The following is a 57,671-nucleotide window of genomic DNA, read 5'->3' on the forward strand; positions in this document are numbered from 1 at the left end:
CTTGAGCGCTCCAACCTGAACACACGTCGCATTCTTCGCCGCCAACTGCAAAACAGCACCATAAATCATCGGGGCCGCCAGAAAGAAATCCCGCAGGGTCACATGTGACATCTCGCTGACCCGCGCGCCCCGGTTCTCTCGCAGATCGACATAGCCCTGACCTGCCAACTGACGTAAAACTTCGCGCAATGGCGTGCGCGAAAGCTCAAACTCCTCTGAGAGTTTCGACTCGTCCAAGTCCGCGCCCGGGCGCAACTCAAGCGTCATGACGGCCGTTTTCAGGTAGTCGAATAGCTCTGTCTTTTTGCGCTTGGACGCATCCTTCATTCCAATCTCCATCGTTGCTTCTGAGCCAGTCAGGTCAAGATGACGCTGTTATTCAAGCTGAGCAACCATATTGCGCAGAATGTGTTACAAGAAAATACAAATTGTGTACACATTGAAAATATGCTGTATGCATGAAATGTTTCTGGAGGGGAGAGTTTGGTGACGAAACAATCGGAAGAGGCCGTGATCGATTGCCGCAACTTGTGGAAGATCTTTGGGCGCCGCGCCAATGAGGCGATGAAAGCCGTTCAGCAACAAGGGCTTGGAAAGCTGGAAGTTCGAGATCGCTTTGATTGCGTTGTCGGCGTTCAAGATGCGACCTTTACAGTTGGGCGTGGTGAAATCTTCTGCATCATGGGGTTGTCGGGTTCGGGTAAATCGACCCTGATTCGCCATGTGAATCGGTTGATCGAACCCACATCGGGCCAATTGTTCATCGAAGGACAGGACGTCAACAGACTGTCCGCACGGGATCTGCGAGAAGTGAGGGCCGAGAAGATCGGCATGGTGTTCCAAAACATGGCGCTGATGCCTCATCGCACCGTGCTGGACAATGTTTCCTTCAGTCAGGAGGTGCGGGGCCACGACCTGAAAGAGCGTCGCGAAAACGCGATGCGCGCGATTGACGCGGTGGACTTGAATGGTTGGGATCAAAAATACCCTGATGAACTCTCTGGCGGGATGCAGCAGCGCGTAGGTCTGGCCCGGGCAATTGCAGCCGACCCCTCGATCCTGCTGATGGATGAGCCGTTCTCGGCTCTCGACCCTCTGATCCGCCGTCAGTTGCAGGACAAGTTCATGTCCCTGTCCGCTGAGATGAAGAAGACCACGCTGTTCATCACCCACGATCTGGACGAAGCGATCCGCATCGGGGACCGCATCGCCATCATGAAAGATGGTTCGCTTGTACAGGTCGGTACGCCCGAGGATATCGTCACCAATCCCGTTGACGATTATGTGGCCGACTTTGTGGCCGGCATCTCGAAGCTCGAACTGATTTCCGCAGGAAAGATCATGGAGCCGGTGGAAGCGTTCGAACAACGCCGCGGACCATTTGATCCCGAGGCTTGGCCCGTAGCCCATCCGGATCATTCCCTTGACGATCTCGTCAACCTGTCCATTTCGACCCAGCACCCGGTTGTGGTCAAGGCGGACGGCAAAGCGGTTGGGATCGTCACCAAGAATGCCCTGTTGCGTGGCATTCAGGGTGATGTCGACGACCCGGCAACAATGAAACACTGAGAGGGCACCATGGCAGAAAAAGAATTCAGTATCCTCGATCCTTTCTCGTCAGTGGATCTTGGTATCGCCGAAAGCGCGGATGGCGTCAAAGGTTGGGCCATCGCCAACAGGGGTATCATTCAGCCCTTCAAAAACGCCTTCAACGAAATGATCGTCGGTATCGACACGGCTTTGAACGCAGTTCCGCCGCTGATCATGCTGATTATCATCACGCTGATCGCATGGCAGACGGCAGGGCGGCGCACGGCCATTCTTGTTGCGATCGCGATGACCGTGCTGGGCTTTTTGTCGCCCAATGCGTGGGGCCTAGCAATGACCACGCTGGCAATCGTCGTGTCAGCGGTAATCCTGTGTTTCTTCATAGGTCTTCCGCTGGGCATCCTTGCTGGAAAGAACGACCGTTTCGAAGCGGCCATTCGCCCCATTCTGGACACCATGCAAACCATCCCGGCCTTTGTGTATCTGGTACCGGTGGTCATGTTGATCGGCATCGGCAACGTCTCGGGTGTGGTGGTGACCATCATCTTTGCCTTGCCGCCCCTAATCCGCCTGACCTCGTTGGGTATCCGGGGTGTGAACCCGTCGGTGGTCGAAGCCGCCCAGGCTTTTGGCGCCAATCCGAAGCAAGTTCTGTTCAAGGTTGAGCTGCCCTTGGCCACCCCGACCATTTTGGCAGGGGTAAACCAGACCATCATGCTGTCGCTGTCGATGGTTGTGATCGCTTCGATGATTTCGGTCAAAGGACTTGGCAACGAAGTGCTGCGGGCCATGGGCAGACTGGATGCCGGCAAGGCCTTGGTTGGTGGTCTTGGGATCGTGATCCTGGCCATTGTTCTGGACCGGATCACGCAAGGCATGGGCCAGTCGGGTCGCGAGCGCGGACATCGCCACTGGTATGAGGGCGGCCCCGTCGGCGCCGTCATGCGCCTGATCAGGAAACCTCAACCCGACGAAACACCTGAACCACAGAAAACGCACTAAACAACACTGAGGATCCCAAAATGTTCATCAAGTCCACATTGGCTGCTTTTGCTGCCACAACCGTCCTGAGCACGGCTGCCTTTGGCGACGGTCATCTGCCCGGCGAAGGCGTCACCGTGCGTCCGATCATCCAGCCGATCACCGAAGAGCTGTTCCAGCACCGCATCCTGTTCAAGGCTCTGACTGATCTGGGCTACGATGTCGCGGAACCGGAAGAGGTTCAAGCGCAGACGCTGCACCTGGCCCTGGGAACTGGCGACGCGGATTTCACTGCGGTCCACTGGAATGGTCTACACGACACGTTCTTCCAGGAATCCGGTGGCGATGAGGTCTTGGAAAAGGTTGGCACCCTGATCGATGGCGCGTTGCAGGGCTATTTGGTCAATAAATCCGTCTACGACGCTGGTGTGCAAAACCTTGGAGATCTGGCCGATCCCGAGAAAGCTGCGCTGTTCGATGCCGACGGCGACGGCAAGGCTGATCTGGCAGGTTGCGTTCCCGGCTGGGGTTGTGAACGCGTGATCGAGCATCAACTCGACGAGTTCGGGCTGCGCGACACGGTGAACCATAACCAGGGCGAGTATAACGCGATCATCGCCGACACGATTGCACGCAACGAAGGCGGCGAAAACGTACTGTATTATACCTGGACCCCGTACTGGGTGTCGGGCGTTCTGATACCGGGCGAAAACGTCGAGTTTCTGGCTGTGCCTTATTCTTCGCTGCCCGATGGCGCGACAGCCGAAACCACCTTTGACGGCAAGGACCTGGGTTTTGCCGTCGACAGCATCCGCGTTGTGGCGACCGATGATTTCCTGGCAGCCAACCCTGCAGCGGCGAAGCTGTTCGAGCTTGCCAAAATTGACATCAACGATATTTCGGCGCAGAACAAGATGATCGCGGACGGCGAAGACAGCTCGGATGACATCGACCGCCATGTCGATGAGTGGATCGCGGCAAACAAAGCTGCGTATGACAGCTGGCTGGAGGCTGCCCGCGGCGCTGCGCACTAGCCCTAGGGAATAACCCTGCTATTTCAACTGCGCGGTTCGTTCCGCGCAGTTTGCTTTTAAACCGATGGCCACCATGTCCAATCCACAGCACTTTGTTTTTCTGCTCATCGAAGAGTTTTCGCACCTGGCGTTTTCCTGTGCGATTGAACCTCTTCGCATAGCAAACCTTGTGCAGGGTGAAGAGCTGTATAAATGGTCGATTCTGTCGGAAGACGGGGAAACCGTCACCTGTTCGAATGGCACCAAAACGGTAGTGGATGGCGGTTTGACCAATATTCCCAAATGTGATCGGTTGTTCGTTCTGTCAGGCATAAACATGCAGGCACATGCGTCGCGTTCACTGCTGGCCGCACTTAGGCGCGAGCGTGCCGGGGGCACTCAGATCGGCGCGTTGTGTTCTGGTGCCTGGCTACTGGCAGAGGCAGGTTTTCTGGACGGTACTGATGCGGCAATTCACTGGGAGTATCACGACAGCTTCATGGAGGCCTTTCCCGAGGTCAATCTGGTGCGCAGCGTGTTTACCGTCGATAGCAAATTCGTAACTGCATCCGGCGGCACGGCCACAGCGGATCTGATGCTGTTTCTGATTGAACAGGATCACGGCCATGATCTGTCAGTCGCAGTGTCCGACCAGATGGTCTATAACGCCGTTCGTAATGCCACGGCAGAACAGCGTGTTTCGATCCAGTCTCGAAATGGAATGCGAAACGCCCATTTGGCCAAAGCGATCCAGATTATGGAAAAGTCCATCGAGGCACCGGTTTCGCCGTCCAAGATAGCGACCGAAATTGGGATATCGACACGTCAGCTGGAACGTTTGTTTGGAAAGTACCTGAATGCGTCCCCCAAAAAGTACTTTATGGAGATGCGACTGGACCGAGCACGTAAGCTGCTATTGCAGACAGAAGCCTCGGTTACGGAAGTTGCGTTTGCCTGCGGTTTCGAAAACCCTGGCCATTTCGCGCGGGTGTACCGCGCCCATTTTGGGATTACCCCCCATTTGCAGAAGAACAAGATCGGATGAATTGCGATCTTATCGAAAAAACAGCCAGCTAGCAGAGTTGCCGGGTACAAATCGACTACTCCGGCTTCGTATTGCCACAGGCCGCATCGCGTGCGTGTCGAAGCCGAAAGCGCAGCGGACACGCATATTCCACCCTATACATCCGGTTGTTCTCTCGGTAAGAGCAGCGCTTCGATTATGATCCGTGTGTTGGGCGCTCTGAGGGTGACAGCATCACCCAGGAAAGCCGAACCATGAAACAGACTCTCGCAGATGCGCTGAAGCGCAAAGGATATGACACACTGACCCCTGTCCAAGAGGCCGTGACCGCGCCAGAGTTGCAGGGCCGGGACATGTTGGTTTCGGCGCAGACCGGATCGGGGAAAACCATCGGGTTCGGCCTGGCCGTTGCGCCGACCATTCTGGGCGACGCGCAGGTCTTCGATACCGCGGGAGCGCCTTTGGCACTGGTCATCGCGCCGACGCGTGAGCTTGCCATGCAGGTCAAACGCGAATTGGGATGGCTTTACGCCGATGCGGGGGCTTTCATTGCCTCATGTGTAGGTGGCATGGATATGCGCGATGAACGCCGGGCGTTGTCCCGAGGGGCGCATATCGTTGTCGCGACACCTGGGCGATTGCGCGATCATATCATGCGTGGCTCGATCGATCTGACGGCCGTGCGCGCGGTGGTTCTGGACGAAGCCGACGAAATGCTCGACCTCGGGTTTCGCGAGGACTTGGAGTTCATTCTCGAGCAAACTCCGACGGATCGTCAGACGCTGTTGTTCTCTGCCACGGTTCCCCGAGCGATTGTCAGTCTTGCCACCGGGTATCAACGCGATGCCGAGCGTGTCAGCACCGTCAGCGAACGAACCCAACACGCTGATATTGAATACCGGGCGATGAGCGTAGCGCCGCGCGATGATGAAAACGCAATCATCAACGTGTTGCGGTTCTACGAGGCGCCGAACGCCATCGTTTTTTGCAACACTCGTGCCATGGTCGCTCGCCTGACGGCCCGCCTGTCGAACCGTGGGTTTTCGGTTGTGGCGCTGTCCGGTGAGCTGACTCAAAGCGAACGGTCCAACGCCTTGCAAGCCATGCGCGACGGGCGTGCCCGCGTCTGTGTGGCCACTGATGTTGCCGCGCGCGGGATTGACCTCCCGAACCTGGGTCTGGTGGTCCATGCCGAGTTGCCCAATAGCCATGAAACTCTTCTGCACCGCTCGGGCCGAACCGGACGCGCCGGACGCAAAGGGGTCAGTGCCCTGATCGTTCCTCCGTCTTCGTTCAAAAAGGCCCAGCGTCTGCTGAAATTCGCCAAACTGACGGCCGAATGGGGGTCCGCACCTTCGGCGGACGAGGTCAACGCACAGGACTTGCAGCGGATGTTCAGCTCGGAGGACTGGGTGTCAGATGTAACAGCGACCGAGCGCGCTTCCGTCGATGAAATGGTGGCAAGGTTCTCGCCGGAACAACTCGCCGCTGCATACGTCCGCGAATATCAGCGACAGCATTCCGCACCGGAAGAGTTGAGCGACGTCAAGGAAGCCGGGCCTAAGCCGAACGTGCCCTTTGGTCCCAGTGTATGGTTTTCACTGTCAGAAGGGCGCAACAAAAACGCTTATCCGCGTTACCTTCTTCCCATGATCTGCAAGGCGGGGAACATCACCAAATCCGATGTCGGTGCGATCCGTATCGCTGATGACGTGACCTACATCGAAATTCGCGAAAGCAGTGTTACGGGCTTTTTGGACGCGATCGGGCCCGAAATGAAGATCGAGGGTACAAAAGACATAGTGCGGCTGGACACAGGGCCTGATTTTTCTGGTCCTGCAAAAACAGGCCCCAAGCGGGGTGCCAAGGGCAAAAAAAGCCCGGAAAAGAGTGAGCGAAAATTGCCCCTCCTCGTCGAGCCGCAGCCTGCCAAGGCGCAAAAGAAGTCAGTTTCCAAACCCTCCGACAAGGCGAAGGCTGACGCCAAGCCTAAACGCGACCGCGATGGCGGTCTTGGCAAGAAACCAGACCGCCGCCCGAAAGGCCCACCGCCGCCTAAGGGTAAGCCAAACAGCAAGAAAAACCGTGCACGCGTTGCTGCAAAGGGTGGCAATGCTGTGCCAAGGCGTTCGAAATAAGCGAAACATTTACCAAAGTTCAATGGACCATGCTCTGCGACACTGTTTTCGGAACGCTGTTTCAAAAGAGAAGAGTTTTCCAAACAAAGCGGCTGATCTGGTCAAAACAACTATGCCGAGCATAGTCAGTGTTTGCTTCACTGGCAGATACGACGCTTCCTACGTACAATGATCTCAAGCTTCTCTGAGGCTGCCCTCTCATCGCTGCAGGTAGCGACTGCCGGGTTACAGGTATCTCATTCGCCGTCGTCCCCATCTATTCCCTGGCAGGCGAACGCAGAACATACTGCCGAGAGGACCCGATCATGCTTTTTTGAGAAAACGGTCTCAAGCGTCAGCTCGGCAACGACCTCCTTCTGCGCCTACGCCTCTGACTTCAACTCCTTGACGTCAGGGGCCGTTGTCTGCCGGGCTGTGTCACCCATCAGACGGTTCTTTCCAGCTTTGTGGAACGCCTTCGGCCACGAACAATACATGCTCTCGACAACACCCTCGCGGCGGCACAGCGCGGCAATGCTCTCTTCGCCCCGCAGAGCTGCCGGGACAATCTTGATCTTCTCTTCGGCAGAGAAATGGCTTGCGGGTTTTGCGTTTGATGCCTCTGGCCAGCTTGTCAGCGACGCCTTTCGATGTTCCAGATTTCTGTTCGTCTTCGCTCCTTATAGGCTTAGGTGAACCAAAAAATCCTCCGTTGCTCAAACCCCTAAATCTGCCCGACAAGCGCTGAAGTCAGACAGAAAATCGACGAAAAAAGCTCTGCTCGGTTCGTTCGTGCTATAATGCTTGAAGGCCACGCCGCTAAAAAATTCCGGCAGTCTTTTCTTACACTATTCAGAAGTTTGTGGTGAGTAATCCAGCTGGCCGAGATCAGAACGACGACAGGCGCAGCTTGCTATATCATCCTCTTGCATCGAAGCAGCGGCGTGAGACAGGGTCCAACTGAAGTGAATATCACTTTGCTCGCGCAGGTTTGTCACATGCAAATCGGTTACGCCGGGGTCTCAGGCCCGGGACAATCCTTCGATCGTCAAGTTGGAGCGCTAATCGCTGCTGGTGTCGACAGAATTAACCGAGAGAAGGTTTCAGGAAAAGCCGTCAAAGGGAGACCGCAGTTTGAGCGGGCTTTAGACGCACTCGGAAACGGTGACACCTTTGTGATTGCTGAGTGGGATTGAGCAACCAGATCCATGATTGAAGGTATCAACAAATACTCAACGAAAAGCTGATTGTCGTGCGTTCTCAAAAGTCTTGGATTAACCATGGCTCGACTTATCCACTCCAATTGAAAAGGGTACCCTAATTATTTTCCACGCTCGCAGAAGGCGAACTCAAATGCACAACCCGACGCGATAACAAGGGTCGCGCAGTAGCAGCGCAGAAAGGAGTGAGATTGGGTCGTAAGTCAAAGCTAACAGATCATCAGCAACGGCTTGTGTGAGAACACTTGGCAAACGGTGAAAGCTGTCGGGCTATCGCTTTGGATTTTGGCGTCGCACAAACGACGATTTCCAGGTTGCGCTGAAACTGAAAGGGCCGTTAAGAGCCCCGGCTTTGCTATTCAACAGTTATGTCGGGTATTTTTCACGCTCCATCTGGAATTCAATTAACGGATATTCCGAAGAAACGGTCATTCGCTGCACGGGTAAAGGCAATCGTTTTTGGACTCGTATGAAGACTATTACCGGTAAGTCTGTTGGGTCCTTGGCCAAAACTATACTTCCACCTGTCAGGTCGAATGTACTTCTTACAGTGCAAACTCGAATATGAGTGAAACTAACCTTGACGCGCTCATTCACTGGCTGGAATCGAACCGTTAAATATGAACCATAAGGATCAACCTACGCTCGGGCTCTGTTCGCTTCATTGGTTGCTAAAGGATCATTTTGATCACTGAGCGTGGGACCTCAAATCGATTAGTGCATTCTAGAATAAACTGATCACGAACCGCGGGATCTGCGTTGCGACTCCGCAGTCCCTTTGCAGCTTCATCATACCGCTCGCGTTCTGCCGCCGCATCTAAAATGGAGCGGACGAGTTCAATTTCACGGAGCATGATGCGGTCTCCACCGTATTGCGGTGTTCGCCAGACAAAAAACGGTTGCGATTGTGATCTAAGTACTGTTCGCCGCCATAGGCTTGGAGGGACCAAGTTAGGTTCTTGGGCGGATTTTGCGAGCAGCTGCGACCAGCTACGCGAAAGCATGGGTGGAAAACGCAAAGGCTTTGTGCCGGCGTTAACTCCACGTAGTGCCACGATATCGGGATGCTGATCGCCGAAGATCCTTTCGGTATTTTCTAACACTTCTTGAAACAGTGCTTCATCGAACTCCACCGGTCGCGCGATACTCGCTGCACTACGTTTTTCCTTCAAGAGCAACAGCAGATGAGCACCGTAAAGACCCAACATCGGATTTTCGAATTTTCCGCTTACGAATTTCAGCAGCTCGCTCGTTGCAGTTGATCTTTCGTCGGCCAGTGCAAATCTTGCTGCGTCGGTCAGTCTTGCGCTTTCATCATGCATAGACAGGCTCCCACGCGTGATATGGATGGAAACATCGACCAGCCGCTTTTTTGCTCCTTTTTCTATTTCTGTCGTGTCATCCACCGGCGGTTCGTAAAGTGCAAAAACATGTGTTCGCCAACCAGGCAGTATCGTAACAGTTTGCTCCGTCTTTCCGTCGCCATCAGACAAGCCCAGCGTGTAAGTTCCAGGTTCGGCATGTAAAGTGACGCCCGAGAACCTGTCTTGCGAAAGGTCGCCTGAGAACCAAGTTGCCTCCGGAGCGATATGTGGCCCTGCATCCGTTGGCCTTGTCTGGTTTCCGACTTCATCGGACTGGCCAAGGGAAAGCAAGCGCACACCACCGCCAGTTCCAAGAGTTGCCCCTTTTGCCGGGTTTTCAAGGTTCTTGGGTCCAATGTCCCGCCACGGTGTCCACCATCGTGCCATAAAGACGAAAGACCCATCATAAGCCGGTTGAGGCCCGCGACCCAGTTGCATCGCGCCGGCTGGCGCTGCAGGACCTTCGGTCTGCGCAGGTGGGATCGCCTGTTCTACGGCAGCCATATGCGATTCATGGGTGCGGTTTGTGCTGGCGAGCGGAGCAGCGGATCCGAATTCAATCTTCGGAACGTGGATTTCAGTGTTGTCACGCAACACGACTACACGTTGCCACTCGCGCCGACCTGACACGGCTCGGATCTTATAGATGCCGGGTGTGAGGTCCTGTTCCAAGTGCCGGGCACCGCGTCCACGCAACGCGAAATCTGCTGCAACCACAAAGATCTCTGTAGTTTCGTCTTCAGCACGTACCGTCAGTTTTGGCATCACCAACCACCTATTGCCTGAGGTCTATCTGGGTTTCTGCACCTGTGTATTCGAACGCACCTTCCCAGCCGCCATTTTCAGAAAGTACATAAAATCCAGGCGCGAGCTTCAGCGCAACGCGTCCCGTCACAGCGTTCACCTGACCAAGTTTTTTGAAAGCCGCGTTTTCCAGCGTAAACGAGGCATTCGACACCTGGGCGGGAACGATAACACTTACGTTTCCCTGAAAAACTGGCGGGTTTTCAACAAGAGTGACAGTGTCAAACGGACCGAAGTCGGGTTCGGTGGAAACCAGCGGGTGCTGGCGTTGAGCGTCTGTCATGAGTTTCTGCATGGTCGCGATCAGATAGTCTCGCAAACTTTCGCTTGTGATGACGCGATTACCCTGGTCGTCAACTACTGCGGCTGCACCAGCGAGCGCCAGTTTCAAGGCATATGAAAAAGCGCCATGCGCCTGCCCGTTTGCCATTGTGCTTTCGACAGCACGCCCCGCGAACCGCGCCGCGTAGGCCCCGATTGCCTTCGTGTTCTGACCATTCGGGCGAATTTCGCGTCTCCAATGCACAGGTGCCGGAGAGGCAAGCCTGCCCTGATCCATACACGCATCGCAAAACAGAATGCATTCTTTGAAATGCGCTGCATCCATAAACCAATTGAAGTAATCGGTGACAAAGAGGTTTGTCAGATTGTCCGGGGTCGCGTCTGCAAGATAAAGCCCGCCTTCGGTCCGTCTCCTGCCATAGCCATGACCGCTGACGTAGATATATAGCCGCCGTTTTTTGGGTGGCTTTTTCGCGAGGTCTATCAAAGCGTCAAGCTCGTCGGTTAAGTGCGCTTCGACCGGACCAATTGGGCCGCCATCGGGAAACTCGTCTGATGTCACGGAAAAAATGTTTGCGTCGGGCACGTCACCCCCACTCGGAGCCTTCAGCCATTCTACGAACTCTTCCGCGTCATTGACCGGGCCATGAAGGTCCTGGGAACCAGACGAGGCATTTCCGCCAAAGCTTGGGTATCGCCTTATTGCGACGACCAATGCCATGTCATTTTGCGCCATCGTTCCTCAGGTCCTTAGATCGGGGGGTACGCGCGACGAATGAGTTCGCGATCTGCCGGGCTGAAATCTGTGTTGAAACCCGTTTCGAAGTCGCCAGTCGTCCATTTGTTCGGAATCGGATACATCATGATCGATTTTGGATCGATTTCCGTCAACATCAGCGTATCCGGGTCATAATGGTTCAACACGTTGCGTTTTATGGTGTCTTCGTTCCAGAAGTTTGGTGCGCCCGACAGATCGGCTTTCACCGCCTCAGCGTTCCATTCGATCCCGCCGTCGGGATTCTGGTGCTCGTGGATCAATCCCAGAGCATGGCCAAACTCGTGAAGGACAACCTCGCGAATATCCTCTTCGCTGGATTGGTCGGTCAACCAACCAAAGTTCATTGTTGGTTTGGTTTGATCTGGCTCGTTCAGGCACTCTGTTCCCAGCAATGACCATGAGCCGGCACCTTGTTGAAAAGCCACCCGGATTTCCGCATCGCCGTCTTCAACAAAATCGAACGTCAGTGCAGCCATGTCTTGTGCAACCCACTGTCGGGCAAAGTGCTCGACACGTTCTTTCAGATGGCTTGAACCTTCCAGGAACCGAATTCTGATAACGGAATTGAACGGCCATTTTGCACTGTTCAACAGGGCCGCCTTTGATCCGGAAAGTGTTTCGGTATCGCCGGGCTCCGGGTTTTTCTTGAACGAGACGCAGAACCGGTCAGGGTTCTTTTTGACCGCCTGAATACCCCGTTGCGCGATATTGAGGCTTGCGTGCGCTGTCCCACTGTCATCCAGTTTTGCTGCCCACAGAGTGCAGGTCTCTTCCCAACTGGGTGCAAGAAAGCGCCTTACGATGATGGCGGCGACGGGTGCAGCCACAAAAGCCGTAAGGCCGAGCGGGCCACTGACAAGCAGTCCCGCAATCGCTGCTGCCAGTGCGCCTTGACCAATGTTGAACGCGTCGCGCAACGCTTCGCGATCCGCTTTGTCGGCGTCGTCAGAGCCGCATAGAAGCCCGTGCAATTCGCGATGTGCACGGTTTAGAATTCGGGTCCCGAGGCGCTTTAAGGTCGGATATCCCCCAGACAGGCTTGAATCCGGCACATCTGCCGTGTCACGTCCAATCCCCATCATCGCACCAGCAGGTCCGATGCGTTCAAGGGATGCCCTACGACCGATCTCTGACAACAAGATCGTTTCGTCGAAGCGATCCGCGAGGTTCAAAACTGTATCGGCAAGTTCGGTTTCCTCCGGTTCCGGCCTTCTTAAGGTGCCCATGGCGCCTAACGCGTGGGCCGGTTGTGAACCAGCGGTTACGCTTTGGATTATGGCTTCGAATTTTTGTGCCGCTTTACCAAAAGACTTTGAGTCTGGATGAAGCTCATCCTCCCATCCGTTATCCGGAATGGTGTTGCGGCAATTGACGATATGAAGTTTGCCAGACAATCCGGGTTCGCTTGCGAGCCGTGCCAAGGCATCGGCCCACCGGTCAATCAGAAGGTGTACGATCTCGCGCTGCAACCCTTTGTCCTCGATACCTCGGGACCGAAGCGGGCGACCAAGCCACCGACCGTTATCAGGGATCGCATGGTCGTATGTGTGGGTTAAAATCGGCGTTCCCGGAACCGCCGCCGCAACTCCGGCGGCAATGTTGCGCAGCTTTCTGATAACTTCGGCGAGGATGGCGTCGAAGGCTGTTGTGATATGGCCCGCTGCGTCCAGGCCGGGTGTAAATGGCCGGACGATGGTGGCAAGGTTGCCGCCACCCAATAAATCGTTGCCGCCGCCGCTCAGAAGTACCACATCCGGGCGCTCTGCAAGGACGGCGGTCACGACTTCGTTTTGCGCGACCACATCGTCCAATGTGTCTCCAGCTGCACCGAGACTTAGGATGGCGTGTTTTCTGGAAAGATGATCAATGACATCCTGCAACAGGAACGGATATTGAAACCAGCTATCCCCTTCTGATACGATCTTCAGCCCAGACCAACCGCTGGCGATTTTCGCCTGATAGGCCTGCTTTCTCCGAGCCCGCGAGATGTCGTTCAAACCTCCCAAGGCAAGGGCACCTTGTAGCGCGCTGTTTAGGCCGCTACCCGCGGTTGGCGGCAAAATGAGGGCTGGGTTCACACGCACCTTGGGCGCGAAAGGGCGGCTTGCGCCGGGGTCGAGCAGCATATAGGCCGCCAGTTCCTCGTCCGGAATGGACGTATCGAACAGCATTCTGCGGAGTTCGTCGCTCGGAAGCGGTGTTGGGTGTGTATCATCGACCATCAGTTGCTCCTACATCCAGTGTGTGGCGCGGATCATCGCCGGTATATCGTCGACAACTATGCCATCCGGCTGCGCGCCATCCTGTGGATGCCACCGCCCATTGTCGGATCCTGATTGATGCCAGTAAGATGTCTGATCGCAGTTGGTCAGACCCATCAGCGTTTCGGTTACGATCCGGCTGCCCAATTGGCCCGGATGCGCCCCCTGTGCCTGTACCTGGGCTTGCCGCAGGATGTAGAACCATAATGGCGTCTCATGCGCGAACCCTCCACCTGCCACTGCTTGACCAGTCTCTCCTGAGGCCAATTCTGCTGTGGTAAGAGGCGTGATGCCGCCATAGCTTCCGGTGTTGAATACATCAACGCAGGCCTGCGCGGAGGGAACCTTCAGGCGATGCCCACGGTGCAGATTGCGGTGGGCGTCCTTTTGTTTTGTTGTTGCCTGCCCGTCATCAAGTCCATCGCCATAAAGACTGTCCAGCCCAAGTGATCCCTTGCGCAGATTTAGCGACGAAGCTGTAACGCCCTTCCTGGAAAGCGGATCAAGGGTTTGGCTTGCCGGACGCTTCATGATCGATTGCGTGCCTTCCCTATCCGTGCTGGCCGTTATGTCATGATCAATGAATTGACCTAGATAGCTGAGAACCGGCGGAGTGGCATTGCCTGCCTGCGGCGGGTCATTTGCGGCCTCCAGCGTTGCATCATCCAGTGCATCAAGTTTGGCTAGTGTGCTGCCATCCGTCGAGCTGACGGGTGCATCTGGGAACGGATACCCAAATGGACCGCCAGGCATCGCACCACCTTGGGGCATAGCCATTGCAGCAGTGGGGACCGTACTTGAAGCTTTGGCAGTTGTCTGAGCATAAGATACAGCATCGATCCGCGCCGAAGGTGCCAGACCGGACAATTCGCCCGGCGCTGTGTCTTTCGAAAGAACTTTTTTTTGGCCATGGCCAAGTGTAAAAAGCACTTCGGGATACCTCGCGTAATTGCAAAGCCATCCGATCGCTTCAGAGAATTTATCTGAATTTAGTCATCGATATTTGCGATGAAATTTAGCTAATCGAATAGCTTCCCGTTGTAGAAAAGACCAAACTAAAATTTTTCGATCTGTGCGGACCATAGCAGAATCGGGAGCAAATAAAAAGTTTAGGCCCCATCGTTGGCAGTTTACCGTGCCGGAGCGTCAAAACATGTGCCACCAATAAAGCAGTTAAAATTAGGCTGAGGCGATTTCAGTTTAAGACAAAATTGCCTTGGAAATGGCAGTTAAACTGTAAGTGGTGTGATGCCACCGGCGAAGGATGCGAGGATGGGCGCGGTAAGTGCAAAGCCGGAGCGTAACACCTCTCCAACGCCTTCTTTCAACCCATGAGATGCCTTCCAGTCTTCGATATCAAACCCGTCCTCTGTCGTTTCGCTCTGATGGGCTTTGCGGGCAAGATCTTTGATGCGACCGTCCAATATCAAAGCAACTGGAAGATAGAAACTCAGCATTAACAAGCAAAAATAAGTTCCGGTAAACAATGCCGATGCGGTAACCAGTGAGTTATAGGCGGCCTTTCCCGTTTCATTGATCAAGGGCAGAGGCCAATACATCCAACTGGATGCAAAAAACATGCCAAATGTCAGGACAAGGCTGGACAGATACAGCTGCTGCCGCATTTGATGCATATTATTCCTCAGTTCCTCTGCGGTTTCTTCGATTTCATTACTCGGAGCAGAGGCCAGGCACAGGATCATACCAACAATCAATGCGCCCACCGCAAGCCCCGCAAAAGCATTGATAATGTCCAACACTTTTCTGAACATTGAAAACACCGGAATATCGCCACATCTGCCCAATAGCCAGAAATCGTCAGCTTGAAGGCACCCGGGCAGCGTACCGCGTGATAGCGCGGTTTCAAAAACGGCCTTGCCGACCTGATGATAGATCCGTGGAGTGGTCGACGCTGCGTATTGCTGAATCGTCGGTGCAACCGCCAGCACGAATATCACAAGTGTTGTGATGGATGCGGCTATCCTCGTTTCCTTCGACATTGGTCGCCAAAGATTGCGAACCAGCAGAGCGACGGCGAGAACTGCAAGTGCAGCAAAGAACCAGGATGCGGCAAGGAACCGAAAACGACCCACCGCTTCCAACCACGAGTTGTCATCACGCAGAATTTCGACAGGCACCTCCAAATCCGTTGCAATCAGGTGGTGTTGAATAACCTCATGTATCCCGAAAACGAAAATCGGTAATAAAACGATCGCAAAGTAACGCAGTTCTACTCGACGGTTTGACACGTCCGGCCTCTTGCGTTGCTAAAATACTTAAAGGAACTCATAGCACAGAAAGCAGTTTTCAGCATCGTTCGTTATTCCGTTCGCTAGAGATTCCTCCCGACTGAACTTTGGAGTGCAAGCAAAATACCAGGCATTTTACGTAACTGAAGAGCCGTAAGTCTTGAGCATTCCACACCCTCACTCCGCCCGGGTTAATCCGAGGCAAGCATCAGAATTCGGTCCCATTATGATCGGCTCTAGGGATCTGGTTCGATCAGTAAGCGAGAGAAAGAGGCGAGCCCTTCTTGCTGCTTTCGAGATGCATTTGATCAAGCCGACGCATATTTGGGATCGTTGGCGAAGGTCATCTGTTGTGCGCAGTGACAGATGCGGCAGGAAAACAAATACGACGCGAAAATAACGGGACTGCTCAATGATGAGCGCGTTCTGCTGGAGGTCGGAGCTCGCGCCGGCGGTGGTGACATCATTGTGGCCTACGTAGTCACATCAATACGTCACTATGAGTTTCATAATGCACACCCGTCGCGTATGCCGGGGTATCACTAGGCCCTTTACGAGCAGGCTCAGATAGAGACCGGGTTGGCCGAACTGTACCGTGGAAATGCCGAGCTACGTTTGTCTGCCGCACTTGCGCTAGGCCTCAGGCACGAAAAAATCGCCGAGTCAGGTTTATCCTGGGACTAAAGAAAAACCATGTTGCTGAGGTCCAGGGCGCTTTATTGCGATGCCATAGGCACGCTTTATGATGCGCGGCCAAGGCCAAACTTTTTGGGATCTGAACAGGCCGAGTGGGAAAACCTAGGCGAACTTGCCCGCGGAGGCGCGGTGCGTCTTTTTCAACAAACAATCTCTGATTTTGGCGAGAATAGTACCTCGCCTATTCTCAGGGAAATTCGGGGCGAGAACGCAGCAGACAGCGGTGTTTGCGTTGATCTGCTTCCCGCGCAATCAGTGGGCGTTGTAAACCAATGAAGCTGCATTCGAGAAACACTCTGAACAAACATGTGTAAGCGCTCATCGCCGCAGTCGCTTGGCGCTTGTACAGGACGTAACCATTGACGTGCGGTCAGTGTCGGCGGGCGGGTTCACCGCTTGTGATGCTTTGTTCGTATTCGATGGGCCCGCTGCGAACATCGTTCCGTTGGAATATGTCGCGACTTCGATCGGTTCAACTTCGGTCGAGGACGACCGGCAGGCAAGGTTGCAGGAAACGGCACAGCGGTTTTCCTGGCTGTTCAATCTGGATAGCTTGCATCTGCCAACCTACCGCAGTCTGGGGGTGGTCGCGCATATGTTCCTCGGCCGGATATGTAATCCGAACGAAGTTCTTGGGATGCTTTCAGCCGGGAGTGCATCAGCCCCTATGCGCAAAGGGCAGGTTCTGGTTTTTTGCAGGGCAGGATCTTTCTCGAAGATGATCAGACTTTTGTGCAATCGAAGCTCAGGGGTTTTCGCCGTCAGTCGCACCAGCGGAAATTCGTCATACCGCTAGACGGTAATTTTGCTGAAGAGACTTTTACCGTAGTGCCCGGTCGGTCTGATAGGTCAGTTTCGATGCCAATGCTGGGCATTACCTTCGCACCGCGCATTCTTTCACGCGCTCCGGTGCCGATGTCTGACGGATTTTCCTGCAGGTCGGTTTGCTGACGATACTGCTACTTAAAGGCGAGCCAGATCCCGCACTGTTTCTTAAACCGGCAATTTCTGGTATATATAGAAAGTATTGTTGAGACATTTATTGGAATGCATTAGATGCGCGTTTATGAAGCGGTGGTTGCCGCACTCGAATCTATTGGAGTCGACGCCGCCTACGGCGGGGCTGGCGAAAATGCCGCTGGTCTTATGCTTGCGCTTGACGCCTCGGACCAAATCAGACCGGTTATTGCGAAGAATGAACAGGGCGCATCCTTCATGGCCTGTGGTCATGCCATGTTCAGCGGTAAGCTTGGAGTGTGTTTTGCCACAGCTGGCCCAGGTGCGTTCAACCTGATTTCGGGAATGTGCGTGGCGCTGACCGACAGCTACCCGTTGCTGGCCATCAGCGGATATTCAACAGTGGCGTGGCAAGGGCGTGGTGGACTAAACGAGACATCCGGTCTGGCGCGCACGCCGGATTCCCGATTGATGTTCCGAGCTGCCACCAAGAAAGATCCGGCCACCGGCGAGCCGGCGGATTTTTTGGTCACCGACCCTGACGAATTGATCGATACGCTTCAAAAGGCAATTGATATCGCGTTCGAGGGTCGGCCAGGTCCCGTTCATGTCGCCGTTGCCGAAGACATCACCGATCCGAAGATAGAAGTGTCCAATTTCAGACCGCTGCGCAAACCTTCGACGGGTGTCTCTCCGAAGCCCAAAGCTTTGGACAAGGTTTCCAGCGTTTTGGAAGAAGCGATAAACGCTCACAAAACCGTGGTCATGCTGGCCGGTTTTGGCGCAGTTCTTTCTGGCGCAAACGACATTACTAAAGCGTTCATAGAGCGGTTTCAGATCCCGCTGCTTACGACAATGGACGGAAAAGGTATCGTCGCCGAAGAAAACCCTTTGGCAATCGGGCTTTATTGCGATTCAGGCCATAGGGCGGCATGGGATCTCTTCTCGGAGGCCGACGTGGTATTGGCGGTTGGCAACTCCTTTGCCCAGCACGCGACCTTTGATTTCTACGAGGGTTTATTCGACGAAAAAACCCTTATCCACATAAACATTGATGCTGGTGAGTTTGATAAGTTCTACAAAGCAGATCATGTGATTCTAGGCGACGCGCGACAGGCGCTGCAGGGTTTATATGATCGCATGGATACCGTCATTGGCCCGGTTCCAAAGCGTGACTATCGACCCAAGGATTATGACGAACGTTTTATCATCTCGCCCCAGAAGCAGCTGCATCCTGGTGAGATGGTTCAAAAGATCTCTCAGTTGCTGCCACCAGGTGGAATTGTCTTGGCCGACGCGGGGGCACATGCCGCTTGGGCTGGCTACTATCTGGAACTCAAGGAGGGGCAGAATTTCCGCAAACCCGGCACTTACGGTCCAATGGGTATCGGTGTTTGCGGTGTAATCGGAGCAAAATACGCAGAGATGCATCGGCCTGTGGTGGCTGCGGTTGGTGACGGTTCCTACCTGATGACCGGCTTCGAACTGATGACTGCGGTGCAATACAATATTCCAATCGTTTGGGTAATTTTCAACGATCGCGAATTCAAACTGATCAAGCTCTATCAGCTTTCGGCCTTCTACAAGACTGGGTTGGCTGAATTCGATAACCCTGACTATGCCGCATACGCCCGTGCCTGTGGCGCGGAAGGACATACCGTCAACAAGCTGGATGAATTCGAGCAGGCTTTTGGCGCGGCACTGGCCAGCGGGAAACCCACGCTCATTGATGCCCGAATTACACGTTTGGCATTGCCAAACTACTCACCCCATCCCGAAGGAGTGCTGGCTGCAATTTGGAACGGCATCCGCACGCGATTTGGATTGTAGAGAGGAGGCCCCCGATGGATGCCAGCTCGGAACCCCTGCAGAAATGGCGCGAGGAGTATGTGGGCGGCTCGCCTGAAGAGGAGTTGAAGGAAACCAAAGCGCTGGCCGAAATGATGATGGCCGCGCAGTTGAAATCGATGGCGGCTGGTGGCGCACGCAGCGTGGATCGGGCATTTCACAAAAAGGCGATTGCCGCCTTCAAAGGTGCCGAGCTGCGATTTCGTGATGATCTGCCCAGTGATCTGCAGGTTGGCTTTGCACAGCCCAAAGCGCGGTATCCTGCGACTGTCCGGTTTTCAAATGCATCTTCGCAAACTCAATCTGATGAAGACAAGGATTTGCGCGGATTGGCAGTACGTGTCAGCGAAGCTGAAGGTATCGATCATGACCTGCTCGCGACCAACTTCCCTGTGCCACATGCCCGAAATGCACGTCAATTTGTGGTGTTCGCCCATGCTGTGTCTGGCGGAAGGCTGTCGAAGTTGATTGGACTTGTACGCCTGTGCTTTGTTTTGGGTTTCTCCGAGACACGCCGGATGCTGGGCAATGTACGCGAAGCGCTGCGAACTTGCGAAAGCGTTGCACTGGAAAGCTATTGGAGCCGGGGCGCGATTGCTTGGGGCAATGAAGCGGTGCGCTATACGTTCAAACCAACAGAGGATGCTCCTGCTGTCGACGGTGCATTTACAGGTGTCTCTCGTCTCTCGTCGGAATACTCCGTGCGGCAAGCGCACGGAGAGATAAAGTTCGATCTGCTCGTGCAAAGGTTCGTGTCCGAAGAACAAACGCCGATCGAGGATGCGGCCCATGAATGGGATGAATTGGTGAGCCCGCCGATAAAGGTCGCCGAACTGATCATGCCACAGCGCGATCTGACAACGCCCGAGGCATTGGCAGAGGCGCTGGAAATTGAGCGCATGGGTTTCAACCCGTGGAACACGACAGACGAGTTTCGTCCGCTGGGCAATTTGAATCGTGCACGCAAAGCTGCCTATGACGCATCCGCATCACATCGGCAGGGTAAACGGTTCAAGGCCGCGCCGCCGCCCATCCGGAACCGCGTTTTAGGCACGGCAGCTCGATCGATCCTGAGGGCGGTGAACCGGCGCGTTCCTTGGCACCGCATTCCGTTTTTGCTTGTCCAATTGCTCAATCTGGACGCACTCAGGCATGATCTGAGGCAAAAAAGCCTGATCGATACAGACCCGGAAGAGCTTGTCCCAAGTGCACGCGCGGTGCCACCGGAACCGAAACCAAGCGACTATACATACCGCACCCATGACGGCAGCTATAATGACCTGTCTGACCCCAGAATGGGTGCCGCCGGTGCCACCTTCGGCCGGAATATGCCGCCGCAGGCGCAACCTGATGACAGCCCAAATCCGATTGAGATCGCGCGCAAACTGATGGATCGTCAGGCCTTCATTCCTGCCAAAATCCTCAACATCCTTGCGGCATCGTGGATTCAGTTCCAGGTTCACGACTGGGTTTCGCATGAACGTCGCAAACTGGACGAAGACGATGATATCGTACCGATCCCCGACGGCTATCCTGACTGGAAGAACCGACCCAATGGCGAACCTGAACGCAATATGCGCATCGCGGGCAATATACCGAAGGAAGGCGCTAATGACCCCTTCCTCTTTGCCAACGAGAACTCCCATTGGTGGGACGGGTCACAAGTTTACGGTGTGAATTCCGATGCCGCCAAGAAACTGCGGGACGGCCCAAAGATCAAGCTTACTAAGGACGGTTACCTGCCTCTGAACGTGCATGGGTTCGAGCTCACGGGGTTCAACGAAAGCTGGTGGCTTGGCCTGTCGTCACTTCACACACTGTTCGCGCGCGAGCACAATGTGCTTTGCGATGAATTGCAAAATGCTTATCCGCAGATGGACGAGGAACGCGTCTACCAGACGGCGCGCTTGATCGTGTCCGCGCTGATTGCCAAGATTCACACGGTGGAATGGACCCCGGCCATATTGGGAACTGAGGCGCTGGATATCGGCATGAAGACCAACTGGTACGGGCCGCCAAAATCCTGGCTGACGCGGTTGGGCATCTGGCTGACAGATGTTCACGCGCTAAAAGGTATTCCTGAAACCGAACCGGATCACCACACCGCGCGGTACGCGCTGACCGAAGAGTTCGCGACGGTCTACCGAATGCACCCTTTGATCCCTGATGACTACATCTTTTATGACTACAAAACAGGTAATGAGAAGGCACGACGCGGATTTCTTGAGATTCAGGGGGAACAGACGGATGAACAACTGCGCAAGCTGGGATTGCGCGATTGTTTGTATTCTCAGGGTATTGCACATCCCGGGGCGATCACGCTCCATAATTTTCCAAAATCCCTACAGAATCTCGAACGATTTGATGAGCTGATCGACCTCTCGGTGGTCGATATTGTACGTACCCGCGCACGCCGCGTGCCGCGATACAATGAATTCCGCAAGGGCCTGCACATGCCGCCCGTGACTGAGTGGGATAGCCTGACTGCCAGCCCGAAGACAAACCAAATTCTGAAAGATCTCTACGGTGACATCGACAAGGTTGATACGGTCATTGGTCTTTTAGGTGAAACACCGCCAGATGGGTTTGGCTTCTCAGATACCGCATTTCGGGTTTTCATCCTGATGGCATCGCGCCGTCTGCAGTCTGATCGCTTCCTGACCACTGATTTTCGGCCGGAAATATATACGCAGCTTGGGATGGACTGGATTGCACGGAACGGGATGAAATCACTCATTCTGCGCCATTTCCCTGAATTTGCGCCGGTGCTTCCAAAAAATGCTACGGCCTTTGCACCGTGGCGAACCGTGCAGGAGGGTTGAGAAATGCCAAAAGACAAAGGCCAGAGTGGGCTGGGTTCTTTACTGGAAGCCCCGCTCGCACGCACGCTTTGGAACCGTCGTACCAAGAGGGTTAGCAGAGGTTCAAATGTGGTTGCGGGGTCGCTGAGTTGGGAATCCAAGAACGACCGGTCCCCTTTGTCACCGCTGCAGGAGGCAATTCTGATTGCGGCAACTGGCGCGACCGGTTTGACCATGCCGGATCGACCGTTTTTTGATGACGAAAGCGGCGATCCGATCATGTCCAAGCCAAATCTGGTTATGGAAGGCCGTACTGCGGGAAGCCCGGACAATGCACAGGGCACGCATTTTTTCATGATCAACGACAGCGGCACTTATTTCCTGCGCCGCCTTGACCCGCTTCAAGGTGGTACCGAGCACTGGACGCCCGAAATACTCATCGATCGTGCCGAGCAATCGAAAGTGCAGATCCTCGACCGCCGCGTCGATGTGCCTGCCGGCATGCGCGACTTTCCGGCCTATCTGGATTCAAACAGGTTTTTGTCGAATACACCCGGATCTACGATTTTCTTTCCCGTCGTTGACCTCTCCTACCAGTATATCAACGCGTTAATGTATATCCTGACTCAGCCAGACAAAGCGCGGCCTGTGATCGTGGACGACCGAAATTTCTATCGACCGGCGGGTGTCAAAAAATGGATCGACAAGGGTTTCTTGAATCCTGAAATCAAGATTCCGCTCGGTGTTCTCGGCCAGATGCGGACCCAGATCGAGGCCGATCTTTTGACACAAAACCTGTTTCTTGTGACGGAGGCTATGGGCCTTGGTGGTTGGATTCACGCCGCTATTTCTCCGCCGGTTTTGATGGGTGATCCAAAGTTCAGCGATCGCTATGGTTCGATGATGGGATTCGACTATGTGACCCCGAAATGGCGGCTGATGGACTTGTTCCGCTGGCATACTCTCCCAATCGCGGCGATGAAACATGTACGAGCACATGCGGTAGGTCTTCGCCATCACGGCGAACATTTGATCCAAGGGAAATGCCCACCGTATTATCCGTCGATGTCAGAGGCGGTTGATGCAGTTGTCGCCGGAAAATTCGGTCCCAACGGCATCTACAAGAACGAAAAGTTATTCGGGCAGATTTACAAGGGCGACTTTGGGAGCAAATACCTGGATGAGGCTGGCGAATACGAGCAGGATATCATCGACTGCGCGCGCGACATTTGTACCTATATCTACGAAACTCATGGTCGTTTCCCCGCACACTGCGAAGCGGTCCATGCGCCCGGAATTTGGTTGCAGACCCATCGTGTGGAAAACGAGTATTACGATGCCTACTTCCAAAACGGCCTGACCTCTGCACAGCGCGAGCATGACTCGATTTGGATAGATTAACAGACCCGTCTGAATTTGGTCATCTGGGATAGAAGGGTGGGCGAATCTCTATTACATTGCAGTAGGTTAGTTACTTCATGGACTCGAAAACAAGTATCAGTTGGCTCGCAGACGTTGAGGTGCTGCGCCAGCGGTGAGAGTCCGAAAAGCGGGGTTGCGACCGCTGTATCTTGAAGGTCGGGTCAAGGTCTGAAATGGGTCGATGGCTAGATCCTGGAAACAGGGTAAGGGGCCATGCTATGTCAGCTCCGTGGTCTGCGCTGAGCCCAACGGGGTCGTTGGATGTGCCGCTTCCAAGGGCTCACGCAAGAATAAAAAAATTGAACCATTTCTACGAATCTTGAATATGTGGCAGTCTCAGTTCTGGGCGCCAACAAACAAACTCTGATTTATTTCTGGTGCCTTTGGCCTGGGAGGAGCCAGTTATGAACCTGAGACCTGACCCAACTTTTCACGCAACTCCGAAACTTGCTATGGAAGCGCCTGCGGAAACGCTGGCCTTCACTTTGATGCTAAGCCCAGACGGTTCCGAGCCTGATGGCTTGGCCGTTGTAGATGTTGACCCGAAATCGAAGACCTACAGCCAGATCGTCCATACGCTCATGATGCCCAACAAAGGAGATGAGTTTCATCATTTTGGCTGGAACGCGTGTTCTTCCGCACTCTCGCCGTTGACTGGGCACGCATTTTTGGAAAGGAGGTATCTCATCGTTCCGGGCATCCGGTCCTCACGCATCTACGTGATCGACGTGAAAGAACCTCTGAAGGCGAAGATTCACAAGATTATCGAACCAGAAGAAGTTTTCGCAAAAACGGGTTATTCGCGTCCGCACACAATCCACTGCGGTCCCGAAGGAATTTATGTCTCAACGCTTGGTGGCGGCGGTCCCGATGGCACGGATGGTCCTCCGGGTATCTTTATTATGGATTGCGAAACCTTTGATATCCTCGGTCGTTACGAAATGGATCGAGGCGAGCAGGACAAACACTACGATTTCTGGTGGAACCTCCCGCGTGACTACATGGTTAGTTCGGAATGGGGGCTGCCACCACAGTTCGAAAACGGGATTGTAGCCGAGGACTTACTGTCCAACAAATATGGTCACAAGATTCATTTCTGGAACTTGCGCGAGCGCCGAAATGTCCAAACTATTGACCTGGGTGAAAACCACCAGATGGCCTTGGAAATCCGGCCCGCCCATGATCCAGCAAAAGACTATGGCTTCTGCGGTGTCGTCGTGGATACCACAAACCTGCAGGGTGCGATTTTCACATGGTGGCAGAAGGATGACGGAACCTTCGAGGCAAAAAAGACGATCACGATTGATCCGCGGCCAGAGAAGGCCGAGAACCTTCCACCGCTGTTGCAGGGATTTGAGGCTGTGCCGCCGTTGGTCACCGACATCGATCTGAGCCTGGACGATAAGTACCTTTACGTCGCGTGCTGGGGGCAGGGTGAAATGCATCAGTATGATGTGTCCGACCCGATGAACCCCAAGCTGACAGGAAAAGTTGAGCTTGGCGGGATTGCGCGCGGGGCGAATCATCCAAACGGCAAAGGATTTGCTTACGGTCCCCAGATGGTTGAGATCAGCCGGGACGGCAAGCGGGTCTATTGGACCAACTCGCTTTATTCGACGTGGGATGATCAGTTCTACCCTGATGATGAGGGTGGGCAAATGGTTATGGCCAATGTCGGGGAAAACGGTGGTCTGGAACTGGACAAAGACTTCTATGTCGAGTTTCCAAAGGGCTATCGCAGCCACCAGATCCGCTTGGAAGGCGGAGACTGCTCGACCGATAGCTTCTGCTACCCGTCTGTCTGACGCGTGGACGGATTAGACACGGCAACAGCCCTTTGGTGGGCTGTTGTCGCCTCTGGCATATATCACGGGGTCAATCCGGGCATGGGTTGGCCCCTGGCAGTCTCTGCGGCGTTGATGGACAAGAGACGCAACAGCCTTTTCAAGGCGTTGATCGCTCTGGCAGCTGGGCATCTGGTTGCGATGGGTGCAATACTATTTCCCTTTACCGCGCTGCTCTTTCTGGCCGAATGGCAGCGGGAAATTCAGATTTTTGCATCCTGCCTCGTGATCGGATTGGGCGTCTATCTGTTGTTCAACCGCCGCCATCCTCGGCTGCTTGCGCGAGTACCTCCCTCGCGACTTGCGCTCTGGTCTTTCTTAGCGGCAATGGCACACGGTGCGGGCCTGATGTTGGTTCCAATCTATCTCGGTATCTGTCGCACGATCGCCACGGACGCAGGGCATGCGGCGGCTGCCAATCTGATGACCGGCAACGCTAAAATCGCGATTGGCGTCGCCTTGGTCCACACCCTGTCCATGACAGTCTCAGGCGGTCTGCTTGCGTTCGGTGTTTACCATTGGCTGGGCCTGAGATTTCTCTCAAAAAGTTGGTTCAATCTGGATATCGTTTGGGCTTTGAGCTTGATCCTTGTGGGATCGATTGCGCTGCTGTTCGTTCACTAACTCGTCAATCTGGACTCCACGGGCCGATTGGTCTGAGATGCAGAAATAAACGAAATTCAATAAATGACCACCACGCACTCAAGTCGCAAAACGCGGCGGTGTCCATCAAGGCCCGCTTCGCAACAGAGTCGGAGCTCTTAACATGACTGGTGCACTTTGTCCCGTTCTCGGAGCAATCGAAAACACACCTTTGGTTAGTTTTGGTTGACTGGTGAAACACTATAATTGTCAGAGCAGAACTCTAACCAAGATCGGTCATTTGAACCCCGGATTATCCGACAAAACACCGCGCCGCTTTTGGTGTTATTAAGGCAGCTGAGGCCAATGGTATGTTGGAGCAAGGGCGGACAGTCGTTGAGTTGACGAGCGGTAATATGCGATGGAAAGCTTGATTTCATTCTTAGGTCGCGCAGCCGCCGTGAGTACGACAGATCCTTTGTCCTACTTTCGGGAGCTGTTCCCGTCAGAGAGACATCAGAGTCTCAATAGACTTCCCCAGGATCTGGATGCATTGGACCCCGTGAAACGCAGACTGGAACTGCAAACCTTACCGGGTGCCAACCCCGGCGTTCGCATCAATTGACTGGGGAGGGCGGGGGAGGCACTTGGGCTTGGACCGAGTCCGTAAGAAGCTATCGTTTGCATGGCGTCCGCGTTGCCTGCTTCGCGACCAGCACGACTGCCATGATCAACTCATGCGATTGGCTTGGAGGATGATTATCCGGTCATTCTGTTCGGTTCACCGAAGGCCGCTTACCACCCATTGCATGGCATGCCATGTTCGCGAGGCCGAACCGGCATTCGTATTCATCGGCAGCAATGTCGCGCTCGCGTGCAGTGCATGTGGTTCACTCTATTCGACGCAGACTAGACTACCCGACATGTCCAACTCGACCGCCTTGAAATTGCGCGACAACCATCACGTGCAGATAGCTTGGAATGAGGTAATCCGATTGGAAATGACGCTTGCAAAGAGCCTGTCGGAGCGGTCAAAAACCTAGAATAAATGCGACTTCCGACACATCACAATGGCATTCGCGAACGTTCTGATGAAATCCAATCGGCTCGCCCGCGCCCATTGACGTCTTTTCTAGTGTAGCGTTTCCGGCGTAACCAAATCCTCGTAGCATCACCTCTATGGATCGGCCTTACGGCGCTTCTTCGGTCGCAGTACGCCGAAAAACTCACGGTCTGATCGCAACCATTCTAAAACGCCGAACGAACTTGTTTTCAATCAAAGGCTTGTATCAGAAGCGTTGGGGCAGGGTGCCTTCGATGCAAGAACTAAGATCCGAGCCCGAACCGGAGCAAAACAATGAACTCGATCAGCTATTACTGCGGTTCCCGGCAAAGTGGTTTTGGAAATATGAGCGGGAAGCGGAACTTTGTTGCGGACGGAAACAATCGGAAAAGTATCACAAGAGCAGACGTTCATACGTCTCCGAGAAACCTCGAAGCTTTAGACCCGCGTTCTGCAAAGTATGTCCTATATCTTTTCAAATCGGATTGGATCGGAAGACTACAGCTTGGACCTATGCTGACTTGGTGAATACACCTTCTCGGATTGAAGCCCAAAGATGTGATGTGTCGATCACGTCGTTCTCGTTGCGTTTGGGTTGCAGGATACATGGAAGGCAGAAAGGGCAATGCGACCAGTGCCTCAGTTTGAAAGTCGAAAGGGGACTATGAGATCAACTCGTACGACTTCAACAGTGGATCGTTTTGACACTAAAGACTCTTGTTCAATTAGGTTGCAATCGGGTTGTGATTTCGGAAAGCCGCGACCACGATTGCAATGTAATCGGCAAGGTAAGTGCTGCTTCTGCGAATTCCCAAGTATAGCTGACAATTGAAAAGATCGCACCCGGTGTTGCATCCAGGTTTTGCGTCGCGAACCACAGGTTGAATAGCACTAACCCGATCAACAGGATGAAGATCGTACCGTACAGGATGGCCTCGGTGTCCGAGAGCTTTACCTCGTACTTCCGCAGTCTTTTCAGGTGGACCAGCACCGGGCGGTGCCTTCGTTTTTCTAGAACACTGACCTGATGCTCCATCTGCTGATTCAGTTCCCGGTTCCACCTCCAGAAACTTGCGTGAAAAAGTGCATAAACCGAGATCATGCCGAACAGGACGGCACAGGCTGACAAGGCCAGGATCGGTGAGAAATAGAAGAGCAGGATTGCTGAAACAACGAACTGTAAGACACCTGCCATCGCATTTGGCAGAACGTCCTCCAGAAAGTCGGCCAACTCTCGTCCCATCCCAATCCGGGCGTTCAGCGTTGATACTGGTACGTTGGAAAACCGCGCCGCAAGCGCGTTACCCAATTCGACGCGGATCGTCCCGTAAACCCGCGTATCATAAATCCGCCGGGCTACACCGATTACAGTCAGGAAAGCCATCAGCGCACCAAGATGTACAAAAGGCTTAATGTTCCCTTCAAGCAACCCATCGATAGCAAATCCCAGGTAAAGCGGGATCAAAACGGTCAGTGCCGTCTCGGACAGGATCAGGCCCCAAGTAAAACCGACACGCCAACGAAACACGTTCAGAAGCGTGCGGATTGTAAGTTTGCGTTCCGTTAGCATGGTGCGCTACTGATCATAGTGGATCCGAACACGGACATCGCCCGGCCAGACAGATGCAGCCTTGAAGTCAGGCTCATCCTGCGGGTTTGGTGCACCTGTTGAACCAACGCCTTCCAAAAGCTGCGTGGCGGTCATGTTCAGGTCTTCATCCTTGTTTTCGTCATGAAACGACAACACCGCATATGGGCCCGCGTTCAATTCGGTGAACTCATGGCTGATACTGCCTTTCCGCGATGGGACTTGGGCAAAGTCGATGGCACTCCAGGCGTCCAAACTGTCAAAGGCGCGCGCGTCGTCAAAAACGAGGATCACGATGTTCCCTTTGGCATTGCGGATGCCGTCCACGTTTACATTCAGTCCGTCCGCAACAGCAGGTGAAGCCAATGTCACCATGGCGACTGCAGCGCCCATCAGTTTACGATTCATGCCATTGTCCTTTCTGTATCTGGTTTTGGGAAGGTCGGTTTGAAGATCGCGATGATGTCTTCGGCAATTGCGATCAGCACCGGTACAAGTACCAACATCAGCGCGGTACCAAACAGCTCGCCATAGGCCAAAGAGATTGCTGCCGGGATCAGGTATTGCGCCTGCTCGGACGTTTCGGTCAGCAAGGGTAGCAAGCCGATCACCGTCGTTGCAGTGGTCAGGAAGATCGCTTTGAAGCGCCCGACACCTGCGCTGTTCAAGGCCAGGTTCACGGGCTGACCCTCGTCGCGGGCCTGATTGTAGCGCGTGATCATGACGAGGCTGTCGTTCACGATCACACCGGTCAAAGCCAGCATGCCAAAAAACGAGAACAGCGAAATCGATACACCCATGATCAGGTGACCGACGGCGGCTGCAATGAAGCCAAAGGGCACGATGGCCAGAATAACGAAAGGTTGCCAGTAGCTTTTCAACGGCACGGCCATCAGCACATAGATCAATACCGCCGCCAACAGCAGCGCCTGTCTCAGTCCATCGCTGATGTCTGACATCTCCTCCAACTCGCCAGCCGGCAGGACAGTCACACTCGGGTATTTTTCCCAAAGTTTGGGAACCAGTTGTTCGAATACCGCTTGCCCAACTTCTTCTGGCGCGACGAGCTTGCGGTCGATCGAAGCGGCCACAATATTCATGCGTTTTCCATCGCGACGATTGACAATACCGGAGGCATAAGTCCCCTCGATTTCAGCAACCGTTTCCAGCGGCACCCATGCCCCGGAAGCGCTACGCAATCGGGTCTGCATCAGGTCGGCAAGCGTGTCGCGGTTTTCCTGCGCATTCTGCACGAGCACGCGAATTTCCGAGCCATCACGCCTGACCTTTGCCACCTCGGCACCGCCGAACCCATAGCCAATTTGTTTGGCAAGGGTCTCTGCGTTGAATCCAAGATGCCGTGCATCCGGGCGTACACGCAGTCTCAATTCGGGCTGGCCACCGGCCAGACCGTCGCGGACATTTTCAACGCCTTCGATTTGGGACAAAAAGGTCTTCATTTCAGCGCTGGCCTGCCGCAGCAAATCCTCGTCTTTTGAAGCCAGCCGAATGCGAAACCCTCCGGCGAGCGCTTCGGACCCGGTGAACTCAAGCTCCGTCGCCCCTTCGACTTCGCCAACCCGTTCGCGCCAGTCCCGTACCACCTTCCGGATTGGAACCTCTGGACGATCGGCCACCGGTATCATCTCAGCATAGATCTGAGCATTGCCTGCACTATTGATGATGGTGAACACAGTTTGAACGGGCGGCGTGGTCATACCGGCGTCTTCAGCAAGCTCAGCGTTCAGATCGTTCAGTTCGCTTTCAATCCGGTCTATGTTCGAGCGGGTCAGCGCAAAAGGCGCACGAGCGTCCATTTCAAGATTCACGGTAATGATCTGACCGGGGACTTCGGGGAAGAACACTGTCCGCACCTTGCCTTTATACATAAGGCCAAGCCCAAGCATTGCGGCGGCGATGAACAGGATCAGCACGGCGTAGCGATGGCGTACTGCGGCTACGAGCATGGGTTGGTAGACATGGTCCCGGACCCAGTACAACCCACCTTGAGCTACGTCCTGCACACGGCCCCAGAGGCGGGTCAGCAGATATCTGCGCTCTCGCCCCATCGAAACCTGCGCCAAATGCGCTGGAAGGATGAATTTACTTTCGATGAGTGAGAAGATCAGCGTCAGGATCACGATACCCGAAAACCCGGCCAGCACTTTGCCCAGCGGGTTGTCGATCAGCAGCATCGGAAAGAAAGCCGCGATGGTGGTTAGCACCCCAAACACAGTGGCGATGGCCACGCGGTGCACGCCACGCTCGGTGTCTTTGATCGGATTTTTACCGTTTCGGCGTTCCTCAAAGACGCTCTCACCAACGACCACGGCATCGTCGACCAGGATGCCCAACGCGATGATCAGACCGAAGGTGGTCACATCGTTCAGCGAATAATCCACCCATTTCGAGCCTGAGACTGCAATCGCCCCCATGACCGAAACCGGAATGCCCATCGCAACCCAGAAGGCCAGCCGCACGTTCAGGAAGACCGACAGCATAAGGGTTACAAGGATCAGGCCTTGCACTCCGTTCGAGCGCAACAGCGCCAGTCGGTCCGAGATGTAACCAGCGCTATCCCCCCAGACCTCAACCTTAACTTGCGCCGGTAGTTGTCGGCTGAACTCTTCCACCGTCTTGCGTACAACTTCGCTGATCTCAAGCAGGTTCTCTTTCTGTCCGACCAGAACCTCCATGCCCACGGTCGGCTCGCCGTTCAGTCGAAACAGGTATTCGCCATCCTGAAACCCATCTTCTGTAGTGGCAATATCGCCCAGGGGTACAAACGATCCGTCGCCGCGTTCAATAATGGGCAGGGCCGCGTATTCCGGTCCGTACCTTGCCCGATCATCGGCTCGCAGGAAGATAGTCCCGCCTTCTGTGCGCAACCGACCGGCCTGAAATGTCAGCGAGTTCTGTTCTATCGTACGGGTAACATCCGCGACGGTCAGACCATAGTGTCGTAGTCGCGCGGGGTCGATTTCGATGCGTAACTCACGCGGTATCAGCCCCCAGATTTGCAAACGGGACAAATCCGGCTGGGCCAGCAGCTCTTCCTTGAGGCGCTGTGCCAGGGTTTGCAGAGTGGCTGGATCGGTTGCGCCGTACAGATTCAGATAGAGTGCCGGGAAATCGAAGCCTGATGCTTCGATCACGGGTCGGCGTGCTGTTTCAGGCAGGTCGGTCAACCCGTCGATACGAATGCGCACCCGGTCCAGGACAGCCTGAAGTTTCTCTCCGCCTGCGCGACGGACCGTGATTAGGCTGAGACCGTTTTCGGACTGTGATGTAATGTTGCGCACACCTTCGAGTCCCTCAAGGGCTTGCTCAACCTTCTGCGTGACCAACTCATCCACTTGTTCGGCCGTTGCATCCGGAAATTCTATGGCAATGGTGACGCTTTCCGGCGGGATGCGTGGGAAGCCCTCGATGCGTATATTCAGCAGCGTCTGCACCCCTAGAAAAAGGATCAGAGCCATCATCAGATTGGCGGCGACCGGGTTGCGGATGAACCAGGATGTCAGGGTGTGCATGACTCAGCCCTCATCCAATAGCGGCGTCACGCGTTGACCCGGTAAAAACGAAGCCAGCGGAGTTTTAGCCACGCGCCAAGGGCCTGGCCCTTCCGGCGCAGAGATAGTGATTGTGGCGCCGTTTCGGAACAATAGGTCCGGGTTGAGCCTTTGCAGATCTTCATCGTCCCCGACCAGCCAGATATGCCCGGCGCGGGTCAGTGTACTTTCCGGCAGCGTCAGCGTGTCTGAAATCGTACGTCCTGGAAGTCGAACTTTTAGGAAGTCGCCCGCCAGTATCCGTTCATCGGGAGAGGTGACGTCCAGAAACACCCGCACCTGCCGCGTGTTCTGATCCAGAAACCCACCTCCGCGACGGACTTGAGCCTCTCCCAGTAACGCCCCAGAGCGATGTATCAGCTCTGCCTTCGCCCCGGATACCGGATGATCCAGAAGCGCCCAATCCGTCTGGCTGAACTCGGCAACAAGTTCGAATTGCCTGTCGTCCGAAAGGTGCACGAGAGCATCGCCCGGAGCAACCGTTTGACCAAGGCTGGCAAAGCGACGCGTGACAAAGCCCGAGAATGGGGCGACCACATCAGATTCCGCCAGCTCGGTTCGCGCCGCGTCCAAGCGCGCCTCGGCCGCCGCAACGGTCTTTTCTGCAACGCGAAGTTGCGGCAAATTCAGCGCCAGGTCTGTTGGCGGCTCCACCCCATCCCGATCGAACTGGCGTTTCGCAATGGTGACATTGTTCTGCGCGCGCAGGAGCCCAAGTTTAGCTTGTTCAAGCTCCATCTCTGCTGCGGCGACGGCGCTGTCGTAGGGAGCTTTCTCAATCGAAAACAAAGGGCTGCCACGTTCCACCTTTGCCCCAGACAACGCGGCGTCATGAACGGAAATGATCCGCCCGGATACAGCCGATTTCAGTTCGGCATCCCAGCGGGGGCGAACCTCGGCGAAGGCGGAAATCTGCGCCTGTACCGTCTTGGGGACCACAGTAACCACAGAAACAACAGGTGGTGGCATAGTTGTTGTAGCCTGAACGTCAATTGTGTCTTCGGTGTCGAACAACAGGATCACAATCGCGACCAGCAGCACCAAGGCAAGTCCGATCCATAGCCACCGGCGTTTTGCGTCCTGTGGCAGTGCCGCGGATTTTTCAGTCATGAAACAGCCTTTCTCAGCACAATCGATTCCATTGTCCTTGCCGGGTTGGATAAGATGTCATATACTATGAACGATCGTTCGTTCAATATAGAGAATGAAAAAATGTCAGATACTGCGAAGGCAGGCTCGGTACGAAAGAAGGCAACAGCTAAGCGGCGCAATCAGATCTTGGAAGCCGCAGTCATGTGTTTTCTCGAGCAAGGATATCACCAGACCGGCGTACGCGACATCGCGGCCCGGGCGGGCGTCAGCCTTGGAAATCTCTACAACCACTTTCGTGGAAAACACGATGTGCTTGTTGAAATCGCAATGCTGGAGCGACGTGACCTCGAGCAGTTTCTTGTCATTCTTCGCTCGGGATCATCCGGACCGACGGTATTGAAGAACTTTATCGGTGCTTACGCCAAATATCTGGCTGCACCTGAGAATGTAATCCTCACGTTGGAGATTTCGAGTGAAGCCATTCGCCAGCCGGATATCGCGCAGCTTTTTGTGGAGAACCGTGCAATGCTGACCGACGCACTCGAAGCAGTTGTGAGGCGAGGGATAATGGATGGTGAATTGCGTAGCGTTCCGGATCCACTTCAGGCTTCTCAATTGGTGATAGAAGTCCTGGAAGGCAGCGCTTATCGCAGCGTACTGTCAGATACGCCCATGACCGGGATAATTGGTTGCGTGGAAGATTTTATCATGAGTTCGCTTCTGGCACACCAATGACATATTTTTGCAAGCTTTATGAGCGCTCGTGAAAATCTGCTTTTAGGAGCCGCAGTACAGCGACGATTGGGATGACGAATGTCTCTTTTGGGGTGCCTACGAAGACGACCCTCTAAGATTAGATTTCAATGGCTTCCGCGATTGCCATCGCGTCTTCGAGTTCAACGCGTAGACAACTAACCGTGCGGTCCATCTAGGTGTGTCCAAGTATAAGCTGTACTGCTCTGAGGTTGCCGGTTTTCTTGTAAATCTGCGTCACCTTCGTCCGGCGCATGGAATGGGTCCCGTAAGCGTTCGCCCCCAATCCAATCGAGGTGAGCGACGAAATCCATGTCTCGCCTTGAGGAGAGCGGACGAGTGCATTGCGACCGATGCCCGGCACTTCGAATGGCTTCTGAACGGCTTTGCCTCCGAGCCGGTCGATGCGGTTCACCGCCGCATCCACTTCGGGGACTTCGATGTATGCGATCCAGCCAACTTCCTGGTCCGGCGGTGTCTCGGTCAATCCGGCACAGACTGCGTCATCGGGCAGGGCAAGGACGAAATCCTTCTCGCCGCCGCCCCAGACAATATCCGTAGCTCGCTCGACCTGTTGCGCCCGGATTGCGACACGTCCTTAGAACGCCATCGAACGTTGACTATTCGATGTGAAAAGGTCGTGCTATACGATTTGACTAACTTTATGACTGGATCATCTTCTCACTTCCTTACATCGTTAAGCTTCTTGACGTTGCGAACCATCTTCCCGAACGCTTTGTCACGTGACCTGCGTTCAGCAAGACTGGCAGAATTATGGGCGTCTTCGGCAATGAGCTTGCGCCATCTACCGAAACGATTGGTGTCAAGCACACCTTCTTCAATGGCCTTCAGAACAGCGCATCCCGGCTCGGTCTCGTGCTGACAGTTGTTGAATCGACAGAGAGCGGCCAATTCCTGGATATCGGCAAAGAGGTCATTGATGCCCTCCGCTGCATCGGTCAGCTGCAACTCCCGCATGCCAGGGGAATCCAGAATCAGACAGCCATTGGGCATCGCATGAAGTTCACGCCTCGTCGTCGTATGCCGACCCTTCGCGTCGTCCTCGCGAACGGTCTGGGTCTCTATGGATTGGCTCTCTAGCAACGCATTGGTCAGCGTCGATTTCCCAACGCCGGATGAGCCAAGAAACGCCACCGTCTTACCGGGCTTGCACCACGAAGTCAGATCTGTCCGAGGCGCGTTTCCACGGGCGTCAAGTGCGACCACGTCGATCATTTCCGACACCGAGCGGGCCGCGTCGATGTAGCTTTGCGGATCCGTCGCGAGGTCGGTCTTTGTGAGGACGATGACGGGCGTGATCCTCGCCTCGAACGCCAGGGCCGCATAGCGTTCGAGCCGGGCCACTTTGAAGTCCTGATTGCAGGACGTGACGATAAAAGCCGTATCAATGTTCGCTGCGATCAGTTGTTCCTGCCGGCCTGTGCCGGGGGCGCGTCGCTTGATGAGGCTTGTGCGCTCGAGAGCCCGACTGGATCGCGGGTGCGAAGGATCCAGCATCAACCAGTCCCCGACGGTCACATCCGGCCTGGGAGGTAGTGTCGTGTCAATGTTGTCACCGAGGACGTGCAGCCCATTGCGATGCACTTCGACGACGCGAATGGGAGGTGTCGCGGTCAAATCGTCCACACTGATTTGCTGGGCGAAGAAAGGTTGCCATCCCAGTGCCTGAAGAGGGCTGAGATTGGCGTTTGATCCGGCGTCGCGTGCGCGTCGCGGAAGGAAATTCGAATAATCCCGTGTCATGGGGTGTCTGCTTTCATGTCTCTGCCACAAGCAAAGCTTGGGCGCTGATGGTAAGAAACGAGTGTGCACATCACCAATGCCCGCCAGCTAAAAGGTGACGGAAGTGCTTCAGACGTTGTATGTGCACCGGGAGGCGGGCTGCCTCCCTTCTTTACCAGGACATGAAATCTCCATTTCTGATGATGTGCACATAGGATGGACACCTACACAACACAACCGCTGACGACTGATAGGGAACTCTTCTTCAATTATCTGATGCCGCTATTCAACAGGACAAATGGTTGGTCATCCGCTCTGCGGATTTTCCTGCTTTTAACTGTACGCGCATGAACTGGTCGGACGACCACACAGCAGGCATTAGCCGCATACGCGAAAAATCTGCTGCATGCGCAAAGTGATGGGTCGGGAGAGGGCAGAAAGCATTCATTCTCTGCGCTGGTGAGGTCGGCATTCTGGAGAACGCGAAAGCAGACCTTCAACATAGATTGTAAACTCGCGCACTTGTCTATGAAAGCGCACCCCAACGTTGTTTGTATTTTTGAACGAGCTTTGAAGCGTGCGCTGTGATCCACTGAAACCCGATATCAGGTCGCTCGAACAATCTATGCTTTTGGGGAAGTCGAGTGCGGCGTGCGCGCAAACGACCAAGTTCAACCGTGGGCCGTCCCAAGTCCAACTTTAGGGCTTATCAAAACCGATATGCGCTGTGATTGAGACATGCTGGTTCCCATTTTGCAGTACATTCTATTGATGCGAAGCCTTCTCGATTTTCACGTGATTAGCCTTAACTACCTCGACGTCCTTCCCAGACGGCGGTAACCAACCGGATTCTGTTCGATCACCGTAGGCAGCGCCTTTACCAAAAATCTGTGCATCGCGTTCCTCCATCATCACCCGTGATTTCTCGATGTAGGCAGCGTTTTCCTGCAACGGGATATCCGGATCATAGACTTCAGCCATTTCCTGAAGAATATGCCGGTCATCTTCCGAAAATTGCCGCGCGAGCAGTTCCGCTTCAAAGGGGTGCATGCCCAAGGTTTCAAATGCTGAACGCCCGGTTCGGACAGAAGAGTCAAACGTCTCGCGGATGATCTCATGAACGCCGGCCGCATAGAGGTCGTAGACATGCTGACGGTCTATCGCCCGGGCGATGATCTTTACATTCGGATAGTTATGGCGAACGTGGTGGACCAGAGAATTGATCTGCTCTTTTCCATCAATCGCGACCACCAGCAATCGTGCTGTGGCTATTCCGGCGGCATGTAACAGGTCAGGCCGGGTGGCATCACCGAAAAACACTTTGAAACCAAACGAACGGAGCAGTTCAAGATGCGACGCGCTATAGTCGAGGACGGTTGTACTATAGCCAGCTGCGCGAAGCATTCGATTGACAACTCCACCAAAACGCCCGTGACCGACAATGATCACGTCTCCTTCCTCATCAATCGTGTCCGCTTCGCGTTCCTGATCGCGGACTGAACGGGGTAGGATGAGTTTGTCGTAGATAATGAACAAAGCTGGGGTAAGCAGCATGGACAGGGCGACCACCAGCAGCAATTGGTCTGCGATTGGCTTCTGGATGACGTGGCTTGCAACGGTAAAGGACAGTAAAACGAATCCAAACTCTCCGGCTTGGGCAAGCCCCAGTCCAAAGAGCCATCTGTCTGTTCCTTTGATGCGGAAGATGTGAGCCAGAGCAAACAGCACCCCGGCTTTCAATAGGATCACGACCAGCGTCAATGCCAAGATGGTCACGAAGTTCTCACCGAGCAGCGCAAAATCAATTCCCGCGCCGATGGTGATAAAGAACAACCCCAGAAGCAGTCCCCGAAATGGGTCGATGTTCGATTCCAACTCGTGCCTGTATTCGCTGTTCGCAAGTACCACACCAGCTAAGAAGGTCCCAAGCGCCGGGGACAAGCCGACAACTATCATCAAGAGCGCAATTCCGATAACAAACAGAAGCGCCGTCGCCACAAAGAGCTCACGCAGGCCAGCCGTCGCGATGAAGCGAAAGATTGGACGGGTCAGGAATGTGCCACCGAGAACGATGGCGACCACTGCTCCGATGGTCACGGATGCGACTTGCCAACCGGCCAGACCGTCCACGAGGCTGAGGCTTGCGTGATCACCGTCTCCGTGCCCATCGGATGCGTGCGCGTCTCCAGTATGTGCCATTTCAGCCCCGTGACCTGTGGTGGAGACGACACCGTGCGAAACATCCGTCAGTTCCGGCAATGCCAGAAGCGGGGTAAAGGCCAACATCGGAATGACCGCGATGTCCTGAAAAAGCAGGACTGAGAAACTTGACTGACCTCCTTCCGTTTTCATCAGCCCTTTCTCGTTCAGGGTCTGCAAGACGATCGCCGTTGACGACAACGCAAGGACCATGCCGATCGCAAGAGAAACCGTCCAAGGCTGCCCAAAGAACAGCGCGACAACCATCACAAGACCGGTTGTCGCCGCGACTTGAAGTCCGCCTAACCCAAGCAGCTTGGATCGCATGGCCCAGAGCATTTTGGGCTCAAGCTCCAACCCGACGAGGAACAGCATCATCACGACGCCGAATTCAGCGAAATGCTGGATCGAGATTACATCTACGCCGAGTGCCGCCAGCAAAGGGCTGATCGCAATACCAGCGATCAAATAACCCAGGACGGACCCCAGACCCAAACGCGTAGCAATAGGGACTGCGACAACACCAGCTGTCAGAAAGACGAACGCGAGGAGCAAAAAATCGTTCATGGGTCAGGCCTTCTCTCGGATGGGCAGATCGGAAAACGTCATGGTGTCTTGTCGCTCAGCCTTTGCGAAATCAAAGGTCTCGCCCTGAAGCGCGTTCAACAGTTTCGTGTAGCCATTTGTGTGTTTTGCGATGACACCTTCCTCATCCGCCTGAAGAGCGGAATACAGCACATAAGGCGACACGAAGGTGATCCCGCACAGCCGGGCAGTTTGCTCAATGGGGTACAGAAAAGAGCGAAGGGGATAGTTTTGATATCCCATAGCGGTATAGGCGTCATCAGACCCGCCAGTCGTAACCGCAAGCACCAACGACTTGCCCGTCAGCTTGTCGCCGCCGTGACCGTACGCAAACCCGTGTTGTAAAACGAGATCCTGCCATTCTTTCAGAAGGCTCGGTGTTGAGTACCAATACAGCGGAAACTGAAACAGGAGCACATCGTGATCCTGCAAGCGACGCTGCTCCTTGTCGACATCTATGTCGTGGCGGGGGTATTCGGCGTACAGATCGACGAAGGTTATACCCTCAACGGTCTTTGCCGCTTTTGCCATTACTGCGTTTGCCCGGCTGTGGCGCTGCCCGGGATGGGCAAAATACACGATCACTCTGGACATATTGACCCCTGTTTTCTGTTGTGACTTCGGCAAGTGCACGGAGTTAAGTCTGCTTGTCGCGGCTCGCCTGCCGCACTGCAGCCAGGCACAGTATTGCAACCTGGTAGCGATGTACCGGCTGACGAGTTGCTTTTCTGAACCAATGAAGGAGAATCAGCGGCTCCGTTAAAACGGAGCAAAACTGTCGGACGAGGCCGATGGCACAGTCCACCGCTGACGCGCGTCTATCTCCTTGTGCTCTGCCCCTTGAGGTGGAAGCCTACCGTTTTCGCCGAACAGCCAGAGCACAAAGTTGTAGCGCTCGCCGCTGGTGATTGGTTCGGACGCATGGGGGACACTGCCATGGTGTATCAAAGCAGTCCCCGGCTCAAATGTAAGCTTGCTGACTTGACGCGTTTGATTGTGAAAAAAGCTGACAGCTGACCCAGAAAAATCCTCGCCCGGCAGGTTCAGATTGATGTTCAGCGTCACAGCGGACGCATCGGTATGCGGGCGCAGCGAGGTATCTTTGTTTTCTTGCCAACGAATGGAGAAACCAAAGGTCTGCGTGTCATAGCCGACAACGTCGGGGAACAGCAGGCGAGAAACCGGCCTCATATAGCTGTCCATCATCTCTTGATAAAACGCCTGAAAACTCGGGGCCGCAAGATACCCTTCCGAGCGCGGATCAAGCAGCGCGCCGCCCCGGTTCAGCACGATCCCATAAGGAGGGCGCAGCGGAATATCCGCCCTGGATACCTCGTCAAGGTAGTCCCTGAGAACGGCAAGACGTTGCGGGTCGAAGAACTGTGTCGCGTAAACACCGGGAAAAACTTCTTTCCACAGGTCCCGAACCGCTGCCTCTTTGGTTGGGTCATCCCATGCTTGCTCGACAGCTGATCGCAATTGTGGATCAAAAAGGGACGGGTCAAGCGCGTGCTTTCGTCCCTCTGCATTTTCCCAATCAGTCCAGGCGTCTTTGAACAAGTCCCGGTTCTTGGTCCAGAATTGTTGAACAGAAGGTGCGCGTTGCAGCATCTCGTCTCGTGTAGGTCGCTCAATTGTACGAGCCCGTTCCAGTGAAGTGACTGACATGATTACATTAGTCTCCGTTTGTGGGGAACGGCGGCGCCCTCAGCGCCGCAGCGGCAAGTGAAATTGTCCAAAATCGTGGACACCGGGTTCGCGGCCTGTCGACGTCTGTATTTCAAGAGCACCCAGCAGATGCACTGCTCAGTCAGACGTCGTCGATTAGGACCTGTTTGAGATGCAGCGTGTCCATGTATTCGTGGATTGCAGTGATCTTGCCGTCCTTCAACGTCACCAAGAAATGGTAGAAGTTGTTATAGACAGTTCCGTTCACTTTGGTTCCATAGGACTCCATTTCCATCGCGACCCTATCACCTTCAACGGTCCAGCCTGTCGGCGTAAGCTGAAGGCCATTGGGCATTCTTTCACGCATCTTTTTGATCAGCTCCGCTATTCCTTGTCGATCCATCCGTGTATCCACAGGCGGGTTGCTTTTGAGGCCCATCGCTTGCCAAACGACGTCCGCGTCCAGCAAGGCCAGTGCCCCCTCCACATCGGTTTCAGAAAACCGCTCAAAAAAGCTTTGAACGGTTTCCTTGTTCTGGGTCGCAGACATCAGTTGATGTCCTGAACCTTCATCACCAGTTCGCCCCAGTTGCGCTGGTTTTCGATGTCATGCTCCAGTCCCTGCTCATCTGCGATAGCAAAGCGTTTGACCGCAGGGGTTTTGCTGGTTGCCTGATACAGCCAATAGGCTTCAGCCTTCAGAGCTTCATCAATTGGCTTGTCGATGGATTCGTAGACCATTTGTTTGCAGGCATTGATCGACTCTGCCGGGAACTGTGCGATGCGTTTGGCAAGCGCGTCGACAAATGGTCCGATCTCGTCGGGTTCCAGCGCCTTGTTGATGGTGCCGAACCGCTCCGCGTCATCCGCATCATAATCCTGCGCGCTTAGGATGATTTCCAGTGCGCGACCCAGACCCGTTTGACGGGCCATGCGTGATGCACCGCCGCCGCAAGGCAGGATGCCCATGCCGACTTCCATCTGCATGAACTTGAACTTACCGCGCGCGGCAAAGCGCATGTCCAGCGCCAGGGCCAACTCGTGGCCGCCGCCACGGGCGAAGCCTTCCAGTTTTGCGATTGTTGCCTGAGGTACGCGACTGATCCTTTCGCAGACGGCTTGCAGGTCCAGCAACTGCGCTTCATCGCGCGACACGGCCTCGGTCGACATGTCTTTCAGAAGTTCAGTGTCGTAGTGGCAGACCCAGATTTCCGGATTGGCAGACTCAAAGACCACAACTTTTACGCTGCGGTCCCTCTCCAGCCGCATCGCGAGGCTGTTCAGATCAGCCAGCATTTCCTGACCCTGAACGTTGACGGACCCGAAATCAAACGTGACGGTGGCGATTGCGTTCTCAACCGTCACGTTGAACGTGGTGAAGTTCTCATACTTCATTTTGGTTCCTCATTTCCTGTTTCGAACCGTTCGGACATGAACGGTTTTGGAGGTTGGCATTTCCCTAAGGGCGAAGCGGTTCTTGAGGAGCACCTCACCCGAAGCGCAATCTATTGATTGGAATTATTTTATAAATGCGCCCAAATTGATTTCAGTTTTTAGTTTTTTTATATATATAATTTGAAAATACGGTCATCACCGAGCTTCAACCCATTGAAGGCAATGAAAACAGTTGTTCTGGTTTGTTCATTCCTTCGAGGCATTGTGTGCCCAAAGACTCAACCTCATCATCAAGAAGGCATGCGACCTCTAAAGAGAACAGCAGGTTCCGTTTCAGTGTTTTACAGCACCCCTCAATTCGGCTTGCCACATTTACGGCCTCGCCAATGACGGTAAAGTCCAAGCGCTGCGCCGCACCGATGTTCCCAAAAAAACCTCGCCCAAGTGCAGACCAACGCCAGCATGTAGCGGAAATCAGGTCGTATCATTGCGCATCCGTTCGTTAAGCAAATTCAACTCGGATAGCGCTTGTCGCGCGGCTGTAACGGCTGCCTGAGCGGCGCTTTGTAGCGTTTCATAAGAAGCAATTGGAAACACGGCGAGCATGCCGTCACCAATGAATTTCAGGACGTCGCCGCGATGCCCATTCACTGCGTCTGCCATTGCTGAGAAGTAGTGGTCGAGCACCGTCGCGACGGTTTGGTTATCCATGTTCTCCGAGAGCGTAGAAAAACCACGCGTGTCAGAGCTCCATACAACCGCCCTGATCGGAACGCCCGTTCCCCGCCTAATAGTCCCGTTTGCTACACGCTCGCCTGCTTCCCTTCCGAGATAGGTATGTGAGATGTTCTTCGTAATCCGCTCAGCGACGTGTCGATCTACATGCAAACCGAACAGTTTAATTAAGAGGATCAAACTTTCGAGTTGTTCCGTTTCGAATCCGCCTCGCTGTCGCGTGGCCAGTGTGATGGGGTTAAATCTGCCACAACTCGCAGACATCGGAAGCGCCGCATATTCCGAGAAGCCTTCTTTGCCGAGACTTTTCATGAGCGGGCTTGCCGCTTCGTCGTTATCATTATCAAGAGCCACCCGAACCGTTCGACCGTACTCCATCACGTTGAAAAGAGGGTTTTTTCTGCAACCATCAGAGTACAAGGCTTCTTCGTCTATTTGGATTTCATTGCAAAACCGATCGGTTGTGCTCCAATTCCACGCATATCCAAAGGCTTGCGGATGCAGCGTTCCAACATTGAGGCTCAGACGACCAACCCCCAACCCGGCCTGCACCAAACGCTCCGCAAACTCTTTTGTAAGGTCGATGGTGTCCTTAGTCAGAACTGCTGTGTTCAACAGCCAATCTCTGACGTCTTCCGGGGTGCATTGTTGATTGAGATTCAAGTCGAACCGGCTGCGCCTGAGCAGACTAACACCAGAAGCATATGTCCTCGGTGCAGGATCCAGCTCGTTGAACCCAGCTTCAGAATTTTGCCGGGTCGTCGCATGCATCGCAGTTTAGTTCCTTGAGTTCTCAAGCTGGATTCGGAGAATGAAAAGCGGGCAGCGACGCATATCGAATGCGCGCTGCCCGAGAGGTTGGTTCAGGTGCAGTGCCTCAGAGTTCGACAACGACCTTGCCGATAGCTTGACCACTGGTCAGGCGATCATAGGCATCACCGACCTGTTCAAACCCGAAACGCTGATCATCAAGCAGTGGCCTCAATGCGCCTGCGTCAACAATTTCGGTCAACTTGGCCAGGATCGCGCCATGCTCATCGCGCTTATGGTTGTGGATCATCGGAATCAGCATGAAGATGATGTGCAGTGACAGACCTTTGAAATGTGCTGGAGAAAGGTCGAGTTCGACCAGAGCAACGGTCGACGCGATGTTGCCGTTCAGCGCTGCGGCTTCAAAGGAGTTGGTCATGTTCGTGCCGCCAACAGAGTCAAAGATGGTCTCGAAACCTGCACCGGCAGTGTGTTCCTCGACATAGTCTGCGACCTTCTGCTTCATGAAATCGATAGCCGTCGCGCCATAGCTTTCGATCACTTTGAGTTGCGACTCTCCGGTCCCAGTTGCAAAAACCTCTGCGCCAATATGCCTGGCGAGTTGAACGGCCAAATGACCGACTCCACCGGCACCACCTTGCACCAGAACCTTCTGACCGGCTTGAGCACCTGCGCGTGTCAGACCCTCATAGGCAGTAATGCCGACCAGCGGGATCGCAGCAGCTTCTCGCATCGAAAGTGACTTGGGCTTGTGTGCAACAAGACGGGCATCAGCGACCATGTATTCAGCCAGTGCGCCCTGCAACTCCAGTAGACCACCAGCACATCCGTAAACCTCGTCGCCAACCTCGAAGCCACTCACGCCGTCCCCAACAGCCTCTACAGTTCCCGCAAAGTCCATACCCAGAACAGCGGGTAATTCAGGCGAAAGAGGGAGATCCGTGCCCATCGCGCGGATCATAGTATCCACAGTGTTTACGCTGGTGGCTGCAACGCGCACGACAACATGGCCGGGCTTGGCGGATGGTGTCTCAATCTCGGCGAGTTCGAACTTTGCATTCTCGCCGTATTCAACAAGGGTCATTGCTTTCATTGGGGATCTCCGGATGGATGTTTGACGCCTCATACGTAGATTGAACGCTCAGTGGGATAAATTGACCCAAATCGGAGTTCAGTTTTCCGATTCTGCGAATAATCTGGACGCCTCTCCAATATCGATTTTGCTAAGCAGCCACATGCGGTGGTGGCGATTGCTTGAGGTCAATTGTCTCAAACTGTCTCAAACTGTCTCGCGATGAGACAGTTAAGCAGTGGGCGAGGTGTAAGGCTAACGAGTTCCTTGCCGCATTCAACGCTTCTCGCCAGCCTTCCCAACGAAACATGAGCGACATCACGATCGCATGCTTGGGAGGAGCGCATGGCACCAACTCGCGAAGAACAGCATTGGATGTATCGCAATATGGTCACGAGCCGCCGGTTCGAAGAGATCATTGCGGGCATCTATTTCGAGGGCAAAACGCCCGTTTTTAATATGGCTAACGGGCCAATTCCTGGGGAAATGCATCTCAGCGACGGTCAGGAACCGGTCGCCGTCGGCGTATGTGCGCACCTCAATCCTGATGACGTCGTAACAGCGACGCATCGCCCCCACCATCAAGCAATCGCCAAGGGTGTCGACCTCGACAAAATGGCAGCGGAAATCTTTGGGAAAAAGACGGGCCTGTCCGGTGGGCGCGGCGGCCACATGCACATCTTTGATGCCGACGTGAACTTTGCCTGCTCGGGGATCATTGCCCAAGGCATGGGGCCAGCTGTAGGCGCGGCTCTATCCCGGAAGATGCAAAACAAACCGGGAATTGCAGTCGCGTTTGTTGGCGAAGGCGCAGTCAACCAGGGAGGTTGGCATGAAGCCATGAACTTGGCCGCCGTTTGGAATCTGCCCTTTGTCTGTGTGATCGAGGACAATGCATGGGGCATCTCCGTTTCCAAAGAAGCCTCAACAGCCGTTACAAACAATGCGGATCGTGCGGCGGCTTACGGCATCCCCGGAAAACGTATCGAAGGCAATGATCCCTACGCGATCTATAACGCAGCCGGAGAAGCCATATCGCGCGCACGCGCTGGCGAAGGTCCGACCCTTCTGGAGATCGAGACATATCGCCTGGCAGGGCATTTCATGGGAGATGCCGAAGGCTATCGGCCGGAAGGCGAGAAGGACGCGCTTTTCGAAAAGGACCCTATTCCAAAGATGCGGGCCAAAATGCTTGCCGATGGCGTAGCCACGGAAGCTGAGCTCGACGCAATCGAAGCCGAAAGCGCGGCACGCGTCGAGGCTGCAATCAAATTCGCCCGGGAAAGCGAAGAGCCAGCACCTGAAGATGCGCTGACAGCAGTCTTTGCCTGAGCTGGAGGGAGGAAAAATGAACAAACCAAACGAAAGAAAGCTAACCATCGCCCGAGCTATGGCCGAAGCGATGCAGCAGGAAATGCAAATTGACCCTTCCGTTTTCGTAATGGGTGAAGATATCGGTGCACTGGGCGGGGTTTACGGCAATACTCGCGGCCTCTTGGACGAGTTTGGCACTGAACGGGTTCGCGACACTCCTATCTCGGAAACAGCGTTTATTGGTGCCGCAGTTGGTGCCGCACAGGACGGGATGCGGCCGGTCGTAGAATTGATGTTCGTGGACTTCTTCGGCGTCTGCTTCGACGCGATCTACAATCTAATGGCCAAGAACATCTACTTCTCGGGTGGTAATTTCAAAGTACCGATGGTGCTTATGACTTCCACTGGCGGCGGTTACTCGGACGCAGGTCAGCACTCGCAATGTGTCTACGGCACCTTTGCCCATTTACCGGGTATGAAAGTCGTGGCCCCTTCCAACGCCTATGACGCCAAAGGACTGATGACGGCAGCAATGCGCGACGACAGCCCTGTGGTCTACATGTACCACAAGAGCCTTCAAGGCATGGGGTGGTTAGGTACCGAAGCCGGTGCAACCGTTCATGTTCCCGAGGAAAGCTACACCTTGGAAATCGGCAAGGCCAAAGTGGTCCGCGAAGGATCAGATGTCACCATTGTCAGCCTTGGCATGGGCGTTCACAACGCATTGAAGGCCGCTGCCAAGCTGGAAGCGCAGGGCGTCAGTGCCGAAGTTGTGGATCTCGTCAGCCTCGTGCCGCTGGACCGCGAAACGATCCGCGCCTCGGTGGCCAAAACCGGCCATCTGATCGTCGTTGACGAGGATTACATGAGCTACGGCGTCTCCGGCGAAATCATCGCGACGGTTACAGAGCATGACATCTCAGTTTTGAAAGCCGCGCCCAAGCGGATCGCATTCCCGGATGTGCCGATCCCGTTCTCTCGGGTCATGGAGCAACACTGCTTGCCGAACCCGGACAAGATCGTCGCAGCCTGGAACGACATGAAAGCCGCCTGATCCACACACCGGTGGAAAACAACAAGCACGGGGCAGCACATTGCGGCCCCGAACAAGGAAGGAGTGCCTAAATGGCAACTGATATCGTTATCCCTTCGGATCTATGGGAAGAGGACGAGGAAACTGTCATCACAAGTTGGCTGGTTGATGATGGATCGACCGTCGAAGAAGGCGCCCTGATCGCCGAAATTATGACGGCCAAGGTTCAGTATGAAATCCTTGCCCCGGCATCCGGGACCGTAAGCATCAAACAAGAGGCCGATGCTGTCGTCGCCAAAGGCGCCGTGATCGGATCGATAGAATGAGCGGCGAAGTGAAAACTGTCCCGCTCAAGGGTGTGCGCGGGATGATCGCTGATGCGATGGTGAAAAGCCTGCAGACAGCCGCCCAGTTGACGCATCAGGGCAGCGCCGACGCGACCGCTCTTTTGGCGGAAAAGACCCGATTGGCCGAGGCAGGAACCAAGGCTTCGGTTGAGGATCTTCTGATGTCAGCGGTCATACACGCTTTGAAAAAGAACCCAGACGCCAATGGCAGAGTAGAGGGAAAAGACGTCAAACTTTCCAGCACGATCGATCTGTCGGTTGCGATTGCCTTGCCGGGCAATTTGTTGGTCGCACCAGCGATCTTTGGTGCGGGTGAGATGGATGTTTCTGAACTGAGGGCGGCACGACAAGACCTTGCCGCTCGGGCGAAGACCAACAAGCTCAGCGTTACAGAAATGACTGGCGGCACGTTCACTGTCAGTAATCTTGGATTGACCAGGGTCGAGCACTTCACGCCCATCATCAATGCCCCGCAAATCTGCATTTTGGGTATCGGGCGCCTTACTGACAGGGCGGTTCGAAGCGAAGATGGCGGCATCGAACTGCGTCCTCATGTGGGCCTGTCGTTAACTTTCGACCACCGCGCCCTCGACGGTGCCCCGGCGGGCGACCTTCTTACCTCGATCTGCGACGAAATCGAAGGAATGGGCAAATGACCGGCCTTTTAAGGCAGTTTGCATGCCCGGCCGGCGGATTGGCCTTTGAAGCCGAGCTTTTCGCTGCACGGGAATCTGCCGTGGGCCTCTGGAACTGCAAGAATGACGCGCTGGTCTGTCCGGCTTCGTATCGCAACACCCCCGGTTTCAAGGATGCTTCATCGCATTCGCTGAAGCGCGGTTGGCCAGTCTTTACTCGACCAACCGGGGGCGGCGCTGTTCCGCAAGGCTCGGGGATCGTCAATCTGGCAATCGCTTTCACCGCGCCGCGCGGCTTCACGATCAATGATGGCTATAGGCTGATTACCGGTATCATCCGCGACGGGCTTGGTTCCACAGGAACTAGGCTGGCAACAGGTCCAACGCCGACCAGCTTTTGCGACGGCGATTGGAATCTTTCTCTTGGCGGCAAGAAGGTCGTGGGTACGGCGCAGCGCTGGAAGCCGCTTAGCGAGACCAAAACCCGGGTTTTGGCGCATGCCCTGATCCTGACCCAAGGTTCGGTCGAACCCGGCGCTCGGGCAGTAGACGCCTTTAATGCCGACCTCGGATTAGGCGCGATCTCTTGTGCCGCTCACACGAGTTTGGAACTTGCTGACGACAAGGCTATGCGGGCTCCTCGCACGCTCGTTCAAAACCTGCACGCAGCTTCAGTTTCAGCTCTGCGATCCATTCACTTCGAAGCACAGAACTCTGTCGCAGCATGAGCAAAAACACGAGCCGCAAAAGGAGAGCGGTTTTTAGTAAAGGGAGGAAACCATGTCCAACGAAACGATCCACATTCACCTGAAAGTTGGTGTGCCCTCAGAAAACGGCAGCAAGTTCGAAGACCTCATGACTGAGCTCGTCGCGAGAACTCAAAACGAACCGGGCACACTGGTTTATGAATGGTATCGCACGGACGACGGCACCACCTGGCACATTATTGAACGATATGCGGACGCTGAGAATGGCGATCTGCATGTGAAAGGGTTTGCCGAAAACTACGCAGGTCGGTTCTTCGAGTTGATCGACGGGTGCGAAGCCATCGTTTCGGAGAATGCGACGCTATACATCCGCGGCATCCTGGAGGGTATCGCACCCCTCTACGTCACTCAGAAGGGCGGGTTTCACCGCTTCTGATCCACGCAGGATCACCTCGGCGGGCCTTCATCCGAACGTCATCAGGCCGTTTAGCAAGTCCGAAAGAACGGGCCCAAAATCCAAAAAGGAGGAGAACATGGATTTCGAAACCAAGAATCCCAAACCGCAAAAAGCGCAAAAAGATCGGCTAAGTCGCCGAAGCTTTCTGGTCAAGTCAATCTTGGCTGGGACAAGCGCAACAGCGATTGTCGGGGCCGCGGGCAAAGCCTTTGCAGCAACGCTGAACGAGGATCAGGCAATCACAATGCTGCAGATCGTTCAGGATATCTTCCCTCACCCGGATTTTCTGCCGCTGAGCATCTATCAGGGCGTTTTGACGGGTGTCCTGGCCGAGGCGGATACTTCGGAGGAAACCGCGAAACTTCTGTCTGATGGGTTGCAGGATCTCAATGCGCGATCTGTCGAGCTCCATGGCACTCCCTATGCAGATGTAGATGCCTACGTAAAACGGGAAGCACTTCTGCGCATCGTTCAGGACAGCGATTTTTTTCAGAAACTCCGATGGGCCACCTGGAGCGGCATCTACATCAATCCCGAAGCTTGGTCGCAATTCGGCTATGAGGGCTCCTCTTGGGAAAAAGGCGGCTACATCGACCGTGGATTCAGCGATGCGACTTGGATTCCGCCCGGCCCGACGCTCGAGGAGCGTTTGAAGGCTGTTGGCAGGTAAAGAAGCGGGAGGAAGCAAAATGGCTACCCAATTTGACTTGGAAGACGACAGCGTTGTCGTCATCGTTGGTTCGGGGGCTGGCGGCGGAACGTTGGCCAATGAACTTGCGCAGAAAGGTATCTCTTCGGTTGTTCTGGAGGCTGGCGGCGTTTTCGGGTTTGACGACATCGAAAACGATGAATGGGGCATGTTCCTCAAGCTGACCGATTTCGACAAACGATATTCGGCCGGCGGTTGGCACGGGGCTCAGAACCACCCGACATTGCCGAACTGGCTGGTCAAGGGGCTTGGCGGCTCGACGGTTCATTGGGCGGGTGTTTCGCTGCGCTTCTATGAACACGAGTTTAAGATGCGTACCGTGAACGGCGAAATTCAGAACGCCAATGTAGAAGACTGGCCGATCACATTGGAAGAGCTGGAGCCGTACTACGACCGCGCCGAAATTAAGATGGGCGTGACAGGTAAGGCAACGGGCATGCCACATCTGCCCTGGAACAACGACTTCCGTGTTCTTGCCGAAGGCGCACGCCGTGTTGGCTATACGAAAATCCAGTCCGGGCCGATGGCGATCAACTCAGAGGACTATGATGGCCGACCCGCTTGTCAACAAATTGGGTTCTGTATGCAGGGCTGCAAGATCGGTGCGAAATGGTCGACAGACATCACTGAAATTCCGGCCGCCGAGGAAACGGGCAAATGTGAAGTTCGCACAAATTGTATGGTGTTGAAGATCGAGCACGACGACACCGGCAAAGCCACGGGTGTGATTTATGCCGATAAAGACGGCAACCAGCATGTTCAAAAGGCCCGTATCGTCGCTGTCGCTGGCAACTCTATTGAGACCCCACGCCTGCTTTTGAACTCGGCATCGCCAATGTTCCCGGACGGCATGGCCAACTCTTCCGGTCAGGTAGGAAAAAACTACATGGTTCACGTTAATGGTGGCGTCTACAGCGAGATGCCGGAACGTGTACATATCCACCGCGGAACGCAGGTGGCAGGAATCGTTGCCGACGAAGTCCCCAATAATCCCGATCGTGGCTTCACAGGTGGATATCACCTCGAGAAACTGACTCTTGGTCTTCCGGTTATGTCGCTCTTTCTGAAACGCGGGAACGGAGCCTGGGGCAAGGATTTGGCTGAAGCCTTGGAGAAATATGACTATCTGTCCGGCGTGTACATTGTGGGTGAAGATTTGGCGCAAGAGCAGAACCGCATCACGCTGCATGACACTGAAAAAGACCAGCATGGTCTTCCGGTGCCAATCGTAAACCGCACACCACATAACAACGATGAACGTATGCTGAAGCATGCTTATGGAGTGATGGATAAAATCCATGATGCCGTTGGTGCGAAGGTGACACACCATTTGGCCAAATACCCTGCAAGTCACAACATGGGCACGGCCCGGATGCATGAGGACCCAGACAAGGGTGTCGTGAACAAATGGGGTCAGGCCCACGATGTTCCGAACCTGTTCATTTCGGACGGCAGTGTGTTCACCTCATCCGGCGCGGCCAACCCCACGTTAACCATCGTCGCACTGGTCATCCGCCAGGCAGAGTACATCGCGCAAGAGATGAACGCTCAAAACATCTGATGCAACAAGCGCCCCTCCCCGGTGCGGTCAGGCTTTCTGGCCTGGCTGCATTAGGGTCGGTCGGACTTGCGCAATATCGGGGTTCGCTTGCCCCGAAACAGCAATAATCCAAAGGAGGAGAATATGTTCAAGAAACTTAGCAAACTCGCGTGCACCACAACACTGGCACTTGGCCTACCGGCAGTCGCACTTGCCGAACTACCAGGCATGCGCGGAACTCAGCACATCGGGATCACCGTACCCGACGTGGATGAAGCCGTTGAATTCCTCGTCGACGTCCTGGGATGCGAGGCGTTTTTCTCTTTCGGTCCGTTTGGTCCGTTTGAAGATGACTGGATGACAAAAAACCTGAACGTGAACCCGCGCGCGGTCATCGAAGTCATCACGATGGTACGTTGCGGCAACGGTCCGGCATTTGAAGTGTTCAAATACACATCTCCGGACCAGAACCCGAACCCGCCAAAGAACAGCGACATTGGCGGGTATCATATCGCTTTTTATGTCGATGATATCAACGAAGCTACGCAGTATCTTCGTGACAACGGTGTACAGGTCCTGGAAAGCCCCCATCCGCTGACAGGCACTCTGTTGGAGGGGATGGACTGGGTCTATTTTCTGACACCTTGGGGCATGCAGATGGAAATCGTCAGCGCCCCCGACGGTATTCTGGACGAAAAGCAGAATAACCGGAATTTCTGGGACCCGCGCTCCTGAAGATAACCCAATTACTAAAACGGGCTGCGGCATCCCAAGCCGCAACCCTTCATAAGGAGGCGAACATGGCTTGGTCGTGCCCCCCCAAATATCCGCGACACCTACCCATTCTATTCGGTGTTGTGGTTCTGTTACTGGCGCTCTTCTGGTGGCCACAGCGAGGAAACGCACACTTCAGCTATTCCGACCCGCGAATTATCCATATTGTCGATGACGGCGGTGACCAAGCACTCATTCTCATTCGGATGCCCGCTCCTTTGGCTCTGCTTCCTGACGATTGGCAAGGACAGAGCGAAACTCGCTTACCTCCGTTTGGCATCAGCTATGGCGCTGACGTATTTTTGGATGCGCATGCGATCAAAAACAATACGTCTGAGCTTTTGGACATATTGAACCGGTCGGCGTCTATTTGGATTGATGGCCTTAGATCACATACGAAAGTTGAGCAATTTCGGTTCTGGGCCGATACTGATAGGCCCTCATTTGGAACTGTCAAATCTGCGACGGCAGCATTTCAAGAGGCCGCCCAAACAGATCAGACAGCCTTGTCATATTTCGACCTCACTGTAGACGTCGCGCTCTCGGTCCCGGCAGGATCTCTCAATCAGAATCTGCGCGTTACTTCAGATCTTGGCAAGAATTTTCAGGTGATGGACAGGTTTGGAACTGTCGTGAAGCTGCATCGCAGCGACTCAATCGAGACACAAGCGATGATTGGAGTACTGGATGTCTCGTATCCCGCGGCGTCAAACAAATGGATCGTTATGCGCGATGCGGCCTTAATCGGCGCAGAACACATTTACTTTGGTCTTGATCACCTGGCCATTATTCTCCTGATCGCCATTGCCGCACAAAGCTGGCGCCAAGCTCTGGGGATGGCTTCGGCCTTCACCATTGGACATATGATCACTCTTGCTGCCGGCCTCTACGGCATCGCGCCCGCATCGATCTGGTTCATACCGTTGGTGGAATTTAGCATTGCGCTAACGATCGTTGTGGCTGGCGCTTTTATTTGCTTTCAGATCAGGCATCCGCTGAGTTGGTTGGCGTTGTTCGTCATTGGACTGGTCCATGGCTACGGGTTTGCCGCCTCTGCGTCTCAGGCGATGTTCGCGGGTCAGATTGATTTCCTCGATCTGTTAGCATTCGCCTTTGGGTTGGAAGCCTGCCAATTCGCGATCTACGCCATGATCCTACCGATCATTCTGCTGGCAGATCGCCTATTCCCATTGGTGCACGAAACGTGGCGCAGAAGTGTTGCTCTGCTCATCGCGGTGTCTGCCGCGTCGGCTACATTCACCCGCTTTACCGAAACAGCAGATGCTTTTGGCCTGGTTTAGGCCGTTCACCACGGAGATCCAAAATGACTGAAACGAAATTCGATGTGATCGTAATCGGAGCAGGACCAGGTGGTTATGTTGCTGCAATCCGTGCAGCCCAACTGGGGTTGGGTGTCGTTTGTATCGAGCGTGAACACCTCGGCGGTATTTGTCTGAACTGGGGCTGCATTCCCACAAAAGCACTTCTTCGCTCAAGCGAAGTGTTACACTTAGCTCAGAATGCAAAAGACTTTGGCCTCAAGATTGAAGATCCGGAACACGATCTCGAAGCAATTGTTGCGCGGTCGCGGAGGGTTGCCAAACAGCTTTCAAATGGCGTTGGCTATTTGTTCAAGAAGAACAAGGTTCCATCCATTATGGGTGAAGCGCGCTTGGCCGGGAATGGCGAAGTTGTTGTGAAAACCAACGATGGGGAACAGAAACTGCGCGCTGACAATATCGTTCTGGCAACCGGTGCACGCGCGAGAGACCTTCCTGGACTTGAAGCTGATGGGAACCGCGTGTGGTCTTACAAACATGCTTTGCAGCCGCCGCATGAACCGAACAAGCTGCTGGTCATCGGTTCCGGCGCGATCGGTATCGAATTTGCCAGTTTTTACAACGCGATCGGAGCAGAAACGACCGTAGTGGAAGTAATGGATCGCATTTTGCCTGTCGAAGACGCCGAGATATCGATTTATGCCAAGAAGAGCTTCAGCAAACAGGGCATGAAGTTTTTCGAGGGCTCGAAAGTTACGCAGCTTGAACGTCACAGCGACCGAGTTGTCGCTCATATCGAAAAAGACGGCGAGGTCACGGTTCAGGAGTTTGACACCGTGATTTCAGCTGTTGGCATCACCGGTAACGTTGAGAACCTTGGTCTCGAAGAGATAGGCGTTGAGATCGACCGAAATCACGTCGTCACAGACGAGTATTGCCGCACTAACATACCCGGACTCTATGCTATCGGAGATATCGCAGGGGCTCCTTGGCTTGCTCACAAGGCAAGTCACGAGGGCGTCATGGTCGCTGAACTCATCGCTGGACTTGAAGGTCACCCTGTCAAGCCGGAGAGCATTCCAGGTTGCACGTATTGCCACCCTCAGATTGCGAGCGTTGGGATGACCGAAGCGCAAGCAATCGAAGCCGGCTTTGACGTGAAGGTCGGGCGGTTTCCTTACCAGGGCAACGGCAAAGCCATTGCCTTGGGCGACGCTCAGGGGATGATCAAAACCGTCTTTGATGCCAAGACCGAGCGACTGCTTGGCGCGCACATGGTCGGGGCTGAAGTGACAGAACTTATCCAAGGGTACGTTGTCGGGCAAAAGCTCAATGCAACTGGTTCAGATTTGATGGATACCGTATTTCCGCACCCAACACTTAGCGAAATGATGCATGAAAGCGCTCTCGACGCTTTCGGTAGGGTCGTCCACAAATAGTTTCGCTCAACCGCTTGTCGGCTACATTATTTGTTGCCGACCTTGCTCATGCTAACGGGGTCGCGCGATGCCATATTGTTTCATCTTTCGATGAATTGTTGCGCGGCCCATTCCTATATTTCGCGCTGCTCTTGAGACGTTCCATCGGGCTCCAATCAACGCATCCTGAATGAGTGTCTGCTCATCATAGGTCGTTGTTAGCTGGTCGGAATGTCTCTGTCTTGACTCTATGGCCTTGTGTGTTTCGGACACAGGTACGGTGCGTTCCGGCAAGTCCAGCCGTGAGATACGACGGCCGTCCCCTTCCAAAAGCGCTTGCTGCAAGGCGTTTTTTAGCTCTCGGACATTACCCGGCCAATCAGAACATGAAATCACACTTCTGGCTTCTTCTGTTATTTGAACTGCCTCTCCTGCCAACTGCCGAGCGATCTCGCCAGCCAAGGCCTCAATCCGTTCACGGTGTCGAAGAGGAGGAAGTTGAACGATCGTATTTGCCAGCAGGAAATAGAGATCATCACGGAACACCCCGTCCTGGACGGCAACGCGAAGCGGCTGACGGCATGTTGCTATAACTCTGGGTGTCGGTTCCGAAATATGCTCTTCGAGCAGAAACCCGTCTGCTTCAATTTCACCCATTAGCATCCTGAGGCGAGCCTGCGCGAATTCTGGCAGTTCGTCTACGTTCTCAAAAACCAACACAATATGTTCTTGGTCTGCTACTCCAAAGGAGCTCGCAATACGCGCTTGCTCAAGCAGGGTCTGAAAGTAAAGTTTGTCCTGTTCAGTTTCACCCAGAGACGCGCAATCCACGGTCGTTACACGTGCTGAATCGAACTTGTTAGCTTCAAGGATCGCCGCAATGAGGGCAGTCTTGCCGGTACCGGACTCACCTTCGATCAGGAACGGTAATCCCTTTCGGTAGTGTGCCAGGGCCCTCGTACAGAGCGCAGCAATTCGATCGCTTCCAATCGAAAGCTGGCGCAAGGAAGCGGCCAGTCTGATACGTTTTGGTTTTTGCGAAGCTGTAGTCTTCGAGTCTCTCCATGACACGGGAGAAGTACGTTTATCTCTTTTAGTCAGCGCGGAGAAATGTAGAACTGGCCCGTTTTTGGACCGAACACTCATTACTCTTTCGGGGACGGTTTCCATGGCTTTTGAATCAGTACCGAACACCAACTCAAATGCCTTCCCTCTTAGTGCCGTGGGCGCCTTGTCACCTACGAGGCGATGTGCCCCTGCGGTAGTACCCAAGATGATCCCAGCTTCGTTCAACGCCACAAGTTCATCCCGCTTCAGCAAGTCGCGCCCATCAGCTGAGGAAACAGATATGATCAAACTATCTGCAAACTGTTTTTCGAATAGTATGCGTTGGATTCTGTCTGCTGCAGTGCCCAAAAGCTGAGACGCAAAGAGGTAATCTGACGAGTTATTGCGATCCAGCATGGCCAAGCTGATTGCACCGAGTGTGTGGTTTTCTGCGTCAAAAAGAGGGGCAGCTGTGCAGGCGAATGGACGCAATGAAGAAAAGTAGTGGTTTCCTCCGCTAACGGTGAAGGCATCTCTCTCAGATAACGCCATGCTAACACCATTAGTTCCTGCAATGCGCTCATCCCAACAGGAACCGACGGCGATGCCGTTTTCTTCAAAAACGGAACGGCCTTGGTCGGTGCCTTCCAGACGAACCGAAACTCCATCGGTATCCGTGACAACAAGGCAATGACCGGCATTGGCGGCTATGTGAGCGAGTTGGCTGATTATCCCTTGGCGGCCGCCGGAACGTTCTACCAATTCCTCTAACCGAGGAGCCACTTCAGATGATTGTAGGCGAAGGATGGGGCGAGCGGCATCCCGAACAAGCTTGTATTTAAGCTCACAGCGCTCCCAAGACTCACTGATGGCACTTCCAAAGTGTAAGGAATTATCGGTTTCCACCACATGTCCTCCCCGTACCACCAGCTTACAGCATTGAGAGCTATTTCGACAAAAAACATCGATGCTCTCGCGGTTTTACCGCCTGTCCGAGGGTTCACCGCAAGGTGGCTGTGACCTCTTGGATAGCTTTCATCACAGATTTTCTATGGTCTTCATCCATTGCTGCTGCATGAGGTCGCGCCAGCTGTCCCGAGTCGTTGTCGAAGTATTTCCCAGAAGCAACGGCAAACTCGGGGTCCAGTGCGGCACGGCACAGGATGTCCGCGCCAATGCTCATATCATTCCCAGCGACGCCAAACCCCTCTTTCACCATCTTTGAGGCAAGCAGTGAGCCGGGATTCACCGCAATGACAGAAGGGCCATTTGGCAGCGCTCTTGCCAGTTCCTGTGACCAGATGGTGATCGCCAGTTTGCTTTGGGCATAGGCCCCAAAATCGTCCAGCGAACCATGACCGACCATCGCCATTGCATCAACGGGAGCTTGTGCGGCCGACGACAGGTTAACTATACGGCCATCATGCGGGATGATCGGCAGCAACCGTTGCGTCAACACCCAGGGCGCGAAGGTATTGACCACAAAGCGAACGTCGAAGCCATCCGGCGTTCGCGTATTGGGTGTCTTGTAGACGCCAGCATTGTTGATCAGGACATCGATGCGGTCATGTCGGTCAAGAATCTCCGCCGATAGCGCTTCGACATCACTCAGCTTTGAAAAGTCGGCGACATAGCTTTCTGTCTGGCCGCCGACTTCCGTTGCAGCCACCTCAAGCTTAGCTGGGTTTCGGCCATGTAGCAGAATTCTGTGTCCCTGTGCCGAGAGGGTTTTGGCAGTCAAGAGACCGAGGCCGTCAGTTGATCCGGTGATGAGAATTGTCTTGGACATGGTTCATTCCTTTGTTCACAAGCCAGGCTTCGGATGGTTGAGGACGGACTGCCCTTTGAAGTTAGTATTCATCCGATCTCTAACGGCCGAGCGTTTTTGAAGCTCGCTTTGGGTATCTGTCTGGCTTTACGCCAACTTGTCAGAAGCGAACAACAGTTCTGCTTTCAAGGCTCTTTCGAATTGAATGGACACTTGGATCCTCGACCAAATCGACTGCGCTGTGACCCACTGAAGGCAAGCCTTGATTGTCGTAGATATTGAATAGGACAATCTCATCCGGGGTCATGTGTGACTGATAAACCCATTCATGTGCGTCGCTCGCCGCCAGCCCCATGATATGGCCGCGCCGATCAGGGTAAATCAGGTCGATCAGAATCCAATCTTCATTTGTGACGCTGGATGGGCGAACAAAACCAAGCGGTGCGCTATTGATCGGGTTTTCGACAGGGCGCCAGATATTGATGAAGGCATAATGCCCCGTGTTCCATTCTACAGCTTTGTCTGACCCGAGAATGTCTACCAGTCGCTTTTCCGCCCCCTCAGTGCTGTAGTCGCTATGAACATTGCGGGCAGGTTTGCGATTGGAGTCAGGGT

Annotated in this window: 45 protein-coding genes and 1 pseudogene (1 of these 46 running past the window's edge); 23 read left to right on the forward strand and 23 right to left on the reverse strand. The window is 54.3% G+C overall.

The genetic code is table 11. The features are described 5' to 3' along the window. A partial coding sequence (locus AC2FEE_RS10400; protein ID WP_496864967.1) for a GntR family transcriptional regulator occupies nt 1–327 on the reverse strand: 327 nt, incomplete at its 3' end. Nucleotides 328–486: 159 nt separating this feature from the next. On the opposite strand from AC2FEE_RS10400, the gene AC2FEE_RS10405 reads away from it, so the two are divergent. The 5 genes from AC2FEE_RS10405 to AC2FEE_RS10425 all read left to right on the forward strand — a co-directional run bounded on the left by AC2FEE_RS10405 (nt 487) and on the right by AC2FEE_RS10425 (nt 6,704). Further along, nucleotides 487–1,569, forward strand: coding sequence for a quaternary amine ABC transporter ATP-binding protein (locus AC2FEE_RS10405; RefSeq protein ID WP_496864969.1), 1,083 nt, complete (start codon nt 487–489; stop codon nt 1,567–1,569). 9 nt (nt 1,570–1,578) lie between these two features. Then, complete coding sequence (locus AC2FEE_RS10410; protein WP_496864971.1) at nt 1,579–2,550, forward strand: ABC transporter permease; 972 nt, start codon at nt 1,579–1,581, stop codon at nt 2,548–2,550. Between the two features lie 20 nt (nt 2,551–2,570). Continuing rightward, entirely contained in the window at nt 2,571–3,563 is a 993-nt protein-coding gene (gene proX / locus AC2FEE_RS10415) for a glycine betaine/L-proline ABC transporter substrate-binding protein ProX (RefSeq protein ID WP_496864973.1), read from the forward strand. A gap of 73 nt (nt 3,564–3,636) precedes the next feature. Next, on the forward strand, nt 3,637–4,587 hold the full coding sequence (locus AC2FEE_RS10420; protein WP_496864975.1) for a GlxA family transcriptional regulator: 951 nt from the start codon (nt 3,637–3,639) through the stop codon (nt 4,585–4,587). Between the two features lie 233 nt (nt 4,588–4,820). After that, nucleotides 4,821–6,704 (forward strand): DEAD/DEAH box helicase, encoded by a 1,884-nt coding sequence (locus tag AC2FEE_RS10425; protein WP_496864977.1) that lies wholly within the window; start codon nt 4,821–4,823, stop codon nt 6,702–6,704. A 362-nt stretch (nt 6,705–7,066) separates the two neighbouring features. Here AC2FEE_RS10425 and AC2FEE_RS10430 read toward each other — a convergent pair whose 3' ends face one another. Continuing rightward, nucleotides 7,067–7,342, reverse strand: a complete 276-nt coding sequence (locus AC2FEE_RS10430; RefSeq protein ID WP_496865200.1) for a transposase — start codon at nt 7,340–7,342, stop codon at nt 7,067–7,069. A 339-nt stretch (nt 7,343–7,681) separates the two neighbouring features. Here AC2FEE_RS10430 and AC2FEE_RS10435 point away from each other — a divergent pair, with 339 nt between their 5' ends. Next, nucleotides 7,682–7,879: a recombinase family protein gene (locus AC2FEE_RS10435; protein WP_496865201.1), complete on the forward strand. Its 198-nt coding sequence runs from the start codon at nt 7,682–7,684 to the stop codon at nt 7,877–7,879. 695 nt (nt 7,880–8,574) lie between these two features. On the opposite strand, the gene AC2FEE_RS10440 is transcribed toward AC2FEE_RS10435, so the two are convergent. The 5 genes from AC2FEE_RS10440 to AC2FEE_RS10460 all read right to left on the reverse strand — a co-directional run bounded on the left by AC2FEE_RS10440 (nt 8,575) and on the right by AC2FEE_RS10460 (nt 15,641). Next, nucleotides 8,575–10,032, reverse strand: coding sequence for a hypothetical protein (locus AC2FEE_RS10440; RefSeq protein WP_496864979.1), 1,458 nt, complete (start codon nt 10,030–10,032; stop codon nt 8,575–8,577). A 10-nt stretch (nt 10,033–10,042) separates the two neighbouring features. After that, nucleotides 10,043–11,089 (reverse strand): caspase family protein, encoded by a 1,047-nt coding sequence (locus AC2FEE_RS10445; protein ID WP_496864981.1) that lies wholly within the window; start codon nt 11,087–11,089, stop codon nt 10,043–10,045. A 14-nt stretch (nt 11,090–11,103) separates the two neighbouring features. Next, nucleotides 11,104–13,353, reverse strand: a complete 2,250-nt coding sequence (locus AC2FEE_RS10450) for a GDSL-type esterase/lipase family protein (protein ID WP_496864983.1) — start codon at nt 13,351–13,353, stop codon at nt 11,104–11,106. Between the two features lie 9 nt (nt 13,354–13,362). Beyond that, nucleotides 13,363–14,169 (reverse strand): hypothetical protein, encoded by an 807-nt coding sequence (locus tag AC2FEE_RS10455; RefSeq protein WP_496864985.1) that lies wholly within the window; start codon nt 14,167–14,169, stop codon nt 13,363–13,365. A 452-nt stretch (nt 14,170–14,621) separates the two neighbouring features. Beyond that, nucleotides 14,622–15,641, reverse strand: coding sequence for a hypothetical protein (locus tag AC2FEE_RS10460; protein WP_496864986.1), 1,020 nt, complete (start codon nt 15,639–15,641; stop codon nt 14,622–14,624). A 1,752-nt stretch (nt 15,642–17,393) separates the two neighbouring features. Between AC2FEE_RS10460 and AC2FEE_RS10465 the strand changes: the two genes are divergently transcribed. The 5 genes from AC2FEE_RS10465 to AC2FEE_RS10485 all read left to right on the forward strand — a co-directional run bounded on the left by AC2FEE_RS10465 (nt 17,394) and on the right by AC2FEE_RS10485 (nt 25,833). Beyond that, complete coding sequence (locus tag AC2FEE_RS10465; RefSeq protein ID WP_496864988.1) at nt 17,394–19,124, forward strand: thiamine pyrophosphate-binding protein; 1,731 nt, start codon at nt 17,394–17,396, stop codon at nt 19,122–19,124. A 14-nt stretch (nt 19,125–19,138) separates the two neighbouring features. Continuing rightward, the gene (locus AC2FEE_RS10470) at nt 19,139–21,964 is read left to right on the forward strand and encodes a peroxidase family protein (RefSeq protein ID WP_496864989.1); all 2,826 of its coding nucleotides are present in this window, start codon (nt 19,139–19,141) and stop codon (nt 21,962–21,964) included. 207 nt (nt 21,965–22,171) lie between these two features. Beyond that, nucleotides 22,172–23,344: a hypothetical protein gene (locus tag AC2FEE_RS10475; protein WP_496864991.1), complete on the forward strand. Its 1,173-nt coding sequence runs from the start codon at nt 22,172–22,174 to the stop codon at nt 23,342–23,344. A 425-nt stretch (nt 23,345–23,769) separates the two neighbouring features. Further along, on the forward strand, nt 23,770–25,170 hold the full coding sequence (locus AC2FEE_RS10480) for a selenium-binding protein SBP56-related protein (protein WP_496864993.1): 1,401 nt from the start codon (nt 23,770–23,772) through the stop codon (nt 25,168–25,170). A 3-nt stretch (nt 25,171–25,173) separates the two neighbouring features. Continuing rightward, on the forward strand, nt 25,174–25,833 hold the full coding sequence (locus AC2FEE_RS10485; protein ID WP_496864995.1) for a hypothetical protein: 660 nt from the start codon (nt 25,174–25,176) through the stop codon (nt 25,831–25,833). 1,742 nt (nt 25,834–27,575) lie between these two features. Here AC2FEE_RS10485 and AC2FEE_RS10490 read toward each other — a convergent pair. From AC2FEE_RS10490 to AC2FEE_RS10505, 4 genes are read right to left on the reverse strand one after another with little or no spacing between them, the layout of a single operon-like run. After that, a complete protein-coding gene (locus tag AC2FEE_RS10490) occupies nt 27,576–28,424 on the reverse strand; it encodes an ABC transporter six-transmembrane domain-containing protein (protein ID WP_496864997.1) in 849 nt (282 codons plus the stop codon). A 6-nt stretch (nt 28,425–28,430) separates the two neighbouring features. Then, on the reverse strand, nt 28,431–28,850 hold the full coding sequence (locus AC2FEE_RS10495; RefSeq protein ID WP_496864999.1) for a DUF2141 domain-containing protein: 420 nt from the start codon (nt 28,848–28,850) through the stop codon (nt 28,431–28,433). Then, complete coding sequence (locus AC2FEE_RS10500; protein WP_496865001.1) at nt 28,847–31,975, reverse strand: efflux RND transporter permease subunit; 3,129 nt, start codon at nt 31,973–31,975, stop codon at nt 28,847–28,849. Before AC2FEE_RS10500 ends, AC2FEE_RS10495 begins: the two co-directional genes overlap by 4 nt. Nucleotides 31,976–31,978: 3 nt before the next feature. Then, nucleotides 31,979–33,124, reverse strand: coding sequence for an efflux RND transporter periplasmic adaptor subunit (locus tag AC2FEE_RS10505; protein ID WP_496865003.1), 1,146 nt, complete (start codon nt 33,122–33,124; stop codon nt 31,979–31,981). A gap of 66 nt (nt 33,125–33,190) precedes the next feature. On the opposite strand from AC2FEE_RS10505, the gene AC2FEE_RS10510 reads away from it, so the two are divergent. After that, nucleotides 33,191–33,841 (forward strand): TetR/AcrR family transcriptional regulator, encoded by a 651-nt coding sequence (locus AC2FEE_RS10510; RefSeq protein ID WP_496865005.1) that lies wholly within the window; start codon nt 33,191–33,193, stop codon nt 33,839–33,841. 118 nt (nt 33,842–33,959) lie between these two features. Here the strand turns inward: AC2FEE_RS10510 and AC2FEE_RS10515 are convergent. From AC2FEE_RS10515 to AC2FEE_RS10555, 9 genes and pseudogenes are all read right to left on the reverse strand, one after another. Beyond that, nucleotides 33,960–34,160: pseudogene (locus tag AC2FEE_RS10515) on the reverse strand (integrase); the annotation flags it as partial. Nucleotides 34,161–34,540: 380 nt separating this feature from the next. Continuing rightward, nucleotides 34,541–35,623, reverse strand: a complete 1,083-nt coding sequence (gene rsgA, locus AC2FEE_RS10520; protein ID WP_496865007.1) for a ribosome small subunit-dependent GTPase A — start codon at nt 35,621–35,623, stop codon at nt 34,541–34,543. Nucleotides 35,624–36,367: 744 nt separating this feature from the next. After that, entirely contained in the window at nt 36,368–38,368 is a 2,001-nt protein-coding gene (locus AC2FEE_RS10525; RefSeq protein ID WP_496865009.1) for a cation:proton antiporter domain-containing protein, read from the reverse strand. A 3-nt stretch (nt 38,369–38,371) separates the two neighbouring features. After that, complete coding sequence (locus tag AC2FEE_RS10530) at nt 38,372–38,980, reverse strand: NAD(P)H-dependent oxidoreductase (protein ID WP_496865011.1); 609 nt, start codon at nt 38,978–38,980, stop codon at nt 38,372–38,374. A gap of 165 nt (nt 38,981–39,145) precedes the next feature. Further along, nucleotides 39,146–40,054, reverse strand: a complete 909-nt coding sequence (locus AC2FEE_RS10535; protein ID WP_496865013.1) for a 2OG-Fe(II) oxygenase family protein — start codon at nt 40,052–40,054, stop codon at nt 39,146–39,148. Nucleotides 40,055–40,196: 142 nt separating this feature from the next. After that, complete coding sequence (locus tag AC2FEE_RS10540) at nt 40,197–40,604, reverse strand: nuclear transport factor 2 family protein (protein ID WP_496865015.1); 408 nt, start codon at nt 40,602–40,604, stop codon at nt 40,197–40,199. After that, nucleotides 40,604–41,449, reverse strand: a complete 846-nt coding sequence (locus AC2FEE_RS10545; protein ID WP_496865017.1) for an enoyl-CoA hydratase/isomerase family protein — start codon at nt 41,447–41,449, stop codon at nt 40,604–40,606. The genes AC2FEE_RS10540 and AC2FEE_RS10545 overlap by 1 nt, the downstream gene beginning before the upstream one ends. Before the next feature lie 474 nt (nt 41,450–41,923). Next, nucleotides 41,924–42,955 carry an adenylate/guanylate cyclase domain-containing protein gene (locus AC2FEE_RS10550; protein ID WP_496865019.1) on the reverse strand — a complete coding sequence of 344 codons (1,032 nt, stop codon included), beginning with the start codon at nt 42,953–42,955 and terminating at the stop codon, nt 41,924–41,926. 106 nt (nt 42,956–43,061) lie between these two features. Beyond that, complete coding sequence (locus AC2FEE_RS10555; RefSeq protein WP_496865020.1) at nt 43,062–44,048, reverse strand: zinc-dependent alcohol dehydrogenase family protein; 987 nt, start codon at nt 44,046–44,048, stop codon at nt 43,062–43,064. Between the two features lie 324 nt (nt 44,049–44,372). Here AC2FEE_RS10555 and AC2FEE_RS10560 point away from each other — a divergent pair, with 324 nt between their 5' ends. From AC2FEE_RS10560 to lpdA, 11 genes are all read left to right on the forward strand, one after another. Further along, nucleotides 44,373–45,359 carry a thiamine pyrophosphate-dependent dehydrogenase E1 component subunit alpha gene (locus tag AC2FEE_RS10560; RefSeq protein ID WP_496865022.1) on the forward strand — a complete coding sequence of 329 codons (987 nt, stop codon included), beginning with the start codon at nt 44,373–44,375 and terminating at the stop codon, nt 45,357–45,359. 16 nt (nt 45,360–45,375) lie between these two features. Further along, entirely contained in the window at nt 45,376–46,395 is a 1,020-nt protein-coding gene (locus tag AC2FEE_RS10565) for an alpha-ketoacid dehydrogenase subunit beta (RefSeq protein WP_496865024.1), read from the forward strand. Between the two features lie 71 nt (nt 46,396–46,466). Further along, on the forward strand, nt 46,467–46,700 hold the full coding sequence (locus tag AC2FEE_RS10570) for a biotin/lipoyl-containing protein (RefSeq protein ID WP_496865025.1): 234 nt from the start codon (nt 46,467–46,469) through the stop codon (nt 46,698–46,700). Then, the gene (locus AC2FEE_RS10575; protein ID WP_496865026.1) at nt 46,697–47,377 is read left to right on the forward strand and encodes a 2-oxo acid dehydrogenase subunit E2; all 681 of its coding nucleotides are present in this window, start codon (nt 46,697–46,699) and stop codon (nt 47,375–47,377) included. Before AC2FEE_RS10570 ends, AC2FEE_RS10575 begins: the two co-directional genes overlap by 4 nt. After that, complete coding sequence (locus AC2FEE_RS10580; RefSeq protein WP_496865027.1) at nt 47,374–48,084, forward strand: lipoyl protein ligase domain-containing protein; 711 nt, start codon at nt 47,374–47,376, stop codon at nt 48,082–48,084. The genes AC2FEE_RS10575 and AC2FEE_RS10580 overlap by 4 nt, the downstream gene beginning before the upstream one ends. 52 nt (nt 48,085–48,136) lie before the next feature. Further along, complete coding sequence (locus AC2FEE_RS10585; protein WP_496865029.1) at nt 48,137–48,499, forward strand: putative quinol monooxygenase; 363 nt, start codon at nt 48,137–48,139, stop codon at nt 48,497–48,499. 97 nt (nt 48,500–48,596) lie between these two features. Beyond that, the gene (locus AC2FEE_RS10590; RefSeq protein WP_496865030.1) at nt 48,597–49,190 is read left to right on the forward strand and encodes a hypothetical protein; all 594 of its coding nucleotides are present in this window, start codon (nt 48,597–48,599) and stop codon (nt 49,188–49,190) included. A 19-nt stretch (nt 49,191–49,209) separates the two neighbouring features. Further along, on the forward strand, nt 49,210–50,790 hold the full coding sequence (locus tag AC2FEE_RS10595) for a GMC family oxidoreductase (RefSeq protein WP_496865032.1): 1,581 nt from the start codon (nt 49,210–49,212) through the stop codon (nt 50,788–50,790). A gap of 123 nt (nt 50,791–50,913) precedes the next feature. Next, nucleotides 50,914–51,504, forward strand: a complete 591-nt coding sequence (locus AC2FEE_RS10600) for a VOC family protein (RefSeq protein WP_496865034.1) — start codon at nt 50,914–50,916, stop codon at nt 51,502–51,504. 65 nt (nt 51,505–51,569) lie between these two features. Beyond that, entirely contained in the window at nt 51,570–52,844 is a 1,275-nt protein-coding gene (locus tag AC2FEE_RS10605) for a HupE/UreJ family protein (RefSeq protein WP_496865036.1), read from the forward strand. 23 nt (nt 52,845–52,867) lie between these two features. Continuing rightward, nucleotides 52,868–54,262 (forward strand): dihydrolipoyl dehydrogenase, encoded by a 1,395-nt coding sequence (gene lpdA, locus AC2FEE_RS10610; RefSeq protein ID WP_496865038.1) that lies wholly within the window; start codon nt 52,868–52,870, stop codon nt 54,260–54,262. A 51-nt stretch (nt 54,263–54,313) separates the two neighbouring features. Here the strand turns inward: lpdA and AC2FEE_RS10615 are convergent, their stop codons facing one another. The 3 genes from AC2FEE_RS10615 to AC2FEE_RS10625 form a co-directional block, all read right to left on the reverse strand. Then, on the reverse strand, nt 54,314–56,194 hold the full coding sequence (locus tag AC2FEE_RS10615; RefSeq protein ID WP_496865039.1) for a sigma-54-dependent Fis family transcriptional regulator: 1,881 nt from the start codon (nt 56,192–56,194) through the stop codon (nt 54,314–54,316). 94 nt (nt 56,195–56,288) lie between these two features. Further along, on the reverse strand, nt 56,289–57,077 hold the full coding sequence (locus tag AC2FEE_RS10620) for an SDR family NAD(P)-dependent oxidoreductase (RefSeq protein ID WP_496865041.1): 789 nt from the start codon (nt 57,075–57,077) through the stop codon (nt 56,289–56,291). Between the two features lie 139 nt (nt 57,078–57,216). After that, nucleotides 57,217–57,671, reverse strand: the 3' portion of a protein-coding gene (locus tag AC2FEE_RS10625) for a CmcJ/NvfI family oxidoreductase (protein WP_496865043.1). It continues 325 nt past the right edge of the window; 455 of the gene's 780 nt are visible here — the last part of the coding sequence; its start codon lies off the right edge, out of view; its stop codon occupies nt 57,217–57,219.

It is taken from the genome of Ruegeria sp. YTSC199 (assembly GCF_059609725.1).

Bases quoted from the DNA above. Each gene is read 5' to 3' on its own strand.
- AC2FEE_RS10410 (WP_496864971.1), top strand. From the start codon at position 1,579: ATGGCAGAAAAAGAATTCAGTATCCTCGATCCTTTCTCGTCAGTGGAT.
- proX (WP_496864973.1), top strand. From the start codon at position 2,571: ATGTTCATCAAGTCCACATTGGCTGCTTTTGCTGCCACAACCGTCCTG.
- AC2FEE_RS10420 (WP_496864975.1), top strand. From the start codon at position 3,637: ATGTCCAATCCACAGCACTTTGTTTTTCTGCTCATCGAAGAGTTTTCG.
- AC2FEE_RS10425 (WP_496864977.1), top strand. From the start codon at position 4,821: ATGAAACAGACTCTCGCAGATGCGCTGAAGCGCAAAGGATATGACACA.
- AC2FEE_RS10435 (WP_496865201.1), top strand. From the start codon at position 7,682: ATGCAAATCGGTTACGCCGGGGTCTCAGGCCCGGGACAATCCTTCGAT.
- AC2FEE_RS10440 (WP_496864979.1), bottom strand. From the start codon at position 10,032: ATGCCAAAACTGACGGTACGTGCTGAAGACGAAACTACAGAGATCTTT.
- AC2FEE_RS10445 (WP_496864981.1), bottom strand. From the start codon at position 11,089: ATGGCGCAAAATGACATGGCATTGGTCGTCGCAATAAGGCGATACCCA.
- AC2FEE_RS10450 (WP_496864983.1), bottom strand. From the start codon at position 13,353: ATGGTCGATGATACACACCCAACACCGCTTCCGAGCGACGAACTCCGC.
- AC2FEE_RS10455 (WP_496864985.1), bottom strand. From the start codon at position 14,169: ATGGCTATGCCCCAAGGTGGTGCGATGCCTGGCGGTCCATTTGGGTAT.
- AC2FEE_RS10465 (WP_496864988.1), top strand. From the start codon at position 17,394: ATGCGCGTTTATGAAGCGGTGGTTGCCGCACTCGAATCTATTGGAGTC.
- AC2FEE_RS10470 (WP_496864989.1), top strand. From the start codon at position 19,139: ATGGATGCCAGCTCGGAACCCCTGCAGAAATGGCGCGAGGAGTATGTG.
- AC2FEE_RS10480 (WP_496864993.1), top strand. From the start codon at position 23,770: ATGAACCTGAGACCTGACCCAACTTTTCACGCAACTCCGAAACTTGCT.
- AC2FEE_RS10490 (WP_496864997.1), bottom strand. From the start codon at position 28,424: ATGCTAACGGAACGCAAACTTACAATCCGCACGCTTCTGAACGTGTTT.
- AC2FEE_RS10495 (WP_496864999.1), bottom strand. From the start codon at position 28,850: ATGAATCGTAAACTGATGGGCGCTGCAGTCGCCATGGTGACATTGGCT.
- AC2FEE_RS10500 (WP_496865001.1), bottom strand. From the start codon at position 31,975: ATGCACACCCTGACATCCTGGTTCATCCGCAACCCGGTCGCCGCCAAT.
- AC2FEE_RS10505 (WP_496865003.1), bottom strand. From the start codon at position 33,124: ATGACTGAAAAATCCGCGGCACTGCCACAGGACGCAAAACGCCGGTGG.
- AC2FEE_RS10510 (WP_496865005.1), top strand. From the start codon at position 33,191: ATGAACGATCGTTCGTTCAATATAGAGAATGAAAAAATGTCAGATACT.
- rsgA (WP_496865007.1), bottom strand. From the start codon at position 35,623: ATGACACGGGATTATTCGAATTTCCTTCCGCGACGCGCACGCGACGCC.
- AC2FEE_RS10525 (WP_496865009.1), bottom strand. From the start codon at position 38,368: ATGAACGATTTTTTGCTCCTCGCGTTCGTCTTTCTGACAGCTGGTGTT.
- AC2FEE_RS10530 (WP_496865011.1), bottom strand. From the start codon at position 38,980: ATGTCCAGAGTGATCGTGTATTTTGCCCATCCCGGGCAGCGCCACAGC.
- AC2FEE_RS10535 (WP_496865013.1), bottom strand. From the start codon at position 40,054: ATGTCAGTCACTTCACTGGAACGGGCTCGTACAATTGAGCGACCTACA.
- AC2FEE_RS10540 (WP_496865015.1), bottom strand. From the start codon at position 40,604: ATGTCTGCGACCCAGAACAAGGAAACCGTTCAAAGCTTTTTTGAGCGG.
- AC2FEE_RS10545 (WP_496865017.1), bottom strand. From the start codon at position 41,449: ATGAAGTATGAGAACTTCACCACGTTCAACGTGACGGTTGAGAACGCA.
- AC2FEE_RS10550 (WP_496865019.1), bottom strand. From the start codon at position 42,955: ATGCATGCGACGACCCGGCAAAATTCTGAAGCTGGGTTCAACGAGCTG.
- AC2FEE_RS10555 (WP_496865020.1), bottom strand. From the start codon at position 44,048: ATGAAAGCAATGACCCTTGTTGAATACGGCGAGAATGCAAAGTTCGAA.
- AC2FEE_RS10560 (WP_496865022.1), top strand. From the start codon at position 44,373: ATGGCACCAACTCGCGAAGAACAGCATTGGATGTATCGCAATATGGTC.
- AC2FEE_RS10565 (WP_496865024.1), top strand. From the start codon at position 45,376: ATGAACAAACCAAACGAAAGAAAGCTAACCATCGCCCGAGCTATGGCC.
- AC2FEE_RS10570 (WP_496865025.1), top strand. From the start codon at position 46,467: ATGGCAACTGATATCGTTATCCCTTCGGATCTATGGGAAGAGGACGAG.
- AC2FEE_RS10575 (WP_496865026.1), top strand. From the start codon at position 46,697: ATGAGCGGCGAAGTGAAAACTGTCCCGCTCAAGGGTGTGCGCGGGATG.
- AC2FEE_RS10580 (WP_496865027.1), top strand. From the start codon at position 47,374: ATGACCGGCCTTTTAAGGCAGTTTGCATGCCCGGCCGGCGGATTGGCC.
- AC2FEE_RS10585 (WP_496865029.1), top strand. From the start codon at position 48,137: ATGTCCAACGAAACGATCCACATTCACCTGAAAGTTGGTGTGCCCTCA.
- AC2FEE_RS10590 (WP_496865030.1), top strand. From the start codon at position 48,597: ATGGATTTCGAAACCAAGAATCCCAAACCGCAAAAAGCGCAAAAAGAT.
- AC2FEE_RS10595 (WP_496865032.1), top strand. From the start codon at position 49,210: ATGGCTACCCAATTTGACTTGGAAGACGACAGCGTTGTCGTCATCGTT.
- AC2FEE_RS10600 (WP_496865034.1), top strand. From the start codon at position 50,914: ATGTTCAAGAAACTTAGCAAACTCGCGTGCACCACAACACTGGCACTT.
- AC2FEE_RS10605 (WP_496865036.1), top strand. From the start codon at position 51,570: ATGGCTTGGTCGTGCCCCCCCAAATATCCGCGACACCTACCCATTCTA.
- lpdA (WP_496865038.1), top strand. From the start codon at position 52,868: ATGACTGAAACGAAATTCGATGTGATCGTAATCGGAGCAGGACCAGGT.
- AC2FEE_RS10620 (WP_496865041.1), bottom strand. From the start codon at position 57,077: ATGTCCAAGACAATTCTCATCACCGGATCAACTGACGGCCTCGGTCTC.